Origin of the sequence: Mycobacterium noviomagense (genome assembly GCF_010731635.1) — a bacterium.
Taxonomy (GTDB): Bacteria; Actinomycetota; Actinomycetes; order Mycobacteriales; family Mycobacteriaceae; genus Mycobacterium; species Mycobacterium noviomagense.
Genome location: NZ_AP022583.1, coordinates 228,892 through 286,562, shown reverse-complemented (window position 1 = coordinate 286,562; position 57,671 = coordinate 228,892). Strand labels below are relative to the sequence as shown.

Annotated in this window: 48 protein-coding genes, 3 tRNA genes and 1 pseudogene (2 of these 52 only partly in view); 28 read left to right on the top strand and 24 right to left on the bottom strand. The window is 64.6% G+C overall.

Features of this window, described 5'->3' with window-relative positions; genetic code table 11:
• Both G6N15_RS01140 and G6N15_RS01135 read right to left on the bottom strand, forming a co-directional pair.
• A protein-coding gene (locus G6N15_RS01140; RefSeq protein ID WP_083084215.1) for a class I SAM-dependent methyltransferase crosses the window boundary here: on the bottom strand, positions 1–591 show its 5' portion. The gene continues 492 nt to the left of window position 1, outside the view; 591 of the gene's 1,083 nt are visible here — the first part of the coding sequence; its start codon is at positions 589–591; its stop codon lies beyond the left edge, outside the window.
• 182 nt (positions 592–773) lie between these two features.
• Positions 774–849, bottom strand: a tRNA-Lys gene (locus tag G6N15_RS01135).
• A 93-nt stretch (positions 850–942) separates the two neighbouring features.
• Between G6N15_RS01135 and G6N15_RS01130 the strand changes: the two genes are divergently transcribed.
• A complete protein-coding gene (locus G6N15_RS01130) occupies positions 943–2,232 on the top strand; it encodes a L,D-transpeptidase (protein ID WP_372506469.1) in 1,290 nt (429 codons plus the stop codon).
• A gap of 155 nt (positions 2,233–2,387) precedes the next feature.
• Positions 2,388–2,855, top strand: a complete 468-nt coding sequence (locus G6N15_RS01125) for a hypothetical protein (protein WP_139797665.1) — start codon at positions 2,388–2,390, stop codon at positions 2,853–2,855.
• Between the two features lie 98 nt (positions 2,856–2,953).
• Here the strand turns inward: G6N15_RS01125 and G6N15_RS01120 are convergent.
• A tRNA-His gene (locus G6N15_RS01120) sits at positions 2,954–3,029 on the bottom strand.
• A 49-nt stretch (positions 3,030–3,078) separates the two neighbouring features.
• The gene (gene orn, locus G6N15_RS01115; RefSeq protein WP_083084578.1) at positions 3,079–3,726 is read right to left on the bottom strand and encodes an oligoribonuclease; all 648 of its coding nucleotides are present in this window, start codon (positions 3,724–3,726) and stop codon (positions 3,079–3,081) included.
• A 111-nt stretch (positions 3,727–3,837) separates the two neighbouring features.
• Between orn and G6N15_RS01110 the strand changes: the two genes are divergently transcribed.
• Positions 3,838–5,418: a helicase HerA-like domain-containing protein gene (locus tag G6N15_RS01110; protein WP_083084222.1), complete on the top strand. Its 1,581-nt coding sequence runs from the start codon at positions 3,838–3,840 to the stop codon at positions 5,416–5,418.
• Positions 5,419–5,422: 4 nt separating this feature from the next.
• Here G6N15_RS01110 and cmrA read toward each other — a convergent pair whose 3' ends face one another.
• Positions 5,423–6,226: a mycolate reductase gene (cmrA, locus tag G6N15_RS01105; RefSeq protein WP_083084224.1), complete on the bottom strand. Its 804-nt coding sequence runs from the start codon at positions 6,224–6,226 to the stop codon at positions 5,423–5,425.
• A gap of 294 nt (positions 6,227–6,520) precedes the next feature.
• Between cmrA and G6N15_RS01100 the strand changes: the two genes are divergently transcribed.
• Positions 6,521–7,837, top strand: a complete 1,317-nt coding sequence (locus G6N15_RS01100) for an MFS transporter (protein WP_083084230.1) — start codon at positions 6,521–6,523, stop codon at positions 7,835–7,837.
• Positions 7,838–7,851: 14 nt separating this feature from the next.
• Here the strand turns inward: G6N15_RS01100 and G6N15_RS01095 are convergent, their stop codons facing one another.
• Both G6N15_RS01095 and G6N15_RS01090 read right to left on the bottom strand, forming a co-directional pair.
• Positions 7,852–8,607, bottom strand: a complete 756-nt coding sequence (locus G6N15_RS01095; RefSeq protein ID WP_083084233.1) for an MmpS family transport accessory protein — start codon at positions 8,605–8,607, stop codon at positions 7,852–7,854.
• 79 nt (positions 8,608–8,686) lie between these two features.
• Positions 8,687–9,328 carry an SACE_7040 family transcriptional regulator gene (locus G6N15_RS01090; protein ID WP_083084581.1) on the bottom strand — a complete coding sequence of 214 codons (642 nt, stop codon included), beginning with the start codon at positions 9,326–9,328 and terminating at the stop codon, positions 8,687–8,689.
• Positions 9,329–9,413: 85 nt separating this feature from the next.
• Between G6N15_RS01090 and G6N15_RS01085 the strand changes: the two genes are divergently transcribed.
• The 8 genes from G6N15_RS01085 to G6N15_RS01050 are packed head-to-tail and all read left to right on the top strand — an operon-like array spanning position 9,414 to position 18,911.
• Positions 9,414–10,988 (top strand): carboxyl transferase domain-containing protein, encoded by a 1,575-nt coding sequence (locus G6N15_RS01085; protein WP_083084235.1) that lies wholly within the window; start codon positions 9,414–9,416, stop codon positions 10,986–10,988.
• A gap of 5 nt (positions 10,989–10,993) precedes the next feature.
• A complete protein-coding gene (locus G6N15_RS01080) occupies positions 10,994–12,991 on the top strand; it encodes an acetyl-CoA carboxylase biotin carboxylase subunit (RefSeq protein WP_083084584.1) in 1,998 nt (665 codons plus the stop codon).
• Entirely contained in the window at positions 12,984–14,144 is a 1,161-nt protein-coding gene (locus tag G6N15_RS01075) for an acyl-CoA dehydrogenase family protein (RefSeq protein WP_083084237.1), read from the top strand. Before G6N15_RS01080 ends, G6N15_RS01075 begins: the two co-directional genes overlap by 8 nt.
• Positions 14,141–14,635, top strand: coding sequence for a MaoC family dehydratase (locus tag G6N15_RS01070; protein ID WP_083084240.1), 495 nt, complete (start codon positions 14,141–14,143; stop codon positions 14,633–14,635). Before G6N15_RS01075 ends, G6N15_RS01070 begins: the two co-directional genes overlap by 4 nt.
• Positions 14,635–15,453, top strand: coding sequence for an HpcH/HpaI aldolase/citrate lyase family protein (locus G6N15_RS01065; RefSeq protein ID WP_083084242.1), 819 nt, complete (start codon positions 14,635–14,637; stop codon positions 15,451–15,453). Before G6N15_RS01070 ends, G6N15_RS01065 begins: the two co-directional genes overlap by 1 nt.
• A 48-nt stretch (positions 15,454–15,501) precedes the next feature.
• Complete coding sequence (pdhA, locus tag G6N15_RS01060) at positions 15,502–16,593, top strand: pyruvate dehydrogenase (acetyl-transferring) E1 component subunit alpha (protein WP_083084244.1); 1,092 nt, start codon at positions 15,502–15,504, stop codon at positions 16,591–16,593.
• Positions 16,594–17,652 carry a 3-methyl-2-oxobutanoate dehydrogenase subunit beta gene (gene bkdB / locus G6N15_RS01055; RefSeq protein WP_083084247.1) on the top strand — a complete coding sequence of 353 codons (1,059 nt, stop codon included), beginning with the start codon at positions 16,594–16,596 and terminating at the stop codon, positions 17,650–17,652.
• Positions 17,649–18,911: a dihydrolipoamide acetyltransferase family protein gene (locus tag G6N15_RS01050; RefSeq protein WP_139797666.1), complete on the top strand. Its 1,263-nt coding sequence runs from the start codon at positions 17,649–17,651 to the stop codon at positions 18,909–18,911. Before bkdB ends, G6N15_RS01050 begins: the two co-directional genes overlap by 4 nt.
• A gap of 3 nt (positions 18,912–18,914) precedes the next feature.
• Here G6N15_RS01050 and G6N15_RS01045 read toward each other — a convergent pair whose 3' ends face one another.
• The gene (locus G6N15_RS01045; protein ID WP_083084249.1) at positions 18,915–19,673 is read right to left on the bottom strand and encodes an enoyl-CoA hydratase; all 759 of its coding nucleotides are present in this window, start codon (positions 19,671–19,673) and stop codon (positions 18,915–18,917) included.
• An 83-nt stretch (positions 19,674–19,756) separates the two neighbouring features.
• Between G6N15_RS01045 and G6N15_RS01040 the strand changes: the two genes are divergently transcribed.
• The gene (locus G6N15_RS01040) at positions 19,757–20,542 is read left to right on the top strand and encodes a superoxide dismutase family protein (RefSeq protein ID WP_169922488.1); all 786 of its coding nucleotides are present in this window, start codon (positions 19,757–19,759) and stop codon (positions 20,540–20,542) included.
• A gap of 163 nt (positions 20,543–20,705) precedes the next feature.
• On the opposite strand, the gene G6N15_RS01035 is transcribed toward G6N15_RS01040, so the two are convergent.
• Together G6N15_RS01035 and G6N15_RS01030 are read right to left on the bottom strand one after the other, a co-directional pair.
• Positions 20,706–22,136, bottom strand: coding sequence for an RNA-guided endonuclease InsQ/TnpB family protein (locus tag G6N15_RS01035; protein ID WP_163747889.1), 1,431 nt, complete (start codon positions 22,134–22,136; stop codon positions 20,706–20,708).
• Between the two features lie 91 nt (positions 22,137–22,227).
• Positions 22,228–22,301: transfer RNA gene (locus G6N15_RS01030), tRNA-Arg, on the bottom strand.
• 185 nt (positions 22,302–22,486) lie between these two features.
• Between G6N15_RS01030 and lipQ the strand changes: the two genes are divergently transcribed.
• From lipQ to G6N15_RS00980, 10 genes are all read left to right on the top strand, one after another.
• Positions 22,487–23,746 (top strand): esterase LipQ, encoded by a 1,260-nt coding sequence (gene lipQ, locus G6N15_RS01025; RefSeq protein WP_083084255.1) that lies wholly within the window; start codon positions 22,487–22,489, stop codon positions 23,744–23,746.
• 265 nt (positions 23,747–24,011) lie between these two features.
• Positions 24,012–25,487 (top strand): wax ester/triacylglycerol synthase family O-acyltransferase, encoded by a 1,476-nt coding sequence (locus G6N15_RS01020; RefSeq protein WP_083084257.1) that lies wholly within the window; start codon positions 24,012–24,014, stop codon positions 25,485–25,487.
• A 46-nt stretch (positions 25,488–25,533) separates the two neighbouring features.
• Positions 25,534–27,192 (top strand): HAD-IB family hydrolase/lysophospholipid acyltransferase family protein, encoded by a 1,659-nt coding sequence (locus G6N15_RS01015; RefSeq protein WP_083084259.1) that lies wholly within the window; start codon positions 25,534–25,536, stop codon positions 27,190–27,192.
• A complete protein-coding gene (locus tag G6N15_RS01010; RefSeq protein WP_083084261.1) occupies positions 27,189–29,546 on the top strand; it encodes a glycerol-3-phosphate 1-O-acyltransferase in 2,358 nt (785 codons plus the stop codon). The genes G6N15_RS01015 and G6N15_RS01010 overlap by 4 nt, the downstream gene beginning before the upstream one ends.
• Positions 29,547–29,592: 46 nt before the next feature.
• Positions 29,593–31,605 (top strand): cytochrome c oxidase assembly protein, encoded by a 2,013-nt coding sequence (locus G6N15_RS01005; RefSeq protein WP_083084264.1) that lies wholly within the window; start codon positions 29,593–29,595, stop codon positions 31,603–31,605.
• Positions 31,606–31,773: 168 nt separating this feature from the next.
• Positions 31,774–32,262 carry a single-stranded DNA-binding protein gene (gene ssb, locus G6N15_RS01000; protein ID WP_083084267.1) on the top strand — a complete coding sequence of 163 codons (489 nt, stop codon included), beginning with the start codon at positions 31,774–31,776 and terminating at the stop codon, positions 32,260–32,262.
• Between the two features lie 120 nt (positions 32,263–32,382).
• Entirely contained in the window at positions 32,383–34,059 is a 1,677-nt protein-coding gene (ettA, locus tag G6N15_RS00995; protein WP_083084269.1) for an energy-dependent translational throttle protein EttA, read from the top strand.
• Positions 34,060–34,108: 49 nt separating this feature from the next.
• The gene (locus tag G6N15_RS00990) at positions 34,109–38,983 is read left to right on the top strand and encodes an NAD-glutamate dehydrogenase (protein WP_083084271.1); all 4,875 of its coding nucleotides are present in this window, start codon (positions 34,109–34,111) and stop codon (positions 38,981–38,983) included.
• Positions 38,980–39,396, top strand: coding sequence for an acyl-CoA thioesterase (locus tag G6N15_RS00985; protein ID WP_083084274.1), 417 nt, complete (start codon positions 38,980–38,982; stop codon positions 39,394–39,396). Before G6N15_RS00990 ends, G6N15_RS00985 begins: the two co-directional genes overlap by 4 nt.
• Positions 39,384–40,043, top strand: coding sequence for a hypothetical protein (locus G6N15_RS00980; protein WP_083084276.1), 660 nt, complete (start codon positions 39,384–39,386; stop codon positions 40,041–40,043). Before G6N15_RS00985 ends, G6N15_RS00980 begins: the two co-directional genes overlap by 13 nt.
• Positions 40,044–40,097: 54 nt before the next feature.
• Here G6N15_RS00980 and G6N15_RS00975 read toward each other — a convergent pair whose 3' ends face one another.
• The 13 genes and pseudogenes from G6N15_RS00975 to G6N15_RS00915 all read right to left on the bottom strand — a co-directional run bounded on the left by G6N15_RS00975 (position 40,098) and on the right by G6N15_RS00915 (position 52,474).
• Positions 40,098–42,323, bottom strand: a complete 2,226-nt coding sequence (locus tag G6N15_RS00975; RefSeq protein ID WP_163747886.1) for a DUF5632 domain-containing protein — start codon at positions 42,321–42,323, stop codon at positions 40,098–40,100.
• Complete coding sequence (locus tag G6N15_RS00970) at positions 42,320–42,715, bottom strand: hypothetical protein (RefSeq protein ID WP_163747884.1); 396 nt, start codon at positions 42,713–42,715, stop codon at positions 42,320–42,322. The genes G6N15_RS00975 and G6N15_RS00970 overlap by 4 nt, the downstream gene beginning before the upstream one ends.
• Positions 42,716–43,228: 513 nt before the next feature.
• Entirely contained in the window at positions 43,229–43,852 is a 624-nt protein-coding gene (locus G6N15_RS00965) for a hypothetical protein (protein ID WP_179961771.1), read from the bottom strand.
• A gap of 78 nt (positions 43,853–43,930) precedes the next feature.
• Positions 43,931–44,896: a hypothetical protein gene (locus tag G6N15_RS00960; RefSeq protein ID WP_232070320.1), complete on the bottom strand. Its 966-nt coding sequence runs from the start codon at positions 44,894–44,896 to the stop codon at positions 43,931–43,933.
• Between the two features lie 445 nt (positions 44,897–45,341).
• Positions 45,342–45,902: a hypothetical protein gene (locus tag G6N15_RS00955; RefSeq protein WP_179961770.1), complete on the bottom strand. Its 561-nt coding sequence runs from the start codon at positions 45,900–45,902 to the stop codon at positions 45,342–45,344.
• 5 nt (positions 45,903–45,907) lie between these two features.
• A complete protein-coding gene (locus G6N15_RS00950) occupies positions 45,908–47,860 on the bottom strand; it encodes a putative alpha/beta hydrolase (protein WP_083084284.1) in 1,953 nt (650 codons plus the stop codon).
• 154 nt (positions 47,861–48,014) lie between these two features.
• Positions 48,015–48,329 (bottom strand): DUF2563 family protein, encoded by a 315-nt coding sequence (locus G6N15_RS00945; RefSeq protein WP_083084287.1) that lies wholly within the window; start codon positions 48,327–48,329, stop codon positions 48,015–48,017.
• Between the two features lie 158 nt (positions 48,330–48,487).
• Positions 48,488–48,940 carry a TIGR03618 family F420-dependent PPOX class oxidoreductase gene (locus tag G6N15_RS00940; protein ID WP_083084289.1) on the bottom strand — a complete coding sequence of 151 codons (453 nt, stop codon included), beginning with the start codon at positions 48,938–48,940 and terminating at the stop codon, positions 48,488–48,490.
• 54 nt (positions 48,941–48,994) lie between these two features.
• On the bottom strand, positions 48,995–49,585 hold the full coding sequence (locus G6N15_RS00935) for a TetR/AcrR family transcriptional regulator (RefSeq protein WP_083084291.1): 591 nt from the start codon (positions 49,583–49,585) through the stop codon (positions 48,995–48,997).
• Positions 49,586–49,814: 229 nt separating this feature from the next.
• Positions 49,815–50,265, bottom strand: a pseudogene (locus G6N15_RS00930) (nitroreductase/quinone reductase family protein).
• 12 nt (positions 50,266–50,277) lie between these two features.
• A complete protein-coding gene (locus G6N15_RS00925) occupies positions 50,278–50,493 on the bottom strand; it encodes a hypothetical protein (protein WP_179961769.1) in 216 nt (71 codons plus the stop codon).
• Positions 50,466–52,088 (bottom strand): glycoside hydrolase family 13 protein, encoded by a 1,623-nt coding sequence (locus G6N15_RS00920; RefSeq protein WP_083084294.1) that lies wholly within the window; start codon positions 52,086–52,088, stop codon positions 50,466–50,468. Before G6N15_RS00920 ends, G6N15_RS00925 begins: the two co-directional genes overlap by 28 nt.
• Entirely contained in the window at positions 52,088–52,474 is a 387-nt protein-coding gene (locus G6N15_RS00915; RefSeq protein ID WP_163748240.1) for a globin, read from the bottom strand. Before G6N15_RS00915 ends, G6N15_RS00920 begins: the two co-directional genes overlap by 1 nt.
• A gap of 167 nt (positions 52,475–52,641) precedes the next feature.
• Between G6N15_RS00915 and G6N15_RS00910 the strand changes: the two genes are divergently transcribed.
• The 3 genes from G6N15_RS00910 to G6N15_RS00900 all read left to right on the top strand — a co-directional run bounded on the left by G6N15_RS00910 (position 52,642) and on the right by G6N15_RS00900 (position 54,066).
• Complete coding sequence (locus tag G6N15_RS00910; protein WP_083084298.1) at positions 52,642–53,280, top strand: HNH endonuclease; 639 nt, start codon at positions 52,642–52,644, stop codon at positions 53,278–53,280.
• A gap of 104 nt (positions 53,281–53,384) precedes the next feature.
• Positions 53,385–53,612, top strand: a complete 228-nt coding sequence (ctaJ, locus tag G6N15_RS00905; RefSeq protein ID WP_083084601.1) for an aa3-type cytochrome oxidase subunit CtaJ — start codon at positions 53,385–53,387, stop codon at positions 53,610–53,612.
• The gene (locus tag G6N15_RS00900; RefSeq protein WP_083084300.1) at positions 53,599–54,066 is read left to right on the top strand and encodes a DUF5130 domain-containing protein; all 468 of its coding nucleotides are present in this window, start codon (positions 53,599–53,601) and stop codon (positions 54,064–54,066) included. Before ctaJ ends, G6N15_RS00900 begins: the two co-directional genes overlap by 14 nt.
• 74 nt (positions 54,067–54,140) lie before the next feature.
• Here G6N15_RS00900 and pepN read toward each other — a convergent pair whose 3' ends face one another.
• Positions 54,141–56,702, bottom strand: a complete 2,562-nt coding sequence (pepN, locus tag G6N15_RS00895) for an aminopeptidase N (RefSeq protein ID WP_083084303.1) — start codon at positions 56,700–56,702, stop codon at positions 54,141–54,143.
• Positions 56,703–56,849: 147 nt separating this feature from the next.
• Between pepN and G6N15_RS00890 the strand changes: the two genes are divergently transcribed.
• Both G6N15_RS00890 and G6N15_RS00885 read left to right on the top strand, forming a co-directional pair.
• Positions 56,850–57,461 (top strand): Rv2466c family mycothiol-dependent reductase, encoded by a 612-nt coding sequence (locus G6N15_RS00890; RefSeq protein ID WP_083084305.1) that lies wholly within the window; start codon positions 56,850–56,852, stop codon positions 57,459–57,461.
• A 38-nt stretch (positions 57,462–57,499) separates the two neighbouring features.
• Positions 57,500–57,671, top strand: partial view of a ribose-5-phosphate isomerase gene (locus G6N15_RS00885; protein WP_083084603.1) — the beginning only. 320 nt of this gene lie beyond the right edge of the window; 172 of the gene's 492 nt are visible here — the first part of the coding sequence; its start codon is at positions 57,500–57,502; its stop codon lies beyond the right edge, outside the window.

Here is a 57,671-nt window from a genome sequence, read left to right as displayed (position 1 = left end):
CGCCAGCAGGTTGATGGCATGCCCACTGCCGCAACCGATATCGGCAACCTCGCTACCGGCCGCGAGGCGCTGGGGCAGATCTCCTGCCATCGGGAGAATCACCTCGATCAGCGCGGCATCGAACACCTCGCCGCTCTGCTCGGCCATCAGCGCGTGGAAGCGTGGATATTCGCTGTAGGACAGCCCGCCGCCGTTGTGGAAACGGTCGATGATCTTTTGCTCCACCTCACCGAGGAGCGGGATGAACTGTGCGACGCGAGCAAGGTTGTCGGGTCCCGCGGACCGCGTAAGCACCGCCGCGTGGTTGCGTGGCAGCGAGTAGGTTTGCGTCTTTGGGTCGTAGTCGACGATTCGGCCCGCGACCACGCCGCCGAGCCATTCCCGCACGTAACGTTCATTGAGTCGGGCGACTTCTGCGATGTGCGCGCTGGTGGACGGCGGAAGCTCATCCAACGTGTCGAACAGCTTGGTTTGGTGTCCGATAGACACCAAGATGGCCAGGCTGGCGCTGTCGATGGCCGCGACCATCCGTTCGGCGAACTCTTCGGCGCTTTCTTTGGCCAGCGCGCGGTCTTTATGCGGTGTAGTCATGGCCAAGACGCTATGCCGGTGCAGGCGCGGTCGGCATCAATCTCACAATTACGCCAGGTGTTCGTGTTTGCTGTGACGGAGGTCTCCCAGCAGCGGAGACCAGGTAAAGAACCTGCGTGCCTTACGCGACGAATGCGACGCGAGGGCAGCTGGGCGAAATGGCCTCTGCCAGTAACTTTGGCTGGTGCGCCGTGAGAGTCTCGAACTCCCGACCCGCTGATTAAGAGTCAGCTGCTCTACCAACTGAGCTAACGGCGCTTGGGTTGCTCCAGGAACGCGACAATAACAGGCGCTGCGCCGCGGTGCGAATCTCGTGGACATCCGCTGGAGCGTCACAGCGCCGTGGGCCGCGTGCCCTTAAACTACTGCCAAGTCTACAGATTCCATCGGGTCGCATGGGGGAGCACGGTAGTGGCAGGTCGCTCGGTGACTGCTGCGCGTTTTCGCCGGTCGTGGCTGGTCGCGCTGGTGATCCCGGCTGTGGTGGTGGGCCTGGGCGGCTGCGGCAACAACAGCGCCGGCGGGCCGACGAAGGTCATCTTCGACAAGGGCACCCCGTTCAGTGACTTGCTGGTGCCGAAGTTGACCGCTTCGGTGACCGACGGCGCCGTAGGCGTCGCTGTCGACGCGCCAGTGACGGTGACCGCCGAGGGCGGGGTGTTGGCCGAGGTCACCATGGTCAACGAGAACGGCAGGTCGGTGAGCGGTCAACTCAGCCCGGATGGGGTGCGTTGGTCGACTGCCGAGCCGCTCGGCTACAACAGGAGCTACACGCTGGTCGCGAAGGCCCGCGGGCTGGGTGGCGTCGCAACCCGCCAGATGACCTTCGAGACCCAGTCCCCCGAGAACACCACGATGCCCTACGTCGTGCCGCTGGATGGCGAAGTGGTTGGTGTAGGCCAGCCGGTCGCGATCCGGTTCGACGAGAACATCGCCAACCGCACTGCGGCGGAAAAAGCCATCAAGGTGACGACCAAACCACCCGTCGAAGGTGCTTTCTACTGGCTGAACAATCGCGAAGTGCGTTGGCGGCCAAAGGAATTCTGGAAGCCGGACACTTCCGTCGACGTGGCGGTCAACACCTACGGTGTCGACTTGGGCGACGGGCTGTTCGGAGAGGACAACCTCAAGACGCACTTCACTATTGGTGACGAAGTCATCGCAACAGCCGACGACGCCACCAAGACGCTGACTGTGCGGATCAACGGCGAGGTCGCCAAGACCATGCCGATCTCGATGGGCAAAGACAGCACACCGACCGCCAATGGCACCTACCTTGTCGGCGAACGCTACAAGCACATCATCATGGATTCGTCGACTTACGGGGTTCCGGTCAACTCGCCCAACGGGTATCGCACCGACGTCGATTGGGCGACCCAGATTTCCTACAGCGGGGTCTTCGTGCACTCCGCGCCGTGGTCGGTGGGCGCTCAGGGTCACAGCAATACCAGCCACGGTTGCATCAACGTCAGTCCCAGCAACGCCATCTGGTTCTACGACCACACCAAGCGTGGCGACGTCGTGCAAGTCATCAATACGGTGGGGCCGACGCTGTCGGGCACTGAAGGGCTCGGTGACTGGAATATCCCGTGGGACACGTGGCGTGCCGGTAACGCCAAGACGGACAGCACCGCTCGCTAGGGCGAGCGAAGGTCGCTGGTTAGCTCGCGCCGATTTCATCCCGAAGTCCGATCGAGACCGCACCGTGCTGGCCAGCTGTGGCGTGTCTGCTCAGTTCCGTGCCGTTGTGGCAGTACGCTCATGCGCCAATATCTCCGCGAAGGAGAGGCGATCATGTGGTCTCCGAAATGGTTATGAGTTGGCCGGATCGGCATCCGGAGACCGCGGTGGCGTTGGCGGCGCCGGCGAGAATTGTCGACCTGTGCGGTCGACATCGGGAGGCCACGGTGGCAGTGGCGGTGCCTTGCACGCTTGTCGGCATAGCCGGAGTGGCCGCGCACCCACTGGTGTTCATGCCGCTGCTGGTGCTAATCGGCGTGGCTTTCGTCCTGTCGGATATCTACACGCGCCAAAAGAGAGAGGCCGCGCTACCGCCGCAGGTCGCCTCAGCCGCACGGAGGCATAACCGCCAGGGTGCCCACCGAGCCAGCGCAGAAGCCCGGCGCAGACGGTGGCGACTGGAGATGCAGGCCGCGGCAGAAGCGGCTGAAGCCGAAGCTGTGGCCGCTTGGGCACGGGCGCAAGTGATTTGGCTGCAGCTTGAGGTGGACGCCAGTCCCAAGCCGGTTCTTCGGCCGGATTAGGCCACGTTGCAACCAACGGGGCCTACCTTGCAACGCAAGGCTCCGCGTTCTGCGCGCTGAACAGCGTAGGGCCAGAGGGTAGAAAGCCCACTGACCTGTGGGGTGAGTGACGGGACTCGAACCCGCGACATCCAGGATCACAACCTGGTGCTCTACCAACTGAACTACACTCACCATCGCCGCTGACCCGCTCCTCGCGGGCCGATGGGCGGCGACGTCGATATTAACCGCTTCCGCGCTCGGCGGCCGAATCGATCTCCTTCGCCGCGTCCGTCAGACCCCCAACTTCGGCGGCCACCGCGGCGATGTCGCTGGTAGAAGGCCCGGGCGGCGGGACGAACACGGTACGCCGATAGAACTGCAGTTCGCGGATTGACTCCCGAATATCGGCCAGCGCGCGGTGGGCCAGACCCTTGGTGGGCTGCCCGTAATAGATGCGCGGATACCAACGTCGGCACAGCTCTTTGATCGTGCTCACGTCGATCATCCGGTAATGCAGAAAAGAGTCCAGGGCCGGCATGTCGCGGGCGATGAACCCACGGTCGGTGGCGATCGAATTGCCCGCCAACGGAGCCGTCCGCGGCTGCTTGACGTGCTCGCAAATGTAGTCGAGCACCATGGTCTCGGCCGTGGCCACGTCGACCGTAGAGGCCCGCACCTCGTCGATGAGGCCGGAGCGGGCGTGCATGTCGGTAACGACCTCGATCATCGACGACAATGCGGCGTCCTCAGCGTGGATCACCACGTCGATACCGTCGCCGAGAACGTTCAGCTCACCGTCGGTGACCAGGGCCGCGATCTCGATCAACTTGTCCGAGTGCAGATCGAGGCCGGTCATCTCGCAGTCGATCCACACCAGTTCGTCTCGCACAGCGCTCACAGTAAGCCCACCGTAGCCGGGGCCAGCGCAGCCGCCCCGGCGAGGCCGAACACCAAGTAGTGTCATGCTCTGCCGGGATCAGTAGGCGAGAGGACTGGTGCCATGAGCTCTGAGTCGACGTCGGGTAGGTCGGCAAAGACCCCTGCACAACAGATCGCGTCAGGCTATGCCGTCGAAGGACAAGCCTTAGAGCTAGGCACCGTCGTGGTGGACGGCGATGCCGACCCCGGCGCCCAGGTCCGCATCCCGTTGGCGACGATCAACAGGCACGGCCTCGTGGCCGGGGCCACCGGCACCGGTAAGACCAAGACCCTGCAGCTGATCGCAGAACAGTTGTCCGCTGCGGGTGTTCCGGTGCTGATGGCCGACGTCAAGGGTGACCTCTCGGGCCTGGCTCGGCCCGGCGAGCCCAACGACAAGATCACCTCCCGCGCGAAGGAAACGGGCGACAACTGGGCGCCTACTGGCTTCCCAGTGGAATTCCTGTCGCTGGGATCAACGGGCATCGGTGTCCCGGTGCGTGCGACCATCTCCAGCTTCGGCCCGATCTTGCTGTCAAAGGTGTTGGGCCTCAACGCCACCCAGGAATCGACGCTCGGGTTGATCTTCCATTGGGCCGACCAGAAAGAACTTCCGCTGCTCGACCTGAAGGATTTGCGTGAAGTCATCAGTCACCTGACCAGCGATGAGGGTAAGCCGGAGCTGAAAGCGCTCGGCGGGGTGTCCGCATCGACGGCGGGTGTCATCCTGCGGGCATTGGTAAACCTCGAATCCGAAGGTGCCGACACGTTTTTCGGCGAACCGGAGCTCAAACCCGAGGACCTACTGCGCGCCGACGACCACGGCCGCGGCGTCATCACGCTGCTCGAGCTGGGTGACCAGGCCGCACGGCCGGTGATGTTCTCCACGTTCCTGATGTGGGTGCTGGCCGACCTGTTCACGTTTTTGCCGGAGGTCGGCGACGTCGACAAACCCAAGCTGGTATTCGTGTTCGACGAGGCCCACCTGCTGTTCACCGGCGCCTCGAAGGCCTTCCTCGAGCAGGTGGAGCAAACCGTCAAGCTGATTCGCTCCCGGGGCGTGGGCGTCTTCTTCTGCACCCAGTTGCCGACGGATATCCCGAACGACGTCCTTTCCCAGCTGGGCGCGCGCATCCAGCACGCCCTGCGTGCGTTCACCCCCGACGACCAAAAAGCGCTCACCAAAACCGTTCGCACCTACCCGAAAACCGATGTGTACGACCTGGAGTCGGCGCTGACATCGCTGGGTATCGGGGAGGCGATCGTCACGGTGCTCTCGGAGAAGGGGGCGCCCACCCCGGTAGCGTGGACGCGGATGCGGGTGCCGCGGTCGTTGATGGCTGCGATCGGGACCGACGCAATCAAGCAAGCGGCCCAGGCCAGCCCGCTGCAAGCCGAATACGGCAAGACGATCGACCGGGAGTCGGCCTACGAAATGCTGAAAGCCAAACGGCCACAAGCCGAGCCAGCGCCGCCGGAAGGCAAGCGCAAGCCCGCACCCGCACCTGAGCCCGAGCGGCTTAGCAGGTGGAAGCGCTTCCTGCGGTGGTGGAAAAACCTCTTCTCAAGCCCGGCGGCCAAAAGCTTCGCACGCTCAGCGGGCACCGCGATGGGCCGCGAAATCACCCGCGGCATGATGGGCACGGGCCGCCGACGGCGGTAACGGACTATCCGCCCAGCTTCTTGTAGAAGCTGCCGACGATCGGCGCGACGATCGCGCGTGGGGCGTACTGGCTGGCCACCGACATCGCCTTGGACGTCACCCCGGGAACGACACGCATCTTGTTGCGCGCCAAGGCATCCAGCGAAACCCGCGCCGTGTGCTCGGTCGAGATCCACAGGAAATCCGGCACCAGCCTGTCGACCAACGACGCTTCAGCCGGGTCCGGTAGGTCGGTGCGCACCGGGCCCGGCGCCAGCAGCGTGACATGCACACCGGAGCCGCGCAGTTCGCCACGCAACGACTCACTGAACGTGTTGACGAACGCCTTGGTAGCGGCATAGGTCGCGTTGTACGGGATCGGCGAATTGCCTGCTGCCGAACCGGAAATCAGGATGCCGCCAGCCCGTCGCTCAACCATGCCTCGCAACACCGCCAGGGTGAGGTCATGCACCCCAAGGACGTTGAGCTGTACTTGCGCCTTTTCGCCAGCAGGGTCGAGCGTCGCTACGGGGCCAAATGTCGCAGTGCCAGCATTGGCGCACAGGACCGAGATGTTGCGGGTAGCCAGTTCGTCGCACAGCTTGGCCCGGTCTGCAGGATCGGTCAGATCAGCCGGCCGAACGTCGACCGTCACCCCGTACTTGTCGGTCAGACGGGCGGCCAGGCCGGTGAGGATATCCTCGCGGCGCGCGGTGACGATCAGGTTGTGGCCGCGCGCGGCTAGCTCGGTGGCGAGCGCTTCGCCGATGTTCTGCGAGGCTCCGGTGACAACGGCGCGCGCGTCGGGGCTGGGAGCGGGTACAGGCATGCGGCAAGCGTAGACAACGCATCGGAGCCGATCGCGAGCGCGGCGAAGCCGGGCGCGGCGGGTCGGCGACCCGCGAGTACGGAGCCGATCGCGAGCGCGGCGAAGCCGGGCGCGGCGGGTCGGCGACCCGATAGCTTGGAGCCGATCGCGAGCGCGGCGAAGCCGGGCGCGGCGGGTCGGCGACCCGATAGCTTGGAGCCGATCGCGAGCGCGGCGAAGCCGGGCGCGGCGGGTCGGCGACCCGCGAGTACGGAGCCGAAGCCTGGTCGGCCGCTGGACAGCTAAAGTCCGAGCATGAGCAGCCCGGCTCCGGCGTCGCGCACAGCCGAGCGATCACAGGTGCTGGCGTGGGCACTGTGGGACTGCGGTGGTACGGGTCTCAGCGCGATCGTCGTGACGTTCGTGTTCTCGGTCTATCTGACCGGCAGCGTCGGCCACGGCATGCCCGGTGGAACCTCCCCGGCGAGTTGGCTGGGGCGCGCGCTGACCGTGGCCGGATTCACGATCGCGGTCCTGGCACCCGTCATCGGCGTGTGGGTGGAGGCGCCGCGGCGACGTCGCCTGGCGTTGACCATGCTCACCGGCATCGCGGTCACCCTCACGGCCGCGATGAGCTTGATCCGGGCCCAGCCCAGCTTCTTGTTGCCCGGACTGGTGCTGCTCGCGGCGACAGCGGCATGCGGCGACCTTGCCAGCGTCCCCTACAACGCCATGCTGCGCCAACTCTCGACCACGCAAACCTTCGGCCGCATATCGGGTTTCGGCTGGGCAGCCGGCTATGTCGGAAGCGTCGTCCTGCTATTGATCGTGTACCTGGGATTCATCTCCGGTTCCGGCCACACGCGCGGCGTACTACACCTATCCACCCACGACGGTTGGAACGTGCGAGCCGCCATGCTGCTGACCGCCGGCTGGCTGGCCATGTTCGCGCTGCCGTTGCTGCTCACCGCCCACCGACTGCCCGCGCCCGTCGAGGTGTCTCGCCCGGCAGGAGGGTTGTTGAGCGGCTATCGCAAGCTGTGGTCGGACATCACCGTGGAATGGCGTCGCGACCGCAACTTGGTCTACTTCCTGCTGGCCAGCGCGGTGTTCCGGGATGGTTTGGCAGGTGTTTTCACGTTCGGCGCCGTGCTCGGAGTTAACGTATACGGCATCTCGCAGGCCAACGTGCTGGTGTTCGGTGTCGCCGCCAGCGTCGTGGCTGCCTGTGGAGCGGTGCTGGGCGGGCTTTTCGACGACCGGGTCGGCTCCAAGCCGGTGATCGTGGGATCGCTGACCGCGATCGTCACGATGGGGCTCACGTTGATGACGTTGTCCGGACCGATGGCGTTCTGGGTGTGCGGGTTGTCGCTGTGCCTTTTTATCGGACCGGCGCAGTCGTCGGCCCGCACCCTGCTGTTGAGGATGTCGCGAGACGGCAAGGAGGGTGTCGCCTTCGGGCTGTACACGATGACGGGCCGGGCGGTGTCGTTCCTGGCACCCTGGCTGTTTTCGATCTTCGTGGACGCATTCCACGCTGTTCGTGCCGGTATGGGCGGCTTGTGCGTGGTGCTCGGCACTGGGCTGCTGGCCATGCTCCTGGTACGCGCCCCGCGCCGCAGCGAGGCCTAGCGAAGCCGCCGGCCTTACCCGGCAGCGTTGCAGACTGTCAAACCGACGCCCGTGCGCTGCTGAACCTGGGCTCCGCCGACCGTGACCGAGCAGGTGACGTCGTGGCCAATGTTGACGATCGTCACGCTGGCCGTGTCTTGGGTCGACAGGCTGACTTGCTTGGTCCAAGGCAGCACCACGTTGAACTCGGTCTGCCTGACGCCGCCGTCGTCGACGTAGGTGATGCTGATCGCATGTCCCTGACCGGTGACGCTGTAGACAACCGTCTGTGCCGCGGCGGCGCTGGTTGTCGCGCCGGACGTGCTCGTCGGCGACGTGGTGCTCGACGGCGCCGAGGTAGCGGATGACGCCGACTTGGACGCCGGAGTGCTGGATCGCGGCATCGCCGGCAGCGGCGCCACCACGGTCTGGTTCTTTGCCGAGCCGTTGGCAATAACCAGGGCGATCACCAGCGCGAGGACCAGTAGCACCGCCGCGCCGGCGACGATCCAGAGCCAGCGCGGCGATTTCGGCTGCTCCGGCGGCGGGCCTTCGCCGGGAGGTAGCCCGTCGGTTTCGGGCGGTTGGCCCTGCAGCCAGTACTGCGGCAAACGCTCGGTCGGATGGGACTCGGTCAGGTTCGGACCGCGGGCCGGCCCGTATCCGGGCGCATAGGGCGGCTGGTTCGCGCCTGCCTGGTTGGCCGGATAGGGGTTATGCAGTCGCTGGGTTGGCTCGGACTCTTGGCGAGCCTGATGCGGATACCACCTCGGTCGCCGTTGATCGGTCATGCCCACCTCATGGTTTGCAGGTTACCTGCAGCCCCAACAGCGAGTGCTGACCTGCTGTGCAACGTCGTGCCGCCCGGCGCTATCGGTCGCCGGTGCCCAGCGCCGCTAGCGTCATCGCCCGCATGACAGCGCGTGCCTGTGCCACCCGCGCCGACTTGGCGCGCATATTGTTGAGGGCCTTCATGCTGTGCGGTGTGGAGTTCAGCAACCCGAACACCGCGTGGGCCATCAACCGTGCGTCGGCCTCGGCTAGTCCGGGGTTTCGCTGACGCAGCACTCCCACCCAGACTTCGACGTATTGCCGCTGAGCCCGGCGCACCTGCCGCTCGGCCGCCGCGGGCAGATGCGCGAGGTCACGGTCCTGGATGCGGATGAGATCTGGCTCGCCCAAAGCGAAATCAAGATGAAAGTCGATGAGGCTGTCGAGCGCCTCAGCCGGATCGGAGTGCCGCGACGTCACATCGCGGGCACCGGCAAGCAGCCCGGTGCTGATCCCGACCAGCAGCTCGACCAGTAGCGACTCTTTGTTGGGGAAGTGGCGGTAGATCGCCGGACCGCTGACTCCCGCGGCGGCGCCGATGTCCTCTAGGCGCACCGCCAGGAAGCCGCGCTCGGCGAACAGCCGTTCCGCGGCAGCCAGCAGCTGCGAACGCCGGTCGGATTTGAGCTGACTGCGACGATTAGGGGCCTCGCTGTGGCCGGCGGAGGCCGATGCTGCCATGGCCGCCTCCATCGAGTCTGGACACTTCGGTTAATCGTCACTAACATAGCACGAGTTAGTCGTCATTAACCCCGATTGGCAGGAAATGACTTCACCGGCGGCAAACCGCGACCCGCACCGCGCGTTGGTGGCGCAGCTGCGCGGGAAGCTGGCGGCGGCCGCCCGAGGAGGGCCGGAACGTGCTCGCGCTCGTCATGTCGGCCGGGGCAAACTGTTGCCCCGCGACCGGGTCGACGGCCTGCTCGATCCTGGCAGCCCCTTCCTGGAAGTGGCGCCGCTGGCCGCCGACGGGATGTACGACGACGAGTGCCCCGGTGCGGGGATCATCACCGGCATCGGCAGAGTATCGGGACGCGAATGCATGATCGTGGCCAACGACGCCACGGTCAAAGGCGGCACCTACTACCCGATCACCGTCAAAAAGCACCTGCGGGCCCAAGAGATCGCCGGGCAGAACCGGTTGCCCTGCATCTACCTCGTCGACTCCGGCGGCGCGTTCCTGCCGCGCCAAGACGAGGTATTTCCCGACCGGGAGCATTTCGGCCGCATCTTCTACAACCAGGCCAAGCTCAGCGCTGAGGGCATTCCGCAGATCGCCGCTGTGCTCGGGTCATGCACCGCCGGCGGAGCCTACGTGCCGGCAATGAGCGACGAGGCCGTGATCGTCCGCCACCAGGGCACCATCTTTCTTGGCGGTCCTCCGCTGGTGAAAGCCGCCACCGGCGAAGTGGTCAGCGCGGAGGAGCTGGGCGGGGGAGACCTGCACTCCAAAACCTCCGGTGTCACAGACCATCTCGCGCACGACGACCGTGATGCGTTGCGCATCGTACGACGGATCGCGTCCACACTCGGCCCCCGCGAGCCGCGGCCATGGGATGTGCTGTCGACCGTCGACCCGATCGCCGACCAGGCCGAGCTCTACGACGTGGTTCCGGTAGACCCACGGATTCCCTACGACGTACACGAGGTCGTCACCCGAATCGTTGACGGCGGCGAATTCAGCGAATTTAAGGCCGACTACGGCAGTACCCTGGTCACCGGATTCGCGCGCATCCACGGCCATCCGGTCGGCATCATTGCGAACAACGGTGTCCTGTTCTCTGAATCAGCGCTCAAGGGAGCGCATTTCATTGAGCTGTGCGACAAGCGGATGGTGCCGCTGCTATTCCTGCAGAACATCTCCGGCTTCATGGTGGGCCGCGACTACGAGGCCGGCGGGATCGCCAAGCACGGCGCGAAAATGGTGACCGCCGTGGCGTGTGCGCGGGTGCCGAAGTTGACCGTGGTGATCGGCGGATCCTATGGCGCCGGGAACTACTCGATGTGCGGGCGGGCGTATTCGCCCCGGTTTTTGTGGATGTGGCCCAACGCTCGGATTTCGGTCATGGGCGGGGAACAAGCCGCATCAGTGCTGGCAACTGTCCGCGCCGAGGCGCTGGAAAGCGCCGGTACGCCATGGTCGGAGCAGGAGCAGGAGGAGTTCAAGGCGCCCATCCGCGCGCAATACGAACACCAAGGCAACCCCTACTATTCGACAGCACGGCTGTGGGACGACGGCGTCATCGACCCTGCAGATACCAGAATGGTTGTGGGGCTTGCGCTTTCGGTCGCAGCAAATGCCCCTGTCGAACCGGTCTCCTACGGCGTGTTCCGGATGTGAGAGTGATGGGCTTCGATACGGTTCTGGTCGCCAACCGCGGTGAGATCGCGGTTCGGGTGATCCGCACGCTCAAGGCCATGGGTATCCGCTCGGTGGCGGTTTACAGTGACGCCGACGCCGCCGCACGCCACGTCACCGAAGCCGACGTCGCGGTGCGCATCGGCCCAGCCCCAGCCCGGGAAAGCTACCTCAACGTCGACGCGATCGTCGATGCGGCGCTGCGCACCGGCGCACAGGCGGTACACCCGGGATACGGGTTTCTCTCCGAGAACGCCGATTTCGCGGCGGCCTTGGCTTCTGCGGGTGTGACGTTCATCGGGCCGCCGGTCGCCGCGCTGCAGACCATGGGCGACAAGATCGCGGCTAAGGCCACCGTGTCGGCGTTCGGTGTCCCGGTGGTGCCGGGCATCGCCCGGCCTGGGCTCACCGATGCCGAATTGATCGCTGCCGCTGACGAAATCGGCTACCCGGTGCTGGTCAAGCCGTCCGCAGGCGGGGGCGGCAAGGGGATGCGCCTGGTGGAACGAGCCGCCGACTTACCCGCCGCGCTGGCGGGTGCTCGCCGAGAGTCGGCCGCCGCCTTCGGTGACGACACCTTGTTTCTCGAGCGGTTCGTGCTGCGCCCCAGGCATATCGAAGTCCAAGTGCTCGCCGACACCTACGGCAACGTGGTGCATCTCGGCGAACGAGAATGCAGCCTGCAGCGACGCCACCAGAAGGTGATCGAAGAGGCACCCTCTCCACTGCTCGACGCCGCAACCCGGGCACGCATCGGCGCCGCCGGCTGCGACACCGCACGCAGCGTGGACTACACGGGCGCGGGCACCGTGGAGTTCATCGTCTCGGCCGATCGGCCGGAGGAATTCTTCTTCATGGAGATGAACACCCGACTGCAGGTCGAGCACCCGGTCACCGAAATGGTCACCGGATGGGACCTGGTCGAATGGCAGATCCGAATTGCCGCAGGCGAGAAGCTCACCGCGAGCCAGTCCGACATCACACTGGAGGGCCACGCGGTCGAAGCGCGGATCTACGCCGAGGATCCCGCCCAGGGTTTCCTGCCTACTGGCGGCGACGTGCTCGGATTAGTCGAGCCCAAAGGCCCTGGGGTCAGGATAGATTCGGGGCTTTCGGCCGGGATGACGGTGGGCAGCGCATATGACCCGATGCTGGCCAAAGTGATCACGCATGCCGCCGACCGGCCCTCTGCGCTGCGGGCGCTCGACCGTGCGCTGGAGGACACCGCCGTGCTCGGCGTCGTAACCAACGTGGAGTTTCTCCGATTTCTGCTGGCCGATGCCGACGTCGCCGCCGGTCGGCTCGACACCGGGCTGCTGGATCGGCGGGTCGGCGATTTTGTTGCGGCGCCGCCTGCCGACGAACACCTCATCGCCGCGGCGGCCTACCGATGGCTGCGGCTCTGGCCCGATCCCGGCGCGGACCTGTGGGAGATCCCGTCGGGGTGGCGAGTCGGCGCCCACGCGCCGGTCAGCATTCGGCTGCGAGCCGCTGACCGCACCGACCACGTGCATCTGACGGGGATCCCAACGGCCGCCCAAGCCCGCGTCGAGGATGGTGAAACCCATTCGCTGCAAGCACATCTCGACGGCCAGCGATTTACGATCACCTTGGACGGAGTCCGTACCGAATACACCGTCGCTGCGTCGGATCACCGCATCTGGTTGCACGGCGGCGGCATCACCGCCGTGGTAGAGGAGGTACAGGAAGCGCCGGTGCGCCCGGACGACGAGCACAGCGGCGACGCCGAATTGACCAGCCCGATGCCCGGAACGGTTGTCGCGGTGAGCGTCGAGGACAAGGCGGACGTGGCGGCGGGCACCGTTGTTGTCACGGTCGAGGCGATGAAAATGGAGCACGCACTGGCGTCCCCGGTCGACGGGGTGGTCGACCTGCTGGTCGGCGTCGGCGACCAGGTCAAGGTGGGCCAGCCGTTGGCCCGAATCACTGCGAATACGAAAGGCCAAGGGCAAGCTGATGCCTGACTTCATTGCAAGCGGGACGCTTCCCGACGAATACCAGCAATTGGCCAAGACGGTTCGGGATTTCGCGCAGAGCGTGGTCGCACCGGTCGCCGCTCGCCACGACGCCGAACATTCCTTTCCCTACGAAGTAGTGGCCGGGATGGCCGAAATGGGCCTTTTCGGTCTTCCGTTCCCGGAGGAGTGGGGCGGAATGGGTGGCGACTACTTCGCTTTGTGTCTGGCACTGGAGGAACTCGGCAAGGTCGACCAAAGCGTGGCCATCACACTGGAGGCCGGTGTGTCGCTGGGCGCGATGCCGGTCTACCGGTTCGGCACCGAGGCGCAAAAGCGAGAATGGTTGCCGCAGTTGACCAGTGCTCGGGCCCTGGGTGCTTTCGGATTGACCGAACCCGGCGGCGGCAGCGACGCTGGCGCCACCAAGACCACCGCACGTCTCGACGACGGGCACTGGGTTATCAACGGGTCCAAGCAGTTCATCACCAACTCCGGCACCGACATCACCAAACTGGTCACGGTCACGGCAGTCACCGGTGAACTGGATGGCAGGAAAGAGATTTCGTCGATCCTGGTTCCGGTACCCACGCCTGGGTTTACCGTCGAGCCGGCCTACGACAAAGTGGGCTGGCGCGCCTCTGATACCCATCCGCTGACGTTCGAAGACGTCCGGGTGCCCGAGGAAAACCTGCTGGGCGAACGTGGCCGTGGATATGCCAACTTCCTGCGCATCCTTGACGAGGGGCGGATAGCGATCGCCGCGTTGTCCACCGGCGCGGCACAGGGTTGCGTGGACGAAAGCGTCAAGTATGCGCGCCAACGGGAGGCGTTCGGTCAACCGATCGCCCGATATCAGCACATCGAGTTCACCATCGCCCGGATGGAGGCCCGCGCTCACACCGCTCGGACCGCCTACTACGACGCGGCGGCGTTGATGCTGGCCGGTAAGCCGTTCAAGAAGCAGGCGGCGATCGCCAAGCTGGTGGCAAGTGAGGCGGCGATGGACAACGCCCGTGACGCCACGCAAATTCACGGCGGCTACGGGTTCGTCAACGAGTTTCCTGTCGCCCGCCACTACCGGGACAGCAAGATCCTGGAGATCGGTGAGGGCACAAGCGAAGTGCAGTTGATGCTGATCGCACGAGAGGTGGGTCTGTGACGACTGAGGAGCGCGCAATTGTCCAGCGCGGGCTGTGGTTCGAAGAATTCGAAACCGGCGTGCGTTATCTGCACCGCCCCGGCCGAACGATCACCGAGGCCGACAATGTCTTGTTCACCACGCTGACCATGAACACCCAAGCGCTGCACCTGGATGCCGCGTTTTCTGATGCGCTGCCGCCGTTTCACCAACGGTTGGTCAATTCGATGTTCACCCTGTCGACGCTGGTGGGCTTATCGGTGGCGCAACTGACCCAGGGCACGATTGTCGCCAACCTCGGGTTCTCCGAAATCGCGTTCCCCAAGCCTCTGTTTCACGGCGACACGCTTTACGCCGAGACCGTGATCACCGAGAAACGCGAATCCAAGAGCCGGCCGGGAGAGGGGATCGTGACGTTCGCGCATACCGGGCGCAACCAGCACGGCGACGTCGTGGCCACCGCCACCCGCAAGACGCTGGTACGGATGCGCCCGGCCGAGGCCGTCGACTGATGGGCTTGCACAACCCGGGCCCGGCGTGGCTGTTCTGCCCGGCCGACCGCCCCGAGAGATACGAAAAGGCTGCGGCCGCAGCCGATGTCGTCGTCCTTGATCTGGAAGATGGTGTGGCCGCAGGCCATCGGGACAGTGCCCGCAAATCACTCGTCGACTTTCCGCTGGACCCCGCACGCACTGTGGTGCGGGTCAACCCGTTCGGCAGCGACGACCAAGCCCGCGACCTCGACGCCTTGGCGCGCACCCACTACGACACCGTGATGCTGCCCAAATGCGAAGGCGCAGACCATGTCGCCGCGCTCGCACCGCTGGAGGTGGTGGTTCTGGTCGAGTCGCCGCTGGGTGCGCTCAACGTCGCCGAAAGTGTCCGTGCGGACAACGCCGTCGCCGTGATGTGGGGTGCAGAGGACCTCTTCGCCGTGCTCGGCGGCACCGCCAACCGCTACCCGGACGGCACCTACCGCGAAGTGGCCCGCCATGTGCGTTCCCAGTCGCTGCTGGCGGCCAAGGCGCACGGGCGTCTGGCATTGGACGCCGTCTATCTCGACATCAAGGACCTCGACGGGCTGCGCGCCGAGGTCGACGACGCCGTCGCGGTCGGGTTCGACGCCAAAGTGGCGATCCACCCCAGCCAGCTGCCGGTGATCCGGGCCGGCTATGCACCCGCACCCGAGCAGGTGCAGTGGGCGCGACACGTGCTGGCCGCAGCCGCCGATCAGCGCGGTGTGTTCGCATTTGAAGGCATAATGGTAGATGCGCCAGTGCTGCGGCGAGCCGAGCGGATCGTGCAGCTGGCGGCTGACACCGGCTCGTAGCACGTCGCTTAACCGGCCGCACACCGCGCAGGCGTGGTTGGAGGCGGTATGGCTGAGCTTTCTCAGACGCCGATGACTGTCGAACTCCAACCGGTGCAACTTGTCGGTCCGGATGGCACACCCACGGCAGAAGACCGTTATAGCCGCGAGCTTCCGGCCGAGACACTGTGCTGGCTCTACGAGACCATGGTGGTCACCCGCGAGCTGGACACCGAGTTCGTCAACCTACAGCGCCAAGGAGAAATGGCGCTATTCGCCTCCTGTCGCGGGCAGGAAGCCGCGCAGGTCGGCGCTGCGGCTTGCCTACGCAAAACCGACTGGCTGTTTCCCCAGTACCGGGAACTCGGCGTCTTCATCGTCCGCGGCATCCCGCCCGGCAACGTCGGGGCGGCGTGGCGCGGAACTTGGCACGGCGGGCTGGAATTCACCAAAAAGTGCTGCGCCCCCATATCGGTTCCGGTCGGCACACACGCCTTGCATGCCGTGGGCGCGGCGATGGCCGCGCAACGGCTCGACGAGGATTCGGTGACCGTGGCCTTCATCGGCGACGGCGCCACCAGCGAGGGCGATGTGCACGAAGCGCTGAACTTCGCCGCCGTATTCACGGCGCCTTGCGTGCTCTACGTACAGAACAACCAGTGGGCGATCTCGGTGCCGGTAGACAAACAGACAGCTGCACCGTCCATCGCGCACAAGGCAATCGGATACGGAATGCCCGGCATCCGGGTCGACGGCAACGACGTGCTCGCCTGCTACGCGGTGATGGCCGAGGCCGCGGCCCGCGCCAGAGCCGGTGAGGGGCCAACCCTCATCGAGGCGGTGACCTACCGGCTCGGCCCGCACACCACCTCCGACGATCCCACCCGCTATCGCACGCAGGACGAAGTCGAGTACTGGTCGGCACTGGACCCGATTCCGCGCTACCGCGCCTATCTGCAAGGCCAGGGCATGTGGACCCAGCGGCTGGAGGAGCGGGTCGCCGCACGCTCCAAGCGGCTGCGATCCGAGCTTCGTGACGCGGTGTTCGCGGCACCCGATGTCGACGTCGACGAAGTGTTCACCACGGTATACGCGGAAACCACGCCGGCTCTGGAAGCTCAACGTCAGCAGCTGCGGGCCGAATTGGCCAGGGAGGCGTGAATGACCCAGATCGTCGAGCCCCCGACACGCTCGAATGTGACCGCCACCGCAACACAGCCGCTGAGCGAGCGACCACAGCCCCGATCGCTGACCATGGTGCAGGCGCTCAACCGAGCCCTGCACGACGCAATGGCCGACGACGAGCGCGTGCTGGTCTTCGGGGAGGATGTCGCCGCTCAGGGTGGGGTGTTCCGGGTGACCGAAGGGCTGCGCGAAACATTCGGGGAAGACCGGTGCTTCGACACCCCGCTGGCCGAATCGGCGCTGATCGGGATCTCCGTGGGGTTGGCGCTGCGCGGCTTCGTGCCGGTGCCCGAAATCCAGTTCGACGGCTTCTCCTATCCGGCCTTCGACCAAGTTGTCAGCCATTTGGCCAAGTACCGGACGCGCACCCGAGGCGAGGTGAACATGCCCGTCACCGTGCGGATTCCGTCGTTCGGCGGAATCGGTGCGGTCGAACATCACTCGGAATCAACCGAGTCCTACTGGGCCCACACCGCCGGCCTCAAGGTTATCGTCCCGTCAACCCCGTCAGATGCCTATTGGCTACTGCGCCACTCTATTTCCTGCCCGGACCCGGTGATGTTCCTCGAGCCGAAGCGGCGCTACTGGGGCCGCGAGGTCGTCGACCTGGGCGAGCCGGCACCGCCAATCGGGCGAGCTGTCGTGCGCCGTGGCGGCACAGATGTCACGGTGCTGACCTACGGCGGATTGGTGGGAACCGCCTTGTCTACAGCGCAAATCGCTGCTGCCCAACATGGCTGGAGCCTCGAAGTCATCGATTTGCGTTCACTGGTCCCGCTGGACTTCGACACAGTTGCCGCGTCCATTCGGCGGACTGGGCGGTGCGTAGTGATGCACGAGGGTCCGCGCAGCCTGGGCTACGGGGCCGGGTTGGCCGCGCGCATCCAAGAGGAGATGTTCTACGAGCTGGAAGCTCCGGTGTTGCGCGCGTGCGGGTTTGACACTCCTTACCCGCCCGCACGTTTGGAGAAGCTGTGGCTTCCCGGCCCGGATCGGTTGCTGGACTGCGTCGAACGCGCACTGGAGCTGCCGTGACGGACGACGAGCGCATCAAGCCGTTTCTGGTCCCCGACCTGGGCGAGGGATTGGAAGAAGTGACGGTGTCGTGCTGGAACGTCGCCGTCGGCGACGACGTCGAACTCAACCAACCGTTGTGTTCGGTGGAAACTGCCAAGGCCGAGATAGAAATCCCCAGCCCGTACGCCGGCCGGATCGTCGAGATTAGGGGCGCAGAAGGCGATGTCCTCCAGGTCGGTTCGCTGTTGGTGCGCATCGACACCGCCCCTGATGCGGCCGATGCCCCTTCACGGCAGGGCGCGCATCAGGCCGCCGAGTCGAACGGCGAACCGTCCACGCGCAGACCGGTTCTGGTCGGTTACGGTCCCGACGACACAATCGACGCCAGCAGAAGGAAAGCGACCAGCCGGCCCGACGAGGCGCCCGGACGCCCCAAGGCGAAGCCCGGCGTGCGCAAGCTGGCTGCCGAATTGCTTGTCGATCTGCGCGAGGTGCCGCCCGGTCCGGACGGGCTGATCAGCCGGGAGGCCGTTTTGGCGGCGGCGGGAGTCGGCGCCGAGCGGCCCGGTATCACCTACGACGTATTGCCGGTGCGCGGTGTTCACGCCCAGATGGCGGAGCGCATGGCACTGTCGCGCAACCGTATTCCGGACGCACACGCGAGCCTTCAAGTGGATTGCACCAACCTTCTGCGGCTGAGGGATCGACTCGGTGTGGCTGCCGGAGAAGAGTGTGAGGTAATCACGCCGTTTCTGCTCACGCTTCGGCTCGTGGTTATCGCGTTGAGCCACCACAGGGTATTGAACTCCACGTGGGTGGAAGCTGCTGACGGTCCTCAGGTGCACTCGCATCACGCAGTGCATCTGGGATTCGCTGTTGCCGCACCGCGTGGTCTGCTGGTGCCGGTCGTCGCCGACGCGCATGAGAAAACTACGCGCCAACTCGGCCAGTGCGTGGCCCGGCTGATCCGGGAGGCCCGCGCGGGCACCCTGCCGCCGGGCGAGCTCAGCGGCTCGACGTTCACGGTGTCGAATTTCGGCGCACTCGGGCTCGACGACGGCGTGCCGGTGATCAACTACCCCGAGGCCGCGATCTTGGGCATGGGTTCACTCAAGCCCCGTCCGGCGGTTGTCGATGACGCGATCGTCATCCGCCCGCAGATGACATTGACGTGCGCATTCGACCACCGCGTCGCCGACGGCGCGGTCGTGGCGCAATTCCTCGGCGAACTCCGCGAACTCATCGAGTCACCGGAAACGGCGCTGCTGGACCTCTAGGGGCTACTTACCCCGCGCCGCCGCCAGCCGGGCGGCGAATTCCGGTGATCGAATCGACTGTGCCTGCGGCCCAAGCTCGGCGCGTTTGGCCAGTTCGTGCTGCTCGGTGTCGAGCGATCCCGGACTGGAGGTGGCGCGCATGGTGGCCTTGGTGGCAAGCACGACGTCGCGTGGCGCGGCTGCTGGTCCCGCGGCCAGTTCCAGCGCGGCAGCGACAGGGTCGTCGACGACACTCAGTGCCAGCCCGTGCGCGACCGCGGCGTGGGCGTCGAAGCGCATCCCGAACAACAGGACGGCACGGGCAACTTGGGGTCCGACAGCCCGGTGCAGCATCCAGGTTGCGCCGCCACCGGGATGCAGGCCGAGTTTCTGGAAGCGGGCGTCGAACAACGCGTCCGGTCCGGCGATACGCACGTCGGCGGCCAATGCGAGGTTCAGCCCCGCTCCGACCGCGGCACCGTTGACCGCGGCGATGGTGGGCAGCGTGCAGTTGGCGACGGCCATGAACCCGTCATAAACCCCGAGCAAGCCTTCTTCGGTGGCCTCGCCCAACGCGCTGAGGTCGGCGCCCGCGCAAAACGCCTTGCCGGCACCGGTGACCACGACGGCGTGCACGTCGGTGTCGGCCTGGGCCCGCTCCACGGCGGCGCGCAACTGCGCCGACATGGCCCCGGTGACCGCGTTGCGCCGGGCGGGGTCGTTGACCGTGATAAGCGCGATGTGGTTGTCGACGCTGTACAGCACAAGATCGGACTGGGCCATCTGGGCACCTCCGCGATGTCGGTTTGCTGTCGCGCCGGTGGCTTGTCAGTTTGCCCGCGCGGTTGGCAGGGTACATCGCGTCCATGATGAAGCATGTCGCCGCCACCATCGCTTTGCTTGCCACGCCCGTCGCCGTCATGAGCGCCTGCTCGAAGCAGGCGTCCAACCCGTCGCCGACGACGACGTCGAGCACGTCAGGGTCCGCTGCTCAGAAGCTGAACTCACAACTGAACACGGCCGACGGCAAACACGTCGCCGATGCAACGATCGACTTCACGAGCGGATACGCCACGGTGACCGTGGAGACTGTCGCTACCGGCATCCTCACGCCCGGCTTCCATGGCCTGAACATCCACGCGGTCGGCAAGTGTGAAGCCAACTCCGCCGCGCCGAATGGCGGTCAAACTGCTGACTTCGCGTCGGCGGGTGACCGCTTACAAGCCCCCGGACATACCGGCCAGCCGGCCAGCGGGGATCTGCCGCCGCTGCTCGTGCGCTCTAACGGCGCTGGCAAGCTCGTCGCCACCAGCGACGGCTTCACCCAAGATCAGCTCAAAGGCCCGGAGGGCTCCTCGATCGTGCTGCTCCAAGGCTCCGACATGGCTGGCCAAAATACCGCGGATTCCGACCGCCGCATCGCCTGCGGGGTAATCAGTCCGGCCAGTGCCGCGAGCACGTCCGTCTCAACATCCACGTCGACCGTGATCACGACCACGGTCTCCTTGGTTCCGCCCGCCACGGTGACCCAGACGCCCTCGTCGACGTCAACCACCTCCAGCACAAGCACCACCACCAGCACCGTGACAACGACGCCGTCGACCTCCACGACCACGGTTCCCCCGGGCAACATGCCGGGCGGTGGCGGGTGACTTCAGGCGTCACCCGAAGCAGCTGTCAAGCTCAGCCGAGGTAATACAGCAAGAGAGTGGCCCCCGGCAGGCAGGGCAGGAGAAAAAATCGAACCTGCGACCTACAGCGTCTCAAACAACCTCGTTTGGTTGTCTGACACCGCCTTTCTCAGGCGTCGTCGGTTCAGGGCCGTCGGCTGGCCTGAACGTCGGTTCCCGCGTCAACCGGGCTGGTTTCACCGGCACTCACATGGTGCCGGCCAGCGCCGTCCCGTCGGCGGGCATTGATGACCCGGCCTGCGTGCTTGCGGGTCCGGGAGTCGGGGCGAGCGCAGTGCTCCTCGCCCCAGCGGGCCAGGTTGACCGCGGCATTGACGTCGCGGTCGCCGACATAACCGCATACGCAACTGAAGATGCGATTGGCCAGTGTCAAACCGTATTGGCGGTTGCGACAGTATGAGCACAATTGACTCGACGGATACCGGCGGTTGGCGATCGCGACCTCCCCGCCGCGCCAGCTGGCTTTATAGCGCAACTGACGGGCAAACTCGGCCCAGCCCGCATCTCCAATCGCGCGGGCCAGGCGGCGGTTGTGCAACATTCCCGCAACGTTAAGGTCTTCGACTACGAGCCGGTCGTGCGTCTTGACCAACTCGCTGGATAACCGATGCAAGAAATGACGACGAACATCACGGACGCGACAATGATGTCGCGCCAGCCGGGCAGCGGCGTCGGACCGGTTACGCGATCCTTTTACCTTGCGGGACAGACTCTTTGCGAGGTGTCGCTGCTGGCGCATCCCGGCGTTTAAGGCCTTGGGCGCATCGTCGATACGACTGACTACTCGACCGTCCGATGACGCAGCGACTATGTAGGCGGACAGACCACGGTCGATGCCGATCCAGCCGGTGTGATCATCAGGATCGCGCGCCGGATGCCGACACGCTGGGTGTAGGTCTGCTGCCTCGACGTTCAACGAAACCCACCAGCGCCCTGCTCGGCGGCTCACGGTGGCGAACAAAACCTTGGCACGACCTTTGGCAAGCATGCGTCGCAACCTGCGTGTGTCGTCGTGCACTCGGACCGTGCCTATGCCAGGCAGGGTCACCGACCGCGCGTGCGACTGGCCGACTCGGATCGACGGCTCGCCCCTTTTGGGATGTTTGTTACGTAGTCGAAACGACGAGATGCCAGTGGCTTTCTTCTTGAACCGAGGAAACCCGACACGGCGACCCCGGTGTCTGCCTGATCGGGAATATGACCAGGCGGCCAGTGCACGAGCGCAGTCGATCGCAGCTTCTTCGAATACTTGTTGGCATACCTCCGTGCGCCATGCGAGTCCGGTCACAACGATGTCAGCGACACCTGTGGTATCGACTGCAAAGACACGGCCAGCGGCCTCCGTCTTCTTCCATTTGTTGAATGCATTGATTAGGTCGAACCCGGTCCACGGCACGGGAAAGTCGGGCTGGTCTTTGTGCTGAGTCAGCGCCGTCTTGACCGTGCGTAGGCACTGGTTGAACGCAAAGCGGGAAGCGCCGGCATGCCGCTCCAGCCGACACTGCTGCTCGGCTGTCGGGTCCAGGCAGAACTTGAACGTGGTGTACCGGGTCATTTCACCCGTAGGCTCCCACATGCCACCGACAGCACCAGCGTATCGCGGACGCGCCAGCGCCCCACCAGCCACACACTGACCTGCCCCTGGGTGCCCCCGGCCCGATTCGAACGGGCGACCTAGGGATTAGAAGGCCCTTGCTCTATCCAACTGAGCTACGGAGGCAATGCGCAGGTCAGTCTATCGAAGAGCGACGATAGGCCCGGCTCTGGCGCGCAACGCCGAGCGAAATGTCATGGGCTGCAATGTCGATTCACTAGTGTGTGACGCGCGACACAGGTACGCTGCCGCTGGCCGCAGGCCGCGTATCGCGGCGTTGTGGGAGCCCGGCGTCAAGGAGCGGCGTTGCGATGAGCATGGCTATGGACGTGACCACGCGGTGCTCGAAGGCGGGTGCCCAGGTATTGCGGCAAGGGCGGCACTTGGCGGCCGACCCGGTTGGCATATACCGGGCCGGCGCTCTGTTGCTGCGCGGTTCGCCGTTCGCCGTGGGGTGGTTTGCTGGCTGGCTTTCGGCGGAGTTTTCCCCGCAGGTGCTGACCGGGCATGCGTTGTCGCGGGTGACGCCGCTATCGGTGGGCCGGGTTGCTGCAACATGGGCGGCGCAACGCGCTGACCAGATCCTCACGGCGGCACTGGAGGAATCGTTCGGGACGCACTACCGCAAGCGGGTCCGTCATCCGCTCAGCGATCAGCACGGGTGTGCGCGCCGCGATGGCTTCTTGCATATGGCGGGCCACCGCCGCCGCTACGCGGCGCAGACGTCGGATATCGCCTACGGCCCGAACGGTCGGGACAACTTGCTGGACATCTGGCGCCATCCCGACTTGGCCGATGGACGTCCTCGGCCCGTGCTGGTGCAAGTCCCTGGGGGAGGCTGGAGCATCAACGGCAAACGGGGCCAGGCGTACCCGTTGATGAGCCGCATGGTCGAGCTCGGGTGGATCTGCGTATCGATCGACTACCGCAAGAGTCCTCGCAACGCGTGGCCGGCGCACATCGTCGACGTCAAGCGGGCGATCGCGTGGGTACGCGACAACATCGCCGACTACGGCGGCGACCGCAATTTCATCGCGGTCACTGGAGGCTCGGCTGGCGCGCACCTGGCCGCCTTGGCCGCGCTCACTGCAAACGATCCGCGGCTGCAGCCGGGGTTTGAAGAGGCTGACACGACCGTGCAGGCGGCGGTGCCTTATTACGGCGTCTACGACTTCACAAAAGCCGCACATATGCATGAGCTGATGCTGCCGTTCCTCGAGCACTTCGTGATGCAAACCCGTTACGCCGACGATCCAGAGTTGTTTGCGTCGGCGTCGCCGATATCTCACGCCCACAGAGCAGCTCCGCCGTTTTTTGTGCTGCACGGCGAAAATGACTCGTTGATTCCGCGAGCACAAGCGCAGGCCTTTTGTGCAGCGCTTCGTCAAGCCGGAGCGACTACCGTGTGCCACGCCGAGTTGGCGAACGCTCACCACGCTTTTGACACCGTCGCCACTGTGCGGTCACGGCTGATCGCCGATGCCGTCGCTGATTTCCTGGGCGTGGTCTATGGCCGATATCTGCGCTCAGGCGCGAAATCTCTGGCTAAAGGCGCGATTTCAGCGAGCTGAATTCCCAGCCGAGGTCTGGCGAATTTATCGGTCCGGCATGACATTTCGTAAGTGGTCTATCGACCGTTGAATTGGTCGCATGGATCCGCACAATCGGCTTTCACCACCGCGTCGCGCGGACTAGCGTTGTGATGGCGCAAGGGCTGCGCACCGGGCATCGGCAAAGCGGCAGGTGTCGCTGCCTGCGTGCTTGGTGCGTCTGGACGGGAGGCTTGAGTGGCGATGTCAAGGCTGGCCGCGATCAGGCCCGGGCGGGGGCGAGACGGTGACTGATGCTGTCGAGTCGGGCGCGTTGCCAACCGAGCTGGGGGCGGTCGACTATCTGCTGCACCGCGGTGAAGCCAATCCCCGGACTCGCTCCGGAATCATGGCGCTGGAAATCCTCGACACCACCCCGGACTGGGAGCGCTTCAGGACACGGTTTGAAAACGCCTCGCGCCGAGTGCTGCGACTGCGGCAGAAAGTCGTGGTGCCGACGCTGCCGACGGCAGCACCGCGCTGGGTGGTAGATCCCGATTTCAACCTCGACTTCCATGTGCGACGGATGCGGGTTCCCGAACCCGGCACGGTGCGGGAAGTGCTGGATCTGGCGGAAGTGGTTTTGCAGTCGCCTCTCGACATCGCGCGCCCACTGTGGACGGCGACCCTGGTCGAGGGTCTCGCCGAGGGCAAGGCCGCAATGCTGTTGCATCTCAGTCACGCGGTGACCGACGGCGTCGGCGGCGTGGAGATGTTCGCGCAGATCTACGACCTCGAGCGCGATCCGCCCGCCCAGCCGCCACCGCCGCAACCTATTCCGCAAGATATCTCCCCCAATGACCTGATGCGCGAAGGCATCAACCACTTGCCGGGTGCAGTAATCGGCGGTGTCCGAGGGGCGGTGACGGGTGCGGTGTCGCTGCTGGGCCGGGCGGTTCTCAACCCGCCCTCCGCGGTGGCAGGTGCAATCAACTACGCCCGCTCGGGCATGCGGGTGATGAGCCAGGCGGCCGAGCCGTCACCGCTGTTGCGCCGGCGCAGCCTGGCCAGCCGCACCGAAGCGCTCGACATGAAGCTATCCGACTTGCACAAGGCGGCGAAGGCCGGCGGCGGATCGATCAACGACGCCTACCTGGCGGGTCTGTCCGGTGCGCTGGGCCGCTACCACGAAGCGCTCGGTGTGCCGATCGCCACCCTGCCGATGGCCGTGCCGGTGAACCTGCGTGCCGAAGCTGACCCCGCCGGCGGCAACCGGTTCACCGGTGTCAATCTGGCGGCGCCCATCGGTACCGCCGACCCGGTACAGCGGATGCGCAAGATCCGGGCCCAGATCACCCAGCGCCGAGAAGAGCCCGCTATGGACATCATCGGCTCTATCGCGCCCGTGCTCAGTGTTTTGCCCGGGCCGCTATTGGAGAACATCACCGGCTCGGTGATCGCCGCCGACGTGCAGGCCAGCAATGTCCCTGTCTACCAAGGCGATACGTACATCGCTGGCGCGAAAATACTGCGGCAGTATGGGATTGGGCCGCTGCCAGGCATTGCCATGATGGTGGTGTTGGTATCCCGGGGTGGTTTCTGCACGATAACCGCGCGCTACGACCGTGCCGCGGTTCGGCACGAGGCATTGTTCGCACAATGCCTGCTGGAGGGTTTCGACGAGATCCTGGCGCTTGCCGGCGAACCTGCGGCGCGCGCGGTTCCGGCGTCGTTTACTGCGCAAGCGGCCGAGTCGCCGTCTCGATCGGTGTCGGGCTCATGACCGCGCCGGCGACGATACCGAGCGAAGCGATGAGGAGCGGCGCCACATGAGCTCCGACGAAGCCCGCAAGTCGGCGCGTGACCTCCGGTTGCCCGGTTCGGTCGCCGAGATCATGGCCAGCCCGCCCGGCCCCAAGATCGGTGCATTCTTCGACCTCGACGGCACCTTGGTGGCGGGATTCACCGGCGTCATCCTCACGCAAGAGCAGTTCCGGCGCCGCGAGATGGGCGTCGGTGAGCTGATCACGATGATCCAGGCCGGACTCAACCATCAGCTCGGCCGCATCGAGTTCGAAGAGCTCATCACCAAAGCCGCCTGGGTGCTTCGCGGACGCGCGCTCAGCGACATGGAGGAGATCGGCGAGCGGCTGTTTGCCCAGAAGATCGAGTCCCGCATCTATCCGGAGATGCGCGAGCTGGTGCGGGCCCACTTGGCGCGCGGCCACACCGTGGTGCTTAGCTCATCGGCGCTGACCATCCAGGTCGACCCGGTGGCCCGCTTCCTGGGGATCCCCAACACCCTCACCAACAAGTTCGAGGTCGACGAGAACGGGATCCTCACCGGCGGGGTCGTTAAGCCCATCCTGTGGGGGCCCGGAAAGGCTGCCGCGGTACAGAAATTCGCCGCCGAGCACAACATCGACCTCAACCAGAGTTACTTCTACGCCGACGGCGACGAAGACGTCGCCTTGATGTATCTAGTCGGAAATCCCCGGCCCACCAACCCCGAAGGCAAGATGGCCGCTGTGGCCCAGCGCCGCGGTTGGCCCATCTTGCGGTTCACCAGCCGCGGCGGTGGAGGCATCGTGGGGCAACTGCGCACGCTCATCGGCGTCGGTTCCATGGTTCCGGTCGCATCGGTGGCGGTGGGGCTGGGCTTGCTGACCCGCAACCGGCGCCGTGGCGTGAACTTCTTCACCTCTACCTGGTCACAGCTGCTGCTGGCCGCGAGCGGTGTGCACATCAACGTCATAGGCAGGGAGAACCTGACCGCACAACGTCCGGCGGTGTTCATTTTCAACCACCGCAACCAGGCTGACCCGGTCATCACCGCCGCTCTGATCCGGGACAACTGGGTTGCGGTGGGCAAGAAGGAATTAAAGAGCGACCCGATCATGGGCACGCTCGGCAAAATGCTTGAAGCCGTGTTCATCGACCGCGACGATCCTGCCGCCGCGGTGGAGACGCTGCACCAGGTCGAAGACCGCGCCAGAAAAGGTCTGTCGATCATGATCGCCCCGGAAGGTACCCGGGTGGACACCACCGAGGTGGGCCCGTTCAAGAAAGGCCCATTCCGCATCGCGATGGCAGCCGGTATCCCGATCGTGCCGATCGTGATCCGCAACGCCGAGATCATCGCCGCCCGCAACTCCACCACGATGAATCCGGGCACGGTCGATGTCGCGGTGTTTCCGCCGATCCCGGTGGACGACTGGACAGTTGATGACCTTCCGGACCGCATCGCCGAAGTGCGCCAACTGTATCTGGACACCTTGGCCAACTGGCCGGTCGACGAGCTACCTGAGGTCCCACTCTACAACCGCGCCAAGAAAGCAGCCCGGACCAAGACGGCCGCTAAGGCGGCGCAGCCGAAAAAGCGAGCGGCCAAGTCTAATTCGCAGACACGCGGTGCGACGACACCAGCTGGCCGACGCCAAACAGCGCAGGCTCAACCGCGGACAGCTCGGCCGAAAGGACGACTGTGACACCACCGGCTGCCGACACCGGCACCTTCACCACAACCGACGACACGCTGGTGTTGGCGTCGGTGTCCTCGTCCGTCGAGGGTGAACTGCTGAAGGAATGGCTGGATCGCCAGCGACAGCGGCATCCCGAGACCAAGATCGACGTGCTGCGGCTGCCGCCCCGAAACCCGCCGCCGGCGACGCTGGCCCAACTCGTCGAGCAACTCGAGGTCGACGAGGACCGGTCGATCGTGCCGGTGCGGGTGTTCTGGCTCCCCCCCGCAGAGGGCGGTCCGCTGAGCAAGGTGGCCGGGCTGCTGCCCGGTTGGGACCCCTACCACCCAAGCGAACGTCAGCAACGTCGCATTCTGCGCAGCGATCCCCGCCGGGCAAGAGTGTTGGCCGGCGAGTCGGCCAAGGTGTCAGAACTACGTCAACAGTGGCGGGACACCACCGTCGGTGAGAACCCCCGCGACTTCGCCCATTTCGTCACCCGTCGCGCCATTTTGGCGATGGAGCGGGTTGCCTATCGGCTACTGGGGCCGGAGTACAAGTCGCCGCGGCTGGTGAAGCCAGAAATGTTGGCTTCCAGTCGTTTTCGGGCGGGCCTGGAGAAAATCCCCGGTGCCACGCTGGAGGAGGCAGGCAAGATCCTCGACGAGATGGCCACCGGGTGGAGCCGGGTCTCCGTCGACATCTCCGGCGCCCTCGGCAGACTGCTGATTCGCGGGTTCGATCCGGAAATCGACTACGACCAGTATCAGGTCGCGGCGATGCGGACCGCGCTTCAGTCCCATCCCGCCGTGCTGCTGTGGTCGCACCGGTCGAACCTGGACAGTGCCGTGCTGACAGTCGCGCTGCAGGAGAACGGCTTGCCGCGAGCCCACGTGTTCGGTGGGATCAACATGGCGTTCGGGTTCATGGGACCGCTGATGCGCCGCTCGGGTGTCATCTTCATCCGGCGCAAGATCGGCGACGATCAGCTGTACAAATACGTGCTCAAGGAATATGTCGGCTACCTCGTCGAAAAACGGTTCAATTTGAGCTGGTCCATCGAGGGCACGAGATCGCGCACCGGAAAAATGTTGCCGCCCAAGATGGGGCTGATGAGCTATGTAGCCGACGCTTATCTGGACGGACGCAGCGACGATATTCTCCTGCAACCGATCTCGATCAGTTTCGACCAGCTGCATGAGATCGCCGAGTACGCCGCCTACGCCCGCGGCGCGGAGAAAAGACCCGAGGGCGTCGGCTGGCTGTACAACTACATCAAAGCCCAGGGCGAACGCAACTACGGCAAGATCTACGTCCGCTTCCCGGAAGCGGTTTCGATGCGCGAGTGCCTCGGTCCGCCGAACGGCCCGATAGCCCAGGACCAAGCTGCCAAAAGGCTTGCCCTGCAAAAGATGACGTTCGAGGTGGCGTGGCGGATCCTGCAGGCGACACCCGTGAACGCGACCGGGCTGGTATCGGCGCTGCTGCTCACCACCCACGGGGTGGCGTTGACACTCGGCCAGCTGCACCGAACGCTGCAAGATTCACTGGACTATCTCGAACGCAAACACACCCCGATGTCGACCAGCGCGCTGCGGCTGCGGACGCCGGAGGGTGTGCGGGCGGCGGTGGATGCGCTGTCCAACGGCCATCCGGTCACGCGCGTCGACGGCGGACGCGAACCCGTGTGGCGCATTGCGCCGGAGCACGAGCACGCGGCGGCTTTCTATCGCAACTCGGTGATACACGCGTTCCTGGAGACCTCGATCGTCGAACTCGCGCTGGCGCATGCCAGGCATGTGGACGGGGATCGGCTGCAGGCATTCTGGGACCAGGTGATGCGGCTTCGCGACTTGCTGAAGTTCGACTTCTACTTTGCTGATTCGGCGGCGTTTCGGGACAACATCGCCGGAGAGATGGCGTGGAACCAGGATTGGGAGGCCCACGTGGCGGCGGGCGGTGACGAGATCGACGCGATCTTGTACGCGAAGCGACCGCTCATATCGGATGCGATGCTGCGGGTGTTCTTCGAGTCGTACGAAATCGTGGCCGACGTATTGCGCGATGCGCCAGCGGAGATCGGCGACAAGGAGTTGACGCAGTTGGCGCTGGGTGTGGGGCGTCAATACGTCGCGCAGGGACGGGTCCGCAGCAGCGAACCGGTGTCCACCCTGCTGTTCGCGACCGCGCGTCAAGTCGCCGCTGACCAGCACCTGCTCGAAGCCGCACCGGATCTCGCCGAACGCCGGACCGCATTCCGGCAGGAGCTGCGGGACATCTTGCGTGACTTCGACCACGTCGCACAGACTGCCCGCAACCGCTTCATCGCTCGCGAGATCGAGGCGCGGCAGGCGCAAAAGGCTGGTAGCCGAGTTCGCTGACATAGTCCTGGCAATTCGACTCGGACGTGCGCCATACGCTGTACCTATGACGGGTGCCCTGCAGCCGGGCCGGCGGCGCACGGTGGTGTGGCCGCTGCTCACCGGAGTTGCGTTACTGGCCGGCTGCACGGCCGCCGGAATCGCGGCGCTGTCGCTTGCTGCGGCGCTGACCGCCACCGGGTTGCCCGATCCGGGTCCGGTGACCACCCTGGGTCTCCCGTTCGTGCGGGCGGCCGGTGAGGTGGCCGCAGTGCTGGCCGTCGGCTCGTTTCTGTTCGCCACATTCTTTGTGCCCCCGCAAACCAACGGAGTGCTCGATGTCGCTGGCTACCGCGCGCTTCGCATAGGCACAGTGGCGTCGGCGATGTGGGCGGTGTGCGCCGCGTTGCTGGTGCCGCTGACGATTTCGGACGTCTCGGGTCAACCGGTCGCCCGCCATCTCAACCCGGTGGCGTTGTGGTCGCTGGCGAGTCTGGTCAACACCGCAGCCGCATGGCGGTGGACCGCGTTACTGGCGGCGGCGGTGACGCTGGCGAGCCTGGCGGTGCTGCGCTGGTCGTGGACGCCACTGCTGCTGGTCGGCTCGGTAGTGACGTTGGTTCCGCTTGGGCTAACCGGGCATTCGTCGGCCGGCGGTTCGCATGACTTGGCCACCAATAGTCTGCTGATCCACCTCGTCGCCGCCAGTCTGTGGGCCGGCGGCCTGCTGGCCTTGCTGGCGCACGCGATCCGCAGCGGCGAACATCCCGACCTGGTGGCGCGGCGGTTCTCCTCCGTCGCGCTGTGGTGCTTTGTCGCGATGGCGCTCAGCGGTGTGGTCAACGCCCTGGTGCGCGTACTGCCGTCCGACTTGCTGACCACCGCCTACGGTCGGCTGGTAATCGCCAAAGTCGTCGCGCTGTGCCTGCTCGGTGTGGTCGGTTGGAGGCAGCGCCGCACCGGAGTTGTTGCGCTGCAAGCAGATCCGAGCTCGCGGCGTGCCTTGATCCGACTGACGCTGATCGAGGCCGTCGTGTTCGGCGTGACGTTCGGCATTGCGGTGGGGCTGGGGCGGACTCCACCGCCGCCGCCTCCGATCCTCAATCCATCGATTCCGGAAGTGAAGATCGGCTACGACTACGCCGGACCGCCCACCGTGGCCCGGGTGCTGTTCGACTGGCGGTTCGACCTGATCTTCGGCACGGCGGCACTGGTGTTCGCCGGGCTGTACCTAGCCGCGGTGCTGCGGTTGCGTCGCCGCGGCGACAGCTGGCCGCGGGGCCGCACAGCGGCGTGGCTGCTGGGCTGTGCGGTGATGCTGTTCGCGACGTCGTCGGGGGTGGGCCGTTACATGCCGGCCATGTTCAGCATGCATATGGCCGCCCACATGCTGCTGTCCATGCTGGCTCCGATCCTGCTGGTGTTGGGCGCTCCGGTGACTCTGGCACTGCGGGCGTTGCCCGCCGCCGGGCGCGAGGAGCCCCCAGGCATGCGCGAATGGCTGTTGGCCGCGCTGCACAGCCGACTGTCGCAAGTGCTCACCAACCCGGTTGTGGCAACGTTGCTGTTCGTGTCCGGTTTTTACGGGCTGTACTTCGGTGGCATCTTCGACGCCGCGGCCGGTAGCCATTTCGGCCATCTCCTGATGAACGTGCACTTTCTGCTCAGCGGCTACCTCTTCTATTGGGTCGTGATCGGCATCGATCCGACGCCACGGCCGATCCCTCCGCTGGCGAAGGTCGCGGTGATGTTCGCGTCGTTGCCGCTGCACGCATTCTTCGGGGTAGTGCTGATGAGCACGCGAAGCGTCCTCGGTGAAAGCTTCTACCGCTCCCTGCGGCTGGGTTGGCATACCGATCTACTGGGTGATCAGCGGCTGGGCGGCGCGATCGCGTGGGCGGCAGGGGAGATACCGCTGGTGATTGTCATGGTGGCGCTGCTTGTGCAGTGGACCCGCAGCGATCGGCGGACCGCCCAGCGGCTGGACCGCGCTGCCGAACGCGACGACGACGCGGAGCTGGCCGCCTACAACGCGATGCTCGCGGAGCTGGCCCGCCGCGACGCGTCGAGCCAGCGGTAGCCGCCGTCATCCACAGACGCGCTTTTCTCCACAGCTGCGCCGTGTTTTGCGTTCCGGCCACTTCAGGTGTCGGCCGTTAGGGGCTCAATAGCGCCGACACCGGCGGTGTCGCGTCACCGGGATTGCCCGCTCATCGACGCGCCCGCCTTGACAGAAAAGGAATGAGCAATGTTCGAAACGTTTGTCACCGTCGTCGGAAACATCGTCAACGACCCCCAACGCCGCCAAGTCGGCGACCAGGAGGTGATGAAGTTCCGGGTGGCCAGCAATTCACGCCGACGCGGCAGCGACGGCAAATGGGAAGCCGGCAACTCGCTGTTCGTCACCGTCAACTGCTGGGGCCGGCGGCTCGTCTCGGGGGTAGGTGCGTCGCTGGGTAAGGGGTCACCGGTCATCGTGGCCGGCCACATCTACACCAGCGAGTACGAGGACCGCGACGGCAATCGGCGCTCGACATTGGAGATGCGCGCTACCGCCGTCGGCCCTGACCTGTCGCGCTGCATCGCGCGGATCGAAAAGACGGTGCCTTCCGGTGTGGACTCCGCAACAGCGCCCACAGCGGAAGCGACCGCTGATCCCGCCGACGATGACGCGGATGACTCCGAGAGCGCGGAAGCCGTAGCCGACGCGCAGACGGGACTGCCGCTCTCGGCGTAGCTGCCTGCGCGGTGCCCGTCCGGCGACCATGCGCTGCGCAGCGGCGTGGGAAGCAGCCGGACGGTCAACCTAGGATGGTCCGCGAGCAATCGTGCAAGACCAGAGAGGTAGCACCGCGGAATGGCTGAATTCATCTACACGATGAGGAAGGTCCGCAAGGCGCACGGCGACAAAGTCATCTTGGACGACGTCACGCTGAGCTTCCTGCCGGGAGCAAAGATCGGTGTCGTCGGACCCAACGGGGCGGGCAAGTCGAGCGTCTTGCGGATCATGGCCGGATTGGACAAGCCGAACAACGGTGACGCTTTTCTGGCTACCGGTGCCACGGTCGGCATCCTGGAGCAGGAGCCGCCGCTGAACGAGGAGAAGACGGTCCGCGGCAACGTGGAGGAAGGCCTGGGTGACCTCAAGGTCAAACTGGACCGGTTCAACGAGGTCGCCGAGCTCATGGCCACCGATTACTCCGATGAGCTGATGGAGGAAATGGGCCGGCTGCAAGAGGAGCTGGATCATGCCGGCGCCTGGGACATCGACTCGCAGCTCGAGCAGGCGATGGACGCGCTGCGCTGCCCGCCGCCCGACGAACCGGTGACCCACCTGTCCGGAGGTGAGCGCCGCCGGGTGGCGCTGTGCAAACTGCTGCTCTCCAAGCCGGACCTGCTGCTGCTCGACGAGCCCACCAACCACCTCGACGCCGAAAGCGTGCAGTGGCTCGAACAGCACCTGGCCGCCTACAACGGCGCGATTTTGGCAGTCACCCACGACCGCTACTTCCTCGACAACGTCGCCGAGTGGATCCTGGAACTCGACCGGGGCCGTGCCTATCCCTACGAGGGCAACTACTCCACCTACCTGGAGAAGAAGGCCGAGCGGCTGGCGGTGCAGGGCCGCAAGGACGCCAAGCTGCAAAAGCGGCTGCAAGAAGAGCTGGCCTGGGTGCGCTCCGGGGCCAAGGCACGGCAGGCCAAAAGCAAGGCCCGCCTGCAGCGCTACGAGGAAATGGCCGCCGAGGCGGAGAAGACCCGCAAGCTCGACTTCGAAGAGATTCAGATCCCGGCCGGGCCACGGTTGGGCACGCTGGTGGTCGAGGTCGAGCACCTCGACAAGGGCTTCGAGGGACGCACCCTGATCAAGGACTTGTCCTTCAGCCTGCCCCGCAACGGCATCGTCGGCGTCATCGGCCCCAACGGAGTCGGCAAAACCACCCTGTTCAAGACGATCGTCGGACTCGAGCCGCCCGACAGCGGCACGGTCAAGATCGGTGAGAGCGTCAAGATCAGCTACGTCGACCAGGCCCGCGCCGGCATCGACCCCAAGAAGACGGTGTGGGAAGTGGTCTCCGACGGGCTGGACTACATCGAGGTGGGCCACAACGAAATGCCGTCCCGCGCCTACGTGTCGGCGTTCGGGTTCAAGGGTCCCGACCAACAGAAACCGGCGGGCGTGCTCTCCGGCGGTGAACGCAACAGGCTGAACCTGGCGCTCACGCTCAAGCAAGGCGGAAACCTGATCTTGCTGGACGAGCCGACCAACGACCTCGACGTCGAGACGCTCGGCTCCCTAGAAAACGCGCTGGTGAACTTCCCCGGCTGCGCCGTAGTGATCTCCCACGACCGCTGGTTCCTGGACCGCACCTGCACCCACATTTTGGCCTGGGAGGGCGACGCGGACAACGAAGCGAAATGGTTCTGGTTCGAGGGCAACTTCGGCGCCTACGAGGAAAACAAGATCGAACGGCTCGGCATCGACGCCGCCCGACCACACAGAGTGACCTACCGCCGACTGACCCGCGACTAATGTCGGCTGCATCAGCGCTGGCCCGGGTGCTAAGGCAGGAGCATGCGGCATGACGGTCGACCCACCGGCTACCAGCCTGCATGGCGGCCTTCAAACGGGTATTGACTGGACGACATTTACCCGCGGCGAGGACGTTCCGGAGTGGATCACCAAGGCCTACGCCGACACCTACCGTGGCCCGCACGGCGACGAACCTGAATCGGGCGCGCCGTCTTCTGGGTCGGATACGCGCGAGCGGCCGTCGGCGAAAGCCTTGCTCAAGCCAAGCCTGCTGAGCGCCCACTACCGGCTGGGTCAACACCGCCGCGCCGGGGAAAGCCCGGTCGCGGTATACGCTTCTGACGACCCGGCCGGTTTCGGCCCCGCATTGCAGGTTGTCACCGACCACGGAACTCTGCTGATGGATTCCGTCACCGTGCTGCTGCACCGGCTCGGCGTCGCGTATGTGGCCGTCATGAACCCGGTATTCGAGGTCCACCGCAGCGCCGGCGGCGATCTGCTGAGTGTCGAGCCGAAAGCAGATGGTGTCAGCCCGGACGGCATCAATGAGACGTGGATCCACGTACAGCTGTCACCGTCGGTGGACCGCAAAGCTCTTGCACAAGCCGAACGGCTGCTCCCCGGCGTTCTGACCGACGTGCGGCGGGTCGCGACCGATGCGGCCGCCATGATCGCCGCACTCAACGACCTGGCTGCCGGGCTGGAAAGCGACCGCGATGGCCACTATCCCGGACCCGACCGCCACGACGCCGCCGCGCTGCTGCGGTGGCTCGCCGACGGGAACTTCGTGCTGCTGGGCTATCAACGCTGCCCGGTGCGCCACGGGACGGTGTCTGGCGACGAGGCCAGCGGTCTTGGCGTGCTGCGGGGGCGTAAGCGTTCCCGTCCCCGTCTGACCGACGACAACAAATTGCTGGGCTTGGCGCAGACCACGGTTGCCAGCTATTTGCGCTACGGCGCATACCCGCATGTCGTGGCGGTGCGGGAAAACGCGCAGGGCGGCGCGGTGGAGCACCGCTTCGTCGGGCTCTTCACGATTTCGGCGATGAACGCCAACGTGCTGGAAATCCCGGTTATCTCGACCCGGGTCCATGAAGCGCTCGCGTTGGCCGCACGCGATCCCAGCCATCCGGGTCAGCTGCTGCTCGACGTCATCCAGACCGTTCCGCGATCTGAACTGTTCGCGCTGAGCGCCGAGCAGCTGCTCAAAATAGCGACGGCCGTCGTCGATCTCGGATCGCAACGCCACACGCTGCTGTTCCTGCGCGCCGATCGGCTCGAGCACTTCGTTTCATGCTTGGTCTACCTACCCCGAGACCGCTACACCACAGCCGTCCGCCACGAAATCGAGCACATCCTGGTGCGTGAGTTCGGTGGTACCAGTCTGGAATTCGCCGCTCGGGTCAGTGAATCACCTTGGGCGTTATTGCATTTCATGGTTCGCCTGGCAGACAAACCCGGGTTGCGCGGCGTCGACACCTCAGAAGCCAACCGGATCCGTATTGAAGAACTGCTGACCGAAGCTACCCGAACATGGGCCGACCGGCTGATGAGTGCCGCAACCGGATCGGTTGCTCAACGCCTAGCCGAGCACTACGCGAGCGCCTTCCCCGAGGCCTACAAACAGGTCGTCACACCCGCCGACGCGATCACCGACATCGGCATCATCGAAGAGCTGACCGACGACTCGGTCAAGCTGGTGTTGTCTGAACACGACTATGACGACACCGCCCGGCTGACTTGGTATCTGGGCGGGCGGACGGCTTCACTGAGCCAGCTGCTTCCGATGCTGCAATCCATGGGCGTGGTCGTTCTTGAAGAACGGCCGTTCACCGTCACCCGGCCCGACGGACTGACGGTCTGGATCTACCAGTTCAAGATCACACCGCAGCCGACCGTCCCGCTGGCGCCGCCGGGCCCGGAGCGGGAGGCGACGGCGCGGAGGTTTTCCGAAGCGGTCACCGCGATCTGGCAGGGCCGTGTCGAGATCGACCGCTTCAACGAGCTGGTGCTGCGTGCGGGGCTCACCTGGCAGCAAGTCACCGTGTTGCGCAGCTACGCCAAATACCTTCGTCAAGCGGGCTTTCCGTACAGCCAGTCGCACATCGAATCGATAGTCAACGAAAACCCGCACACCGCAGCGTCATTGGTCGCGCTGTTCGAGGCACTGTTCGATCCAAACCCCTCTGGTTCGCCGAAAAAGCTTGACGCGCAAGCGGCCGTTGCCGCGGTGACCGCTGATATCGACGCGCTGGTGAGCTTGGACACCGACCGTGTGCTGCGCGCATTCGCCTCGCTGATTCAGGCAACGCTGCGCACCAATTACTTTTTGACGCGGGAAGGTTCAGCGCGCAGCCAGGGTGTGCTGGCGCTGAAGCTGGACGCGCCGCTGGTCGACGAGCTGCCGCTACCGCGACCCAAGTTCGAGATCTTCGTGTATTCGCCCCGCGTCGAAGGTGTGCACCTGCGATTCGGCCATGTGGCGCGTGGTGGGCTGCGTTGGTCGGATCGTCGGGAGGATTTCCGAACCGAGATCCTTGGTCTGGTCAAGGCGCAGGCCGTCAAGAATGCTGTGATCGTGCCGGTCGGTGCCAAAGGCGGGTTCGTCGTCAAACGGCCGCCGTTGAGCACCGGCGATGCCGCCAATGACCGCGACACCATCCGCGATGAAGGCATTGCGTGCTACCAGCTGTTCATTTCGGGGTTGCTCGACGTCACCGACAACGTCGACCACACCACCGGCGAGGTCAGCGCTCCTCCCGGGGTGGTGCGCCGCGACGGCGACGACGCCTACCTGGTGGTGGCCGCCGACAAGGGCACCGCCACGTTCTCCGACATCGCCAACGACGTCGCCAAGTCGTACGGCTTCTGGCTCGGTGATGCGTTCGCCTCCGGTGGCTCGGTGGGTTACGACCACAAGGCGATGGGCATCACCGCAAGGGGCACTTGGGAATCGGTCAAACGGCATTTCCGCGAGATGGGTGTCGACACCCAGACCGAGGACTTCACCGTCGTCGGGATCGGCGACATGAGCGGTGACGTGTTCGGCAACGGCATGTTGCTGTCCAAGCACATTCGCTTGCTGGCCGCCTTCGATCACCGTCACATCTTCCTGGATCCGGACCCAGACACCGCACGCTCGTGGGAAGAACGGCGACGGTTGTTCGAAATGCCCCGCTCCAGTTGGGACGACTACGACAAGTCGCTGATCAGCGACGGCGGCGGGGTTTATAGCCGTGCACATAAAGCCATCCCGATCAGCGACCAAGTGCGTGCCGCGCTCGGCATCGACGACGACGTCGGCGAGATGACGCCGCCGAATTTGATCCGGGCAATTCTGCGCGCGCCGGTGGACCTGTTGTACAACGGCGGAATCGGCACCTACATCAAGGCCGAAAGTGAGTCAGACGCCGACGTCGGCGACCGGGCCAACGATCCCGTGCGTGTCAACGCCAACCAGGTGCGGGCCAAAGTGATTGCCGAAGGCGGCAACCTCGGTGTCACCGCGCTGGGGCGCGTCGAGTTCGACCTGTGCGGGGGCCGGATCAACACCGACGCGCTGGACAACTCGGCCGGTGTCGACTGTTCCGACCACGAGGTCAACATCAAGATCCTGATCGACTCGCTGATCACGGCTGGCAAGGTCAAGCTGGACGACCGTACCCAACTGCTGGAGTCGATGACCGACGAGGTCGGCGAACTGGTGCTAACCGACAACGCCGACCAGAACGATTTGATGGGCACCAGCCGGGCCAACGCGGCCAGCCTGCTCAATGTGCATGAGCGGCAGATCAAGCAACTGGTCGCCGAACGCGGCCTCAGCCGCGAGCTCGAGGCGCTGCCATCGGAGAAGGAGATTCAGCGGCGTGCCGAAGCCGGCATCGGGCTCACCTCACCCGAGCTAGCGACGTTGATGGCGCACGTGAAGCTGGCGCTCAAAGACGAGGTGTTGGCCACCGACCTGCCTGACCAGGAAGTGTTCGCTGCCCGATTGCCGCGCTATTTCCCGTCTGTGCTGCGCGAGCGCTTTCGCCCGGAGATCCGCACCCATCAGCTGCGTCGCGAGATCGTGACCACGATGCTGGTCAACGATCTGATCGATGCCGCTGGTATCACCTATGCCTACCGAATCGCCGAAGACGTCGGCGTCAAACCCATTGACGCGGTACGCACCTACGTCGCCACTGATGCCATTTTCGGCATAGAGCAGCTGTGGCGGCAGATCCGCGCGGCGGACATGCCCGTGGCGACATCGGACCGGATGACGCTGGACACCCGCCGGTTGATCGATCGTGCCGGACGCTGGCTGCTGAACTACCGTCCGCAGCCGCTGGCCGTGGGCGCCGAGATCAACCGATTCGCGAAGAAGGTGGAAGCGCTGACGCCGCGAATGTCGGAGTGGTTGCGCGGCGACGACAAGGCCATCGTGGAAAAGGAAGCCCGGCAGTTCGCCTCACACGGGGCATCAGAAGAGCTGGCGTACAGGGTTGCCGCCGGGCTGTACCGCTTCAGCCTGCTCGACATCATCGACATCGCGGACATCGAAGACCGCGACCCGGCCGAGGTGGCCGACACCTACTTCGCGTTGATGGACCGTCTGGGAACCGATGGTCTGCTGACCGCGATATCGGCGCTTCCCCGAGATGACCGTTGGCAGTCTTTGGCGCGCTTGGCGATTCGCGACGACATTTACGCCTCCCTGCGGGCGTTGTGCTTCGATGTGCTCGCAGTAGGGGAGCCGGACGAAAGCGGCGAAGAGAAGATCGCCGAATGGGAGCACACCAGCGCGTCCAGGGTGGAGCGCGCGCGCCGCACCCTCATCGAAATCTACGAAAGCGGGGAAAAGGACTTGGCGGCACTGTCGGTGGCGGCGCGTCAGATTCGGCGCATGACGCGTACCAGTGGGCGAGGATCGTCCGGATGAGTGACAGCGGGTTCGTCGCGGCTGTCCCGGTGCGGTGGTCGGACATCGACATGTACCAGCACATCAACCATGCGACGATGGTGACAATTCTTGAAGAGGCGCGTATCCCGTTCTTGCGGAAGCCTTTCGAAACTGATATCACGACGATCGGTCTATTGATCGCCGATGTGCGGGTCAGCTACAAAGGTCAGCTGCGGCTGCTGGATTCACCTCTGCAGGTGACCATTTGGGTAAAGCGTCTGCGGGCAGTCGACTTCACACTCGGTTATGAGGTGCGCTCGGTCGAGGCGGCGCCTGAGTCGAAGCCGGCTGTGATCGCCGAGACGCAGTTGGCTGCAGTCCATATCAAAGAGCAGCGGCTGGTGCGCCTGTCGTCGCATCAACGGGAATACCTGCAGCGGTGGTCGCGCTAGCCGAGCGGGGACTCTGGGTCGACCCAGTTCACCGCAAAGACTTGGCCACGTTCGTCGACCGGGCGTTGCGCCTCGACGAGGCTGCTGTCATCCGTCTACGGGCTCGCCCCGGGGGCTTGCTGACGGCCTGGGTGGCAACCGGATTCGACGTTTTGGCCAGCAGGGTGGTGGCCGGCACCGTGCGGCCCGACGATTTATCCGCCGGCGCAGACCAATTGGCGCGCGGGCTTGCGGCTGTGGATAGCTCGGGCCATGTCGATCCGGGCTTTCCGATGGACACTTCATGGCGGTGGGCGTTGCCGCCGGAGTCGGGCTTCACCCACCTCGACGACGTACCGGCCCGGGTGATGCTGGATTTGGCGCAGCGCGGCGCGCGCCTAGCGAAGGATCATGGCAGCTCTCACGGTCCGCCGGTCTCCTTGCTCGACCAGGAGGTCGTCGCGGTCAGCTCGGGTGATATCAGCGTTGGGATACCCATGCGATGTGTATTTGCTTTGACGGCAATGGGATTCCTGCCGCAGTCTCCGGAAGCTGTCGAAGCGGACGAGATTGTGCGAGTGCGGATTCTGCCGTTCTGGTTACGGATCGACGCTCGCTTCGGATCGGTCTATCGCCGTCGCGGCGACCCAGCGCTGGTATTGCGCTGAGGGACTTGTTTGCGGACGACGAGCGGTTCGCGAGATTGAGGGGAGTATCAACGATCATCGCCCGACCCTTGCCACTGATGTCTCGCTGAGAGCTAAAAACCAGGACAAGTGATAATTGGCCGCGTTTTTGTCCCCCGCGACGAGCGCGTCAATCGCCGCCAATAACTGCCAATTTCCGAGCAATACCGCGTCAACGCTGTCTGGATAGGACTCGAGTACCTTCTCTCGAAAGTTAACAAGTTGTTCGTGCAGCAGGTCGACTTCTTGTTCGAGCACGCCTGTGCCACGGGTAGCAGCTTTCGCCAAAGTGTGTGCCAATTGGGGCAACCCGTCACGCCAGTGGGTGGCGCGATTCAGCTCCCAGCCCAGTTCTTCAATTTCCGGTCCACGGCGCGGTCGCGGTGAAGTCGGTACCGGCTCGTCATCGTCCTCGGGTACATGGTGGATCGGTGAATAGCTTGCAGCGACGGTGATTTCGCCCAGCAGCGCTTCCAAGTCGCCGTGGCGGCGCGCCGGTTCTAGCAACGTGACCGCCGCCGGCAGGTCGATGTCCGGAGGAATCCAGCCGCAAGCGAGATCGGTCACCAACACCGTAGTGCCATCAGGGCGATCCCCGGCCGCCCAGGCCAGCGCAGGCTCCTGACGCGCCACAAAATCGACCAGACGCTGCAAACGCGCGCGCGCTGTCGCTTCGGCCGATGCGGCGCCGGCGACCGCCCCGCCGCCGGAAGCCACGGCAGCCTGGGTCCCGACGCCTGATGGTGGTGATTGCGAAGGAGCTGATGTGGTTGGTTGCCGCACCACCGCGGGCTGACTCACACCGGCCTGGGCCCCGGCGGGATGCGTCGGCGCGCTACCCGGCGCCGCCGGTGTCGGCTGCGGCGCGCTTGGTGGGGCAGATGGCGCCGTAGCGGCGGTAGTTGGAGGTCGAAGATCGGCCCCATACGCCTGGAGCGGCCCTGCCGGCGGGGTCGGCGCGGAAGGACTCACTGTGGGTGGAGGCGCGGCCATAACTGGTGGCGCCGCCGGTGGCGACGGATGCTCGACCGGAGGCGGCGTCTCAAAAGCCGCGGCATGCGCCGGTGCTCCCGCCCCTGCCATCGGGACCGTCGGTGCCGCCGGAGGACCTTGAGCCACCGGCGCTTCCGTCGGACTTGGTGGTGGCACGGCGTTGGCAGCGGCGGAGGCGGGCGCGCCGGATTCGAGCCCAGTGTTGAAGCTCTGCATCAGATTGGCCGGCGTTAAGCCTTGAGTCGGACCGGTCGGCGGGGCGAGTGGAGCGCCCGACAGTGGCGTTGCTGGATTACCCGGTAGCGAGGGCATGCCAGTGCTCGGCATCGACGGGGCGCTTGCAGAAGTTGTCGGGACGGTAGCGGCGGGCATTGCTGGAGCCGCCGGGATGCCGGCCGCCGGTGGAGTAGCTGGTGCAGGCGCCTTCCCTGGATTAAGGCCAGCGGCTATCTGCGGTTGATTCATGACGCCCATAGTCGAGCCGCTTGCCCTCGGCGATACGGCTGATGTGGTTACCGGTGATGACTGCGCTGGAATCTGAGGTTCCGCTGCAACGCCCATGCCTGAACCGGGGACGACTGGCGATTCCGCCGGTGGAGAGGCCAGCATTTGCGGTTCGTTGGCAATGCCCATCGTTGACCCGGGCTTGTCGAGCATTCCCCGGACTTGGTTCGTTAGTTCTTGTTGGTCGTCGGGTTGCCGATACATCTGGCTCATATTGAGACCGTGAGTCTGGGCGAATTCGCGAGCCGACTGGCCCTTTCCCTGCGCATCCATGATGGACTGCACCGCGTCGAGAACATTCTCGCCGTACTTCGCCGCGGCAAGATTGGCCAACGCTCGATACTGATGTATTGTAGCGACAATCTGTGTCACCTTGATTTCTTCGGGCTCCTTTGAGTTCTTGATGTTGTTGATTTCTTTGTTGCCTTCTTCGGCCAAACTGGTCAGCTCCTGCCGAAGCGTCTCCATACTGTCGTGGGCACTGCTAAACGCATTTTTGTACACGCCAAATTTGTCGGCGAGCTGGCGATCATGCTCGGCACCATGACGATAGGACTCACGGGTGTCATCGGCAGTTATGCCTTGCTGTCCGTCGTCGGATAACGGACCGGCGATCGCTTGCAAGAGTTGGTTCTCATGGTCATGGTAACTAGCTTGAAGTGCTCCCCAATGAGCCGCACCAGCGCTAAGGGCAGCCATTGCCGGGTCAGTCGGCCATTTGTCACCGATGAGAACCGCTGACCATTCACCAGGCGGAAAACTCACTTGCACAATCCTTCAATTGTAGCTGTTGTTTCGTCGCCGGAGCGTAAAAGCGGTTCCGTTTCGGAACTACTGGCCTCGGCGAGGTAATCAACCGTGAGCTCCTGGTAAATGCTTGCCATTCTACGGATCTCATTTGCAAGGTCTGGAGGTGTTGCCGGTTGTTCTGCAAGCTTTGTCAGAAGATATTCGCCGCCGACATTGAGCGCCTGTCGCCCGCTAGTCGCAACGGCAATAACGGCGGTAGGGTTGTCACCGCCACTCCGGCTGTTGTTTACAGCCACCGCCCGATGCACCTTGTCGAAGGCACGACACACAGCTGACTTGGCATCGGCAATCTGTTGACCGGAATAAGTCGGCGGAGGTGGCGAGGAGGCCGGCTTGTTCTCGGGCAACGGCCGAAACCAGGTGCCAACTGCGACCGCTCCGACCGCCGTCAGCACAATCCCGAAAACGACCATCGTCCATCGCGATGGCCGTTTCGACGAGGACGGCGCGATTGGCCATGAGGGTGGCGCAGGCGGTCCAGAGGACATAGGAGGCAAGCTCGACATGCCTGGATCGTATCGCTCATCCACGGTTGCTGTAGTCACCCTTGGCTGAAGCGAGCGATCACCTGTCACAACACAACAATCGCTAAGGGCATCACCATGACAACTTCGGAATAGCCGTCACTTGGCATCCGCGGCCGCCCTGAAGGCTGCTTCAATGAGTAAAGATTGGTCCAATCAAACGCGATGAAAGGCGGAATGGTCAGCACGGTGTCGCCTCGGCGCGGTTAACTAACAAGCGATAATGCCGATAATAGGCCGGGCTTTGGAAGTGGAAGCGCAGCCCGGTTTACGAGCGGTGACGTGACTCAGCGTATTAGCGGCCTGCACGATGATCGTATACATCAACCCTATTTACTATCGCGATAGGTCACAGCACTTCGGCGGTGACATCAGTGGGGACGGGTCGTCGTGCTGATGATCGGTCATGTTGCGGCATTCGCCGTAAAGGTTAACCCGCCCTTTACCTGGATTGGCTGCCAGTGGCGCAATTTCGGCCATCACGCCATCCTTGTCCAGTCTCGTCGGGCCAAACTTGTACCGCTTATTTAACTGCCAACCTACGGTTGTCATCGTTGACGCGATCGCCTGAAAATACGCATCGCTATTGGTGTCCGGCGGTAGGTCGAACACAACTTGCAATGAGCCCATATAGGGCGGGTCGCCCTGGTCGTTACATGAGCTGACGTCGAAACCCGCACGGACGCCTTGGAGTCGAGCGGCGGCGACAATCTGCTTGGCGGCGTCGAGGACTTGCGCCTTGGCCGCTTCGTCGCTGAGTGGCTGGGCGGGATGGTCTTTTGAATCGTCGCCAAACCGTTGGGATTGATGTTCCACGGAAACGCAACCGCTTAATAGCAGCGTAGCCGCGATCAGCGCCAGAAAAGCGCGACCCTTGCGCTCGAAACGGTCACAGTTTTGGTGGTTGTCCACGATGGAGTTGGGTGCGAAACCCCACTCCGGGTCGAGGATGCTGGACAAGCATCATCCACTTCCTCGGAGCTCTAGCCGCTGCTGGCGTCGGGTGTAACGCTGTCACGGTTAGCCGTAACCGGCGTGTCAACGGGTTTGGTCGGCGTTGTCGTCTTCGGCCTTTTGCTCAGGCAGCAGAATGCGCCGACTGGCGACCGGCTTGCCTTCCACCCGCTTTGTCACCTCGGGCGTAGTCGGCGTTGTGGTGATCCGCCCCTGCACCGGGCCGCCGTTCTTCACTGTCGGCGGGACAACCCGCTTGGTGTCGGGCTTCTCGTCCTTACCGGATGCACCGCCACCATGCATCGCACCCGGAGGCATCATCGGCATCGCGCCCATTCCGCCGCGCGCCGGTGTGGTCGGCTCGGGCGGGCTCGGCGGTGGCGGCGGCGTAGTTGGCGACGACATCGGAACGGTCCCAGCTGACGGCGCCGGTGGCGGCCCGAGCATCGCGGCCGGCGTCGTTCCTCCTAAACCACCACCGGCGCCCCCACCTGCAGCGCCGAGCCCTCCCTCACCCGCGCCGAGGGCGCTCTCGGCGCCAAGCAGCTCGCCGGGTAACGCCTCAGCAGCGGCAGCGCCACCTCCGGCGCCGTGTTGTAGTGCACCCATGCCCGCCTGCATAGCTTGCTGGCCAACCTGCGCGATCTGTTGCGGTATCTGGGACAACGGGTTCATCAAACCACCGAGGGCGCCAGCGATTGATTGTGCGACGCCGGTAGCCATCTGCGGCATCTGCTGGGCCATCTGCATCATTTGGTTGGGGTCATTCCCGACCGCAGAGAGCTTGGCCGCCGATTCTTCTTCATTGGCAGGGAATTTCGTGACGGCGTCGTTGACCTTTTGCTCGCGTTCCGAATATCCGGCCTGCGCCTCGGAGTTGTCGGTCGGAACACTTCCATTGGCAGCTAAAGGGAGCAAGCCCAGCAATGCGTCCATGGGCGAGCCAGGGGGCGGCACCGGAACTGGCGCGATTGGTGGTGGCGGCGTGTTCGCCGCGCCACCTTGCACGTATCCGGGAACATCGGCCTTTAACTGATCGCCGAAACCCATTCGATGTCCTTTCGCCCCGTTTTCCGTATCTCAGCGCCGGAAACCGGGAACTATCCTAGTTCGTTGCGGTGTCGTCACGCTCAGTGATTTGCTGGCCCCCACCTGAAGCTGGGCTTTAATCGGGGGGCATTGGTGGGGATGTGGGTGGGCATCACGCTGCCGCCGCACAGTGGATCTTTGCAGGCTCGCTCTGCTGCGCACAAACCCCCACGGGGTATCGGTTTCGGGCTGTGGTGTGCGGCGGTCGCGGCAATGGGTGGGCGCGCCGCAGTGCACGGTCGCCGCCGAGCCCAGCGATCCGTCGTAAACGAACATCGCGCCCCCTAGGTGAGCTGGGGATGAGGCTAGCCAGCGTGACCAGGGCGGTCAATTCAGCCGGCCCGGTCAGACCTGAAAGTGGCGTCGCACAGCCTTTCCCGAGCTGTCGGTTTAAGGGTGCGGGTTGTCAGAGGACTTCGCTGGTCACGTCAGTGGAGTTGGTTTTGCCGTCATGGTGATGGTCGGTCATGTTCCGGCATTCGCCGTAGATGTTGACGCGTCCTTTCCCGGGATTGGCAGCAAGCGGCGCGATTTCGGCGGTGACGCCAGCCTTCTCCAACGTCTTCGGTCCGTACTGGTAACGCCTATTCACCTGCCAGCCGGCATGCGTCATCGTTGAGGCGATGTGCTGAAAGTATGTGTCGGCGTTGGTGTCCGCCGGTAGGTCGTACACAACTTGCAGCGAGCCCATGTAGGGTGGGTCGCCTTGGTCATTGCATGAGTCGAACGCGAACCCGGCGCGCACACCCTGGAGTTGCGCAACAGCGACTATCTGTCGAGCGGCGTCTACGACTTGCGCCTTGGCTGCGTCGTCGCTCAGCGGCTGCACCTGATGACTCGGCGAATTAGTACTAGTTTGATGCGGTTGATGCTCCACAGAGAAACAGCCTCCTATTAGCAGCGAAGCGGCCAGCGCGGCAACGATCAGCGCCAGCAGTTGGGTAGCCCTCACGTTTGAATCTGTCATGGCCGTTAATGGTTGTCGACGACCGAGTTGAGTGGGCGGTCCCATTCCGGGTCGATGATGGTCGCTGTGCCAGGCACCGGCACGTCGATATGCGGTACGTGCACCTGACCTAGGCCGGGAATGTTGACATGGTCGGGAGTTGTCATGTGGGGTTGGTGCCGGTGCCCGGCAATCAGATTCTCGGTCGTTAGTCTTTCGCTGTGCCCGGAAGCGATATCGCCCATCGCTGCTAATGATTCACTGTGCTGATGATAGTAGTGCGAGTGATCGGAAGGGTTGATCCCATCTGACCCGGGAACCTCCGCTCGGAAGCGGATGGAGCCAAAGTTATCGCTGGCCGGGTCGGTGCCCAGGCCCGCCAACGGTCCAACCGGGTGGCCAAATCCATCGTTGACCCAATCGGGCAAGTGGCCGGTTTCGCCGATCCAGCTGATGGGGTCGGTTGAGGCGTCGCCGACATAGACATGCCCGCCGTCGAGGCGGAAGTCACCGGCATTACGCGCCAAATCGGTTCCAGGGCAACCTAACAGCACCGCATCGTTCGCGTGCATGCCGCTGTTTGCGAATGCGTCGGCGACGGTCGTCGACCCGTAGGAATGGCCAAGGACTGTGACATGCTGCGGGGTGCCGGCGTCATGAGTGACCCACAGCCCGTTGACATCGTGGGCCAGCAATTCACCTCCTTGATGCGCCATCCACGGTGTACCGACCTGCGACAAGCTGTGCGGATCCGAAATTGCCTTTTCCCAATTGTTCATGTCTGCGACGGGAGCGTCGTAGCCCATCCATGCCATCACCGCAGTCGGGTGAGTCGGATCGGCCGCGTTGGCTCGTTCGTAGAGGTTTAGAGCATCATTGTGACCGTCGGTTAACCATCCGCCCGAAACACTGGAGTTCGTACCGGGCACGATCACTGAGGTGTTCGCGGCTTTGTCCGGATTGCCGATGGAGATTGCGGTGCGGCCCTTGCCTCCAAACGCGGTGGGGTCGTACGCGAACAGGTAAGTCGGGTAGTCGCCGTTCTTACCGGCGTCATGTTTCAGGCCTTCATCGGTTTTGACGGCGTTCTGGTAGCGCAAGATGTCGGTGGCCGAAAGCCCATACTTCGCGGGATTCTTGTAGACGTCGTTGCCGGGATTCTGAAGATCTTGAGCCGAAATCCCATATGGGCAAACGGCATCCATAACCCGATTGATGTCGTCGTGCATTACCGCTTCGTTGATACCGCTGCGCACTTCCACCGGAATGCCATCAAGGTTGCCCAGCTCCGGCGGATGTTGATCCCTCAAGAGGCGCTTTTGCTCGCCGCTGAGCGAGTCCCACCAGCGTTTGACGTCTTCGGGTTTGGTGTCCGATGGTGGGATCAAAAGCTCGTCGACCCCTTTGATCTCCGCCGGATCACCACCGTCGGTTCGTAAATGGGTCAACCCATCGCGCAGCGTGTCGGAATAACCGTCGCGGATTTGCCGGAGCTGGCCCAAGGCAATCTTCGTGACCTGCACGGCTTCATCGCAAAGACCATCGGGACCTTGGTGGTTGGCGAGTGCTTCACCAACCTCGGAATCGATTACCTCGAGATCGTGGTCGAGAGCCGAGATATACCAGCTGGAGGACCGCTGCGCCTCGGCGAGCGTAGCTGCGATGGTCTCCAGATCCGCGCCGATCTGGGACAATTGCGAACCTTGCAACCGCAGGGTTTGGGTTACCCGCTGCACCTCGGCAGAGTCGTTGATCGGGTGCTCGCCGCTATCGCGATTCCATGCCTTCTCGAAGCGCTGCTTGGCCTGATCGAATGCAACGTCGGCCACATGCGTGGACTGGCCCGCGTTATGAAACGCCTGCCCTAACGAAGCAATCTGGCCAACCCGACCGCTTTGCAAGCTGTCATTGATCGCCCACGGATCACCGCCCGCCTCAACAATCAGCTGCTCGACGTTTATGTATCGCAGTTGCGCCATCGCTGCTCACTGCACCCGCGCCGTCCAACTGGCGTCGCGAAGTCCCCAACGTTACCTGAGCACTCCCAACATAAACGCACCATCCGTGGGGCGCCGCTTCGGAGACACTGGAATTGGCTTCGCCGCCGACCGCGGGCGACCAGCTCGCCGATGCCTATATTTCGGAGCTGCATCGCACCGCTCGCCACGTTGCTGCGTTGTGCTTTTCCATCTCGCTGAAATCCGCTGCAGCCGTGCGGGCCCTCCCGTCGACGTCGGTCAGGGCCTCCTTATGAGCTCGCAGTCTGGCCGTGAGATCGGTGTGCGCTCGGGTCACCGCATCGCAGAACGTATGCGCAGCGTCGAAGTTGCCGAACATCCCGCTGACCGGTGACGTCCCCGCCAGGTGATTGGCACCGTTGTCGGCATGCTGGCCAGCCCGGTGCGAATCGTCGGCTCCCGAGTGCAGCAATCCGGTGTTGACGTACATCACGACCCTTTCCCGAACCGTCTGTTAAGGCTAATACGTGGTGTTTGCCCGTCAATTCACTTCGTGGTCTCGGCCACCCGGCCACTGTGGAGCGCACTTCTGCTTTCCGTATCGGCAAGCGTCAGTCGGGCTGTACCGACCTCGGAGGCCGAACGGTACTAGCGAGCTTCCGGATTGGAATAGATTCGGCTCGGGGCGATCAGCACGGCGGCTCGCCGTTCTTCAGCCATCACCCGGTCGTAGGTATCCCAGTCGTCGTGGGTGCCACCGGCGGCCTTAAAGACGTTGCGCAACAGGACTCTCAGAGCTTCTCCGTCGACGGCGGGATGCGAGTCGTCCGGGCCGATAATCTCGGCGGTTCCGTCGACGGCTCCCCATTGCCAGCCGGCGCGAGCGACGATGCTGACCCGGGGATCGGCGCGCAGGTTACGTAGCTTGCGCGAGCCGCCAATAGCCACCAGTCCGACGACCTGCGCGCCGGTCAGCGGGTGCGCCAAGACGCCGGCGTTGACCACCGACGCCTGGATACTGCCGTCGCTACGCAACGTGCTGAACACACATAGTCCGTGATCTCTCGACGCCAGTTCGGCGAAGGAGGAAAGATCGGTCACGATCGGGTGTCCTTTCCACTATCAGCGAGCAAAGTCGCGGGCGCTGCTGACGCTTCAAATCGCGTCGATCCATTTCTCGATACGCCGCGCTTGACGGGTCATGAGATCCGGTTCCCGCAGGGCGCTAGCAAGAACTGCGCTGCCTTGGTAGAGGGCAACCAGTTCGACCGCGAGGTCGTGCGCATCGCGGCGACCCATCCTGCGGAACTGCTCCTCGGCCCAATCAATCGGAATCTGCATCAGCGGCCCGGCAGGCGGATCGGATCCACCGGACCGCTTTGCCAGCTCCGAGCACAGCGTCCCGTGCGGGCAGCCATATTGGGCGATCGAGTCCCGCCGGTCGGCCAGCAGCCTGACCAGTCCCTTGAGTCGAGCCTTGGGGCTGCGATGCCGGCGCTCTAACTCGGCCAGTGCTGATTCCATCTCTTGCGCGCGGGTTCGCACGACCGCGGCGACGATGTCGTCTTTGGCCTTGAAGTAGTAATACACGTTGCCCACCGGGACATCGGCCGCTTGGGCGATGTCAGCCAGCGTGGTGCGTTCCACGCCTTGGCGGTGCACAAGCTCAAGTGCGGCGGCTACCAGCCGTTCTCGCTTACCGGGTGGCGTCGCGTGGGCGTTCCCGCCACGCACTGAGTCAGTCATCTCACTCAGAAGTATAGACAAAGATCGCCGATCGCAATAGGTAGTTAACTAACTAACTCGCTGCTAATCGGTAAGCTTGGCCGAATGCGACGGCGAGCTGCCGGAGTGGACCACAATGCGCACCGCATGTCGCCGAAAACCGGAGTGGGCCACGTAATATGCCGATCGCGTCCCGCGAGTCATCTGTGTTGCAGCGTGGTGAGCAACGCCGGTCCACCGGATGATGCTGTCAGCTCTCCGGGATGGGCTCGAATCGGAAAACCGCGATCCGCCCCGCGAGTGCCTCGACTTCGTCCGGGGTGCCATGCCGGACCAAACCAGCGTGTTTGAGAAATCCGACGCCGACCGGTACTTCGGCGGGGAAGGCGCGCAGTACCGGGCCGGCTTGCTCGGCGTCGAGTTCAACCAAGCTTTACCCGCCGCGACTTCCGGCCCTTGCTGAGAGTTCCGACACCGGCAGCGCGCGCATTACGCACCCAATCAGCGCCCGGAAATCCGGCCACAGCGTAGAGGTGGCCGCCCAGGTTGAACGGGGTCATCGGCGTGCTGCGCGGCAGACCGCTCTTGCGGCCCGGCACCGTCAAGATCATCGGAGGTCCCGTTGGAATCCCAAGTTTCTGAAGCGCAATCATCAGTTTGTTGGCCGGTTTAAGCCCGCGCGGAGGTTTGGGGTCGGTCATCATGTGCCTCGCTCAGCCCAGGTGTGCCGATAACAGCCAGCCGGCAACCGAGACGCGGCCATCGGGTTCATCTTTGAAGTCCGCGCCCATCAGCGCCGACAAATCCGTCGCACCTTGCGGCGCACTGGCGTACAGGCGGGCGGGCTTGATCTCGTCGATCACCCAGTACTTGCCCACCACGTCGCAAAGCTCGTCTGCCGTCACCGCATTGGCCGGGCCGTTGGGCATAGCCGCCTTATCGAAGACCAGCACAAAGTGAGCCAGGCCGCGGTGTTCGGCGGCAACTTCCCATCCGCCAAGTCCGCACTGGCCACAAGCAGCTCACCGTCGGGCAGCGTCAGCGGACGATGGCCGGCGTTCAGCGCACAGATCAGGTCGCCGCTTCTGAAGATCAGCGCGTCGCGCGGCGAGGGCAGCCAATCGATGCGGCTACCGCTGAATTCGGAACGGGCCCGGCGTAATTGCAATATGCGCCGGAAGAACGACAGCGTCGATTCGCTATCCCGAAGCTGCTTTTCGACGGTCAGTGCTGCCCATTCTGCTGGCATCGGCAGCCAGGTGTCGGAAGAACTCGAGAAGCCGAATGGGGGAGTGTCGCCGCTCCACGGCAGCGGCACTCGGCAGCCGTCGCGGCCGCGCTCGGTGTGGCCGGAGCGCTCCCAGGTCGGGTCCTGCAGCACCTCGTCAGGCAGGTCCACGTCGGGCAGGCCCAGCTCCTGGCCGTTGTAGATGAAAGCCGCGCCCGGCAGGGCGAGCATCACCATCGCCATGGCTCGCGCCCGGTCCAGCCCCACCTGGCCGCCGCCGTAACGGGTGACCTCCCGCCCGACGTCGTGGTTGGCCACCGTCCACGTGGGTGGAACATCTTCGATCGACGCAGCCGCCAGTGTGTTCTCGATTGCGTCGCGAAGCTCGTCGGCGTCGAATTCTGCTTGCGCCAGACGGAAATTGAAACCCAGGTGCAGTTCGTCAGGTCGCAGGTATTCGGCCCACCGGGTGTTGTCGTGCACCCAGATCTCGCCGATGGTCACCGCGTCGGGGTAGTCGTTGACGACCGCGCGGATATGGCGATGAATCGCATGCACATTCGGGTGGTTGAACCGCGGGTCGCGGTCTTTGTGACGCAGCAGCCGGTTGTCGACGGATTCCATGTCGGGTAGCCCCGGCGGCTTGGCCATGCCGTGTGCGACGTCGATGCGAAAGCCGTCCACACCGCGTTCCAGCCAGAACCGCAGCGTCTTCTCCAGATCGTCGAATACCTCCGGGTTGTCCCAATTCAGGTCTGGCTGCTCGGCGTCGAACAGGTGGAGGTACCACTGGCCGGGATTGCCGTCGGGTTCGACCACCCGCGTCCAGGCCGGCCCGCCGAAAACCGACTCCCAGTTGTTCGGCGGCTTCGATCCGCGCGGCCCGCGCCCGCCGCGAAAGATGTAGCGGTCCCGCGCAGCGCTGCCCGGACCGGCTGCCAGCGCGGCCTGGAACCACTGATGCTGCGAACTGGTGTGATTGGGCACCAGGTCCATAGTGATCTTGATGCCTCGTCGGTGCGCCTCCGCGATCAGCCGCTCCGCCGCTGCCAGCCCGCCGAACAAAGGGTCGATGTCACGGGGATCGGCGACGTCGTAGCCGTGGTCGGCCATCGGGGAGACGGTGACCGGATTCAGCCAGAGCGCGTCGACGCCGAGCAGCTTGAGGTAGTCGAGCCGGGCCACCACCCCGTCCAGGTCGCCGACGCCGTCACCGTTGCTGTCGGCGAACGAGCGCGGATACACCTGATAGAAAACCGCATGCGCCCACCACGGGCGGTCTTCAACCCGGTCCATCAGAACGGCGAGTTGACCAAGGAGTGCGCGGCCATTTCCAAGTAGTCGAGCAGTTCTTTCCGGTGCTGGTCGTCAAGGGTCTGGGAGTCGATGGAGGCGACGGCGGTGTGCATGCAGCGCAGCCAGGCGTCACGCTCGATGGGGGAGATCCGAAACGGCATATGACGCATCCGCAACCGAGGATGGCCGCGACGTTCGGAGTAGGTTCGCGGACCACCCCAGTACTGCTCGAGGAACATCCGCAGGCGTTCCTCAGCGCCCGAGAGGTCTTCCTCGGGGTAAATCGGTCGCAGGATCTCGTCTTCGGCGACCAATTCGTAGAAGCGCCCCACGATCGCATGGAAGGTTTCCGCGCCGCCGACGGCGTCGTAAAAGGACTGTTGCACCGGTTCCATCCCCTCCATTGTGGTCTATCGTCGGCGGCTTACGGCGCGCGGCAGTGTGGACCGAGTCACATCGGCGGCACTCGATGTTCACCGATTGACCAGCGCACACCCACCGAATTGGCGTGCGATCTGGGGCGAATCATGGTGGACTGTTCGGCGGAGGACCTATGGCGCAGCGCAAGAAACGCCGCCACCGCAGTTCCGCGGCGGGGCTAACCGAGCCAGCGACCGGTTCCTGCCTGCACAGCGTCGATACCCGTCCACCCGTCCCGCACGATGGTGCATCGATCTGGACCCGGCGGCGAGTGCTGCTGCTGAACTCCACCTATGAGCCGCTGACCGCGCTGCCGCTGCGCCGGGCCATCATCATGCTCATCTGCGGCAAGGCTGACGTCGTGCACGACGACCCGGCCGGGCCGGTCATTCACTCCGCGACCAGGTCGATCGCCGTTCCGTCGGTGATTCGGCTGCGCTCCTTTGTCCGGGTGCCCTACCGGGCCCGCATCCCGATGACCAGGGCCGCGCTGATGCACCGCGACCGGTTCTGCTGCGCCTACTGCGGCTCAAAGGCCGACACCGTCGACCATGTGGTGCCCCGCAGCCGCGGCGGTGACCACTCCTGGGAGAACTGCGTGGCCTGCTGCTCGACCTGCAACCACCGCAAAGGCGACAAGCTGCTCGCCGAGCTCGGCTGGACCCTGCACCTGGCGCCGATGCCGCCGAAGGGCCAGCACTGGCGGCTGCTGTCCACAGTCAAGGAACTCGATCCGGCCTGGACCCGGTACTTAGGCGAGGGTGCCGCCTAGCCCGGACTAGCTCGGCGACGATGCAGAGCGCGTAGCGCGATGAGGAGGAGCCGGGCAATCGGACTCAGCACTCACGATGGGATACGGTTTGCGTCGTGAGCATGATGGAGATCCACCTCTACGTCGTGGGCATCCCGCTACTGCTGGTGGTCGTGCTGGCGGCACTGATCTGGTCACGCAAGGGACCCCACCCGGCGACCTACCAGCTATCGGACCCCTGGACGCATCCGCCGATCCTGTGGGCCGCCACTGACGAGGACGTCGGCGGCGTCCACCACGGACACGGCAGCTCGGAGTTGAGTGTTGGAGGTGGCGCCAGTGGCAGCTGGTGAAGTCGCGACCATCGAACCCGCGGAGTTGCCCAACGGATGGGTGATCACCGCCAGCGGACGGCTCTCCGGGGTCACCGAGCCCGGCGAACTCTCGGTGCACTACCCGTTCCCCAACAAAGACCTCGTCAGGCTCGACGATGCGCTGACCTACGCATCGCGGTTAGCGAAGGCCCGGCTCGCCATCTACATCGGTGACCTGGGCAGCGACACCGCCGCCCGGGCACGCGAGATCCTGGCCAAAGTGCCCACACCGAATAATGCGGTGCTGATTGCCGTTTCGCCGGACCAGCACGCGATCGAGGTCGTCTACGGCTCACAGGTGCGTGGCCGCGGCGCAGAGTCGGCGGCACCCAAGGCCGTGGAGGCCGCCGCGTCGGCGTTCAAAGAGGGCAACCTAATCGACGGGCTGGTGAGCGCGGTTTGGGTGCTCGGCGACGGGATCACACCGGCCTGAGGTCGAGATTGCGGCCATGGTTGTGATTATTTGCTTGGGCTCACGACCATAGCGGCGATCTCAACGAGAAGAACTCACTCCACGGCGTCGAACCGCCGAGCTTTCAGCGCCCGCTCGACCCCGGCCCGGCCCTCGAGCACCAGCCGGCGCAACGCTGGCGGCACCTCGGGATCGGCCAGGAACTCGTCGGCAGCCGCCAAGCCGTCGTCGCTGATGTCCCACGACGGGTACAGACCGATAACCACTGTTTGCGCGACTTCGCTTGATCGCCGGGCCCACACCCCGGGGATGGCCGCGAAATAGCGTTCGGTGAACGGCTTGAGCAGCTCGCCCTGACCCGGCGCAGTGATCCCGGCGATGATCGAGCGCCCTGTGACGTTGGGCAGCGTGTCGTCCTCGACGACCGTGGTCCAGGCGTCTTCCTTAACCCGCAGTTGCGGGCGTGCTGCCGAGGCTTGGGCGCCGTGGCGCTTGCCGGCTGCGGTTGGATCGCGTTGCACTTCAGCGTCGATCACGTCGGTGTCGACTACCCCGGCGGTAGCCAGTGCGGTCACAATGCGCCAGCGCAGATCCGTGTCGACCACAAGACCGCGCAGCCCATAGTCGGCCGGATCGGCCTCCAGTAACCCGGCCAGCACATCGGTGTGGCGGCTCGACAGCACAGACGAGCACAGGGCGTTGACGAAGGCCAGCTGGTGATCCGATCCGGGCTCAGCGCCGCGGGCCAGCTCCAAGAGCCGGTCTGCAAACGCCGGCCAGCCATGTTCGCGGGCCCAGCCCGGCTCGGCGTAGGAGCCGAGCGCGGTCTGCGCCTGCATCAACAGCCGCTGGGCCACCCCGATCTCGGTCTCGGCTTGAACACCGCGCGATACCAGCGCCACAAAATCGCGGGCTTTCAGCTCAGCATCGCGGGTCATCTCCCATGCCGCCGACCAGACCAGCGTGCGCGGAAGCGGCTCGGCGATATCGGCGATCCGATCCAGCGCGGTCTGCAGCGACTGCGGGTCGAGACGAAGCGAGCAGTACGTCAGGTCGTCGTCATTGACCAGCACCAGCTGGCCACGCGAAACACCTTGCAGTGCTTGGACTTCGGTTGTCGGACCGGCGACGTCGAGTTCTTCGCGGCGGACGCGGACCAGCTTGCCGCTGCCGTCGTCGTCGTATATACCGACCGCCAGCCGATGCACCCGCGTTTCACCCGCGCCGGGCGCGGCACCGCTCTGCTCGATCGCGAACCGGGTAAACCGTCCGTCGGCGTCGACATCGAAATCAGCGCGCAGCTTGTTCAGGCCGGTGGTCTTCAGCCACTGCCGGCCCCAGTTGGACAGGTCGCGTCCGGACGCCTTCTCCAGTGCTTTGAGCAGGTCGTCGAACGTCGCGTTGTCGAAAGCGTGGGTGTTGAAGTAGTCACGCAGCCCAGCCAGGAACTGCTCCAGGCCGACGTAGGCCACTAGCTGTTTGAGCACACTGGCGCCTTTGGCGTAGGTAATGCCGTCGAAGTTGACTTCGACGGCAGCCAGGTCGGGAATCTCAGCGGCCACCGGGTGCGTCGACGGCAGCTGGTCCTGTCGGTAAGCCCACGACTTCTCGGCGTTGGCGAATGAGGTCCACGCTTCGGTGAATTCGGTTGCTTCGCTTAGGCATAGCACCGAGGCGAAGGTGGCGAAGGACTCGTTGAGCCACAAGTCGTCCCACCACCGCATCGTGACCAGGTCGCCGAACCACATGTGCGCCATCTCGTGCAGCACCGTCTCGGCGCGTCGTTCGTAGGACGCCCGGGTGACCTTGCTGCGGAAGACATAGTCCTCGATGAAAGTGATCGCGCCGGCGTTCTCCATCGCGCCGGCGTTGAACTCCGGCACGAACAGCTGGTCGTACTTGCCGAACGCGTAGGGCACGCCAAAGTGCTTGTGGTAGAAGCCGAATCCTTGTTTGGTTTGGGTGAACAGGCGCTCGGCGTCCATGTATTCGGCGAGTGTGGCCCGGCAGTAGAGGCCTAACGGGATCTCGCCGTGCTCGTCGGTGTAGGTGTCGGTCCACTTCGCGTAGGGTCCGGCGATCAGCGCCACGAGGTAGGTGCTCATCCGCGGCGTGGTGGTGAACGTGTGCACGCCGTTCTCGACGCTACTGGCGGCGGCGTTGGAGATGACCTGCCAGTGTTCGGGTGCTCGCACCGATAGATCGAAGGCGGCCTTGAGGTCGGGCTGGTCGAAGCAGGCGAACATGCGCTTGGCGTCGGCGGTTTCGAACTGTGAGTACAGGTACACCTCGCCGTCTACCGGGTCGACGAAGCGGTGCAGGCCCTCGCCGGTGTTGGAGTAGCGGCAGTCGGCGTCGACGACAAGCACGTTGTGCTCGTCTAGGCCGGTGAGCGCAATGCCGGTCGATTCGTCGTAGCCCGAGACGTCGAGCTCGCGGCCGTTAAGGGTGGCGCGATGAACGGTGTCTGCGGCGATATCGATGAAGGTGTCGGCACCGGCCAGCGCGTCGAACTCCACCGTGGTGGTCGACCGGAAGGTGCGCTCACTGGGCCCGCCGTCGCCGTCGGTGAGATCGAGGCTGATGCGGTATTTGTCGACGGTGACCAGGGCGGCGCGTTCGACGGCTTGGTCACGGGTCAAGTTGGGAAGTGCCACGGGTCTAAACCTATCCCGGCGACGATGCGGAGCGCGTAGCGCGATGAGGAGGAGCCGGGCAATCAAGTTCGAGCCCGGCGGGAACAGTTCCACGGCGACTACGGTTGTCCTGGACGGCTGTGCCGACCGTCGATGAGAGGACCCACTATGCCCGAGAAGTCAGTCGCCGATTTCTGGTTCGATCCGTTGTGCCCGTGGGCCTGGATCACCTCGCGCTGGATCCTCGAAGTGGAGAAGGTCCGCGACATCGAGGCGAACTTCCATGTGATGAGCCTGGCGATTCTCAACGAGGGCCGCGACGACCTGCCCGAGAAGTACAAGGAGGGCATGAAGAAAGCGTGGGGGCCGGTGCGGGTAGCGATCGCCGCCGAGCAGGCCCACGGCGCCGAAGTGCTCGCACCGCTGTACACCGCGATGGGCACCCGCATCCACAACGAGGGCAACAAGGAGCTCGACGACGTCATCAAGCAGTCGCTGGCGGAGGTTGGTCTGCCCGCCGAGCTGGCCGAAGCGGCTGAGAGCAACGCCTACGATGAAGCACTCCGCAAGAGTCACCACGCGGGGATGGACGCGGTCGGCGAGGACGTCGGCACGCCGACCATCCACGTCAACGGGGTCGCGTTCTTCGGGCCGGTGCTGTCGAAGATCCCGCGCGGCAAGGACGCCGGCAAGCTGTGGGACGCGTCGGTGGCCTTCGCGTCGTACCCCCACTTCTGGGAGCTGAAGCGAACCCGTACCGAGCCGCCGCAATTCGACTGATGGCCGCGTAGGCCGAAGCTTCCGGCACAATGTCGGGCATGCGCGTCTACTTGGGTTCTGATCACGCCGGCTATGACCTCAAGCAGCAGATCATCGAGCACTTAAAGAATTCTGGGCACGAGCCGATCGACTGCGGCGCGTTCACCTATCAGGCGGATGACGACTACCCGCCGTTTTGTATCGCCGCCGCGACCCGCACGGTGGCCGACC

Bases quoted from the DNA above. Each gene is read 5' to 3' on its own strand.
- cmrA (WP_083084224.1), bottom strand. From the start codon at position 6,226: ATGCCTGTACCCGCTCCCAGCCCCGACGCGCGCGCCGTTGTCACCGGA.
- G6N15_RS00925 (WP_179961769.1), bottom strand. From the start codon at position 50,493: ATGCCCAACGGCCCGGCCAATGCGGTGACGGCAGACGAGCTTTGCGAC.
- G6N15_RS00960 (WP_232070320.1), bottom strand. From the start codon at position 44,896: ATGGGTTTCGGCGATCAGTTAAAGGCCGATGTTCCCGGATACGTGCAA.
- G6N15_RS01075 (WP_083084237.1), top strand. From the start codon at position 12,984: ATGCCTGACTTCATTGCAAGCGGGACGCTTCCCGACGAATACCAGCAA.
- G6N15_RS01005 (WP_083084264.1), top strand. From the start codon at position 29,593: ATGACGGGTGCCCTGCAGCCGGGCCGGCGGCGCACGGTGGTGTGGCCG.
- G6N15_RS00920 (WP_083084294.1), bottom strand. From the start codon at position 52,088: ATGGACCGGGTTGAAGACCGCCCGTGGTGGGCGCATGCGGTTTTCTAT.
- G6N15_RS01045 (WP_083084249.1), bottom strand. From the start codon at position 19,673: ATGGCCCAGTCCGATCTTGTGCTGTACAGCGTCGACAACCACATCGCG.
- G6N15_RS00950 (WP_083084284.1), bottom strand. From the start codon at position 47,860: ATGGCGCAACTGCGATACATAAACGTCGAGCAGCTGATTGTTGAGGCG.
- ettA (WP_083084269.1), top strand. From the start codon at position 32,383: ATGGCTGAATTCATCTACACGATGAGGAAGGTCCGCAAGGCGCACGGC.
- G6N15_RS00910 (WP_083084298.1), top strand. From the start codon at position 52,642: ATGGCGCAGCGCAAGAAACGCCGCCACCGCAGTTCCGCGGCGGGGCTA.
- bkdB (WP_083084247.1), top strand. From the start codon at position 16,594: ATGACCCAGATCGTCGAGCCCCCGACACGCTCGAATGTGACCGCCACC.
- G6N15_RS01085 (WP_083084235.1), top strand. From the start codon at position 9,414: ATGACTTCACCGGCGGCAAACCGCGACCCGCACCGCGCGTTGGTGGCG.
- G6N15_RS00985 (WP_083084274.1), top strand. From the start codon at position 38,980: ATGAGTGACAGCGGGTTCGTCGCGGCTGTCCCGGTGCGGTGGTCGGAC.
- G6N15_RS01015 (WP_083084259.1), top strand. From the start codon at position 25,534: ATGAGCTCCGACGAAGCCCGCAAGTCGGCGCGTGACCTCCGGTTGCCC.
- G6N15_RS01090 (WP_083084581.1), bottom strand. From the start codon at position 9,328: ATGGCAGCATCGGCCTCCGCCGGCCACAGCGAGGCCCCTAATCGTCGC.
- G6N15_RS01110 (WP_083084222.1), top strand. From the start codon at position 3,838: ATGAGCTCTGAGTCGACGTCGGGTAGGTCGGCAAAGACCCCTGCACAA.
- G6N15_RS00990 (WP_083084271.1), top strand. From the start codon at position 34,109: ATGACGGTCGACCCACCGGCTACCAGCCTGCATGGCGGCCTTCAAACG.
- pdhA (WP_083084244.1), top strand. From the start codon at position 15,502: ATGGCTGAGCTTTCTCAGACGCCGATGACTGTCGAACTCCAACCGGTG.
- G6N15_RS01065 (WP_083084242.1), top strand. From the start codon at position 14,635: ATGGGCTTGCACAACCCGGGCCCGGCGTGGCTGTTCTGCCCGGCCGAC.
- G6N15_RS01040 (WP_169922488.1), top strand. From the start codon at position 19,757: ATGATGAAGCATGTCGCCGCCACCATCGCTTTGCTTGCCACGCCCGTC.
- ssb (WP_083084267.1), top strand. From the start codon at position 31,774: ATGTTCGAAACGTTTGTCACCGTCGTCGGAAACATCGTCAACGACCCC.
- G6N15_RS01080 (WP_083084584.1), top strand. From the start codon at position 10,994: ATGGGCTTCGATACGGTTCTGGTCGCCAACCGCGGTGAGATCGCGGTT.
- lipQ (WP_083084255.1), top strand. From the start codon at position 22,487: ATGAGCATGGCTATGGACGTGACCACGCGGTGCTCGAAGGCGGGTGCC.
- ctaJ (WP_083084601.1), top strand. From the start codon at position 53,385: ATGGAGATCCACCTCTACGTCGTGGGCATCCCGCTACTGCTGGTGGTC.
- G6N15_RS00945 (WP_083084287.1), bottom strand. From the start codon at position 48,329: ATGTACGTCAACACCGGATTGCTGCACTCGGGAGCCGACGATTCGCAC.
- G6N15_RS01100 (WP_083084230.1), top strand. From the start codon at position 6,521: ATGAGCAGCCCGGCTCCGGCGTCGCGCACAGCCGAGCGATCACAGGTG.
- G6N15_RS00935 (WP_083084291.1), bottom strand. From the start codon at position 49,585: ATGACTGACTCAGTGCGTGGCGGGAACGCCCACGCGACGCCACCCGGT.
- G6N15_RS01035 (WP_163747889.1), bottom strand. From the start codon at position 22,136: ATGACCCGGTACACCACGTTCAAGTTCTGCCTGGACCCGACAGCCGAG.
- G6N15_RS00890 (WP_083084305.1), top strand. From the start codon at position 56,850: ATGCCCGAGAAGTCAGTCGCCGATTTCTGGTTCGATCCGTTGTGCCCG.
- G6N15_RS01095 (WP_083084233.1), bottom strand. From the start codon at position 8,607: ATGACCGATCAACGGCGACCGAGGTGGTATCCGCATCAGGCTCGCCAA.
- G6N15_RS00955 (WP_179961770.1), bottom strand. From the start codon at position 45,902: ATGACAGATTCAAACGTGAGGGCTACCCAACTGCTGGCGCTGATCGTT.